Origin of the sequence: Parvibaculum sp. (assembly GCF_046297875.1) — a bacterium.
Lineage (GTDB): Bacteria > Pseudomonadota > Alphaproteobacteria > Parvibaculales > Parvibaculaceae > Parvibaculum.
The window spans coordinates 2,855,745-2,911,256 of record NZ_JBKBHD010000001.1; the positions used below are offsets into that span (position 1 = coordinate 2,855,745).

The 55,512-nt window shown below is 64.9% G+C and carries 54 protein-coding genes and 1 pseudogene (2 of these 55 running past the window's edge); 40 read left to right on the plus strand and 15 right to left on the minus strand.

Annotated elements, in window-relative coordinates; genetic code table 11:
* The 3 genes in view from ACK4FH_RS14065 to ACK4FH_RS14075 are tightly spaced (at most 25 nt apart) and all read right to left on the minus strand, a layout consistent with a single transcriptional unit that may run on beyond the window.
* On the minus strand, window positions 1–1,072 hold the 5' portion of the coding sequence (locus tag ACK4FH_RS14065; RefSeq protein ID WP_409814839.1) for a sacsin N-terminal ATP-binding-like domain-containing protein. Its footprint begins 3,188 nt before the window's first position; 1,072 of the gene's 4,260 nt are visible here — the first part of the coding sequence; it begins with the start codon at window positions 1,070–1,072; its stop codon lies off the left edge, out of view.
* The gene (locus ACK4FH_RS14070; RefSeq protein ID WP_409814842.1) at window positions 1,069–4,572 is read right to left on the minus strand and encodes a helicase-related protein; all 3,504 of its coding nucleotides are present in this window, start codon (window positions 4,570–4,572) and stop codon (window positions 1,069–1,071) included. The genes ACK4FH_RS14065 and ACK4FH_RS14070 overlap by 4 nt, the downstream gene beginning before the upstream one ends.
* Window positions 4,573–4,597: 25 nt before the next feature.
* A complete protein-coding gene (locus ACK4FH_RS14075; RefSeq protein ID WP_409814845.1) occupies window positions 4,598–5,482 on the minus strand; it encodes a WYL domain-containing protein in 885 nt (294 codons plus the stop codon).
* A gap of 128 nt (window positions 5,483–5,610) precedes the next feature.
* Between ACK4FH_RS14075 and ACK4FH_RS14080 the strand changes: the two genes are divergently transcribed.
* The 3 genes and pseudogenes from ACK4FH_RS14080 (at window position 5,611) to ACK4FH_RS14090 (ending at window position 11,796) form a co-directional block, all read left to right on the plus strand.
* Window positions 5,611–5,754, plus strand: coding sequence for a hypothetical protein (locus ACK4FH_RS14080; RefSeq protein ID WP_282888610.1), 144 nt, complete (start codon window positions 5,611–5,613; stop codon window positions 5,752–5,754).
* Window positions 5,755–5,774: 20 nt separating this feature from the next.
* Complete coding sequence (locus tag ACK4FH_RS14085; protein ID WP_409814848.1) at window positions 5,775–8,429, plus strand: PD-(D/E)XK nuclease family protein; 2,655 nt, start codon at window positions 5,775–5,777, stop codon at window positions 8,427–8,429.
* A pseudogene (locus ACK4FH_RS14090) lies at window positions 8,429–11,796 on the plus strand (UvrD-helicase domain-containing protein). The gene ACK4FH_RS14085 and the pseudogene ACK4FH_RS14090 overlap by 1 nt, the downstream one beginning before the upstream one ends.
* Window positions 11,797–11,821: 25 nt before the next feature.
* Here the strand turns inward: ACK4FH_RS14090 and ACK4FH_RS14095 are convergent.
* A protein-coding gene (locus ACK4FH_RS14095) for an IS5 family transposase (RefSeq protein WP_409814851.1) occupies window positions 11,822–12,576 on the minus strand; the annotation gives its coding sequence in 2 pieces (ribosomal slippage) (window positions 11,822–12,252 and window positions 12,252–12,576; 756 coding nt in all).
* Window positions 12,577–12,740: 164 nt separating this feature from the next.
* Between ACK4FH_RS14095 and ACK4FH_RS14100 the strand changes: the two genes are divergently transcribed.
* The 10 genes from ACK4FH_RS14100 (at window position 12,741) to ACK4FH_RS14145 (ending at window position 27,681) form a co-directional block, all read left to right on the plus strand.
* Entirely contained in the window at window positions 12,741–13,955 is a 1,215-nt protein-coding gene (locus ACK4FH_RS14100; RefSeq protein WP_409814854.1) for an SIR2 family NAD-dependent protein deacylase, read from the plus strand.
* Window positions 13,956–14,050: 95 nt separating this feature from the next.
* On the plus strand, window positions 14,051–15,787 hold the full coding sequence (locus ACK4FH_RS14105; RefSeq protein ID WP_409814857.1) for an ATP-binding protein: 1,737 nt from the start codon (window positions 14,051–14,053) through the stop codon (window positions 15,785–15,787).
* Between the two features lie 8 nt (window positions 15,788–15,795).
* Complete coding sequence (locus tag ACK4FH_RS14110; protein ID WP_409814858.1) at window positions 15,796–16,008, plus strand: KTSC domain-containing protein; 213 nt, start codon at window positions 15,796–15,798, stop codon at window positions 16,006–16,008.
* 448 nt (window positions 16,009–16,456) lie between these two features.
* Window positions 16,457–17,425 carry an ArdC family protein gene (locus tag ACK4FH_RS14115; RefSeq protein WP_409814861.1) on the plus strand — a complete coding sequence of 323 codons (969 nt, stop codon included), beginning with the start codon at window positions 16,457–16,459 and terminating at the stop codon, window positions 17,423–17,425.
* A gap of 160 nt (window positions 17,426–17,585) precedes the next feature.
* Window positions 17,586–19,730, plus strand: coding sequence for a ParB/RepB/Spo0J family partition protein (locus tag ACK4FH_RS14120; RefSeq protein WP_409814864.1), 2,145 nt, complete (start codon window positions 17,586–17,588; stop codon window positions 19,728–19,730).
* Window positions 19,731–19,835: 105 nt separating this feature from the next.
* Window positions 19,836–20,252, plus strand: coding sequence for a hypothetical protein (locus tag ACK4FH_RS14125; protein ID WP_409814867.1), 417 nt, complete (start codon window positions 19,836–19,838; stop codon window positions 20,250–20,252).
* A complete protein-coding gene (locus ACK4FH_RS14130) occupies window positions 20,245–20,889 on the plus strand; it encodes an antitoxin of toxin-antitoxin stability system (protein ID WP_409814870.1) in 645 nt (214 codons plus the stop codon). Before ACK4FH_RS14125 ends, ACK4FH_RS14130 begins: the two co-directional genes overlap by 8 nt.
* A 118-nt stretch (window positions 20,890–21,007) precedes the next feature.
* Window positions 21,008–25,342: a strawberry notch-like NTP hydrolase domain-containing protein gene (locus tag ACK4FH_RS14135; RefSeq protein WP_409814872.1), complete on the plus strand. Its 4,335-nt coding sequence runs from the start codon at window positions 21,008–21,010 to the stop codon at window positions 25,340–25,342.
* Window positions 25,342–26,403, plus strand: coding sequence for a toprim domain-containing protein (locus ACK4FH_RS14140; protein WP_409814875.1), 1,062 nt, complete (start codon window positions 25,342–25,344; stop codon window positions 26,401–26,403). Before ACK4FH_RS14135 ends, ACK4FH_RS14140 begins: the two co-directional genes overlap by 1 nt.
* A 354-nt stretch (window positions 26,404–26,757) precedes the next feature.
* Window positions 26,758–27,681: a DUF2493 domain-containing protein gene (locus ACK4FH_RS14145; protein WP_348842068.1), complete on the plus strand. Its 924-nt coding sequence runs from the start codon at window positions 26,758–26,760 to the stop codon at window positions 27,679–27,681.
* Window positions 27,682–28,355: 674 nt separating this feature from the next.
* Here the strand turns inward: ACK4FH_RS14145 and ACK4FH_RS14150 are convergent.
* From ACK4FH_RS14150 to ACK4FH_RS14160, 3 genes are read right to left on the minus strand one after another with little or no spacing between them, the layout of a single operon-like run.
* Window positions 28,356–28,928, minus strand: a complete 573-nt coding sequence (locus tag ACK4FH_RS14150; RefSeq protein WP_409814878.1) for a dihydrofolate reductase family protein — start codon at window positions 28,926–28,928, stop codon at window positions 28,356–28,358.
* Complete coding sequence (locus ACK4FH_RS14155) at window positions 28,925–29,443, minus strand: SRPBCC domain-containing protein (RefSeq protein ID WP_409814880.1); 519 nt, start codon at window positions 29,441–29,443, stop codon at window positions 28,925–28,927. The genes ACK4FH_RS14150 and ACK4FH_RS14155 overlap by 4 nt, the downstream gene beginning before the upstream one ends.
* On the minus strand, window positions 29,443–29,781 hold the full coding sequence (locus ACK4FH_RS14160; protein WP_409814882.1) for an ArsR/SmtB family transcription factor: 339 nt from the start codon (window positions 29,779–29,781) through the stop codon (window positions 29,443–29,445). The genes ACK4FH_RS14155 and ACK4FH_RS14160 overlap by 1 nt, the downstream gene beginning before the upstream one ends.
* Before the next feature lie 277 nt (window positions 29,782–30,058).
* Here ACK4FH_RS14160 and ACK4FH_RS14165 point away from each other — a divergent pair, with 277 nt between their 5' ends.
* The 18 genes from ACK4FH_RS14165 (at window position 30,059) to ACK4FH_RS14250 (ending at window position 42,521) form a co-directional block, all read left to right on the plus strand.
* Window positions 30,059–30,223 carry a hypothetical protein gene (locus tag ACK4FH_RS14165; RefSeq protein ID WP_182296925.1) on the plus strand — a complete coding sequence of 55 codons (165 nt, stop codon included), beginning with the start codon at window positions 30,059–30,061 and terminating at the stop codon, window positions 30,221–30,223.
* A gap of 141 nt (window positions 30,224–30,364) precedes the next feature.
* Window positions 30,365–30,805, plus strand: coding sequence for a hypothetical protein (locus ACK4FH_RS14170; RefSeq protein ID WP_409814885.1), 441 nt, complete (start codon window positions 30,365–30,367; stop codon window positions 30,803–30,805).
* A gap of 610 nt (window positions 30,806–31,415) precedes the next feature.
* Entirely contained in the window at window positions 31,416–31,742 is a 327-nt protein-coding gene (locus tag ACK4FH_RS14175) for a DUF736 domain-containing protein (RefSeq protein ID WP_011579875.1), read from the plus strand.
* 189 nt (window positions 31,743–31,931) lie between these two features.
* Complete coding sequence (locus tag ACK4FH_RS14180; RefSeq protein ID WP_409802278.1) at window positions 31,932–32,195, plus strand: helix-turn-helix domain-containing protein; 264 nt, start codon at window positions 31,932–31,934, stop codon at window positions 32,193–32,195.
* Window positions 32,196–32,315: 120 nt separating this feature from the next.
* Complete coding sequence (locus tag ACK4FH_RS14185) at window positions 32,316–32,582, plus strand: DNA -binding domain-containing protein (RefSeq protein ID WP_409814888.1); 267 nt, start codon at window positions 32,316–32,318, stop codon at window positions 32,580–32,582.
* Window positions 32,583–32,697: 115 nt separating this feature from the next.
* A complete protein-coding gene (locus ACK4FH_RS14190) occupies window positions 32,698–33,021 on the plus strand; it encodes a transcriptional regulator domain-containing protein (RefSeq protein ID WP_409814891.1) in 324 nt (107 codons plus the stop codon).
* The gene (locus ACK4FH_RS14195; RefSeq protein WP_409814893.1) at window positions 32,966–33,472 is read left to right on the plus strand and encodes a DUF2285 domain-containing protein; all 507 of its coding nucleotides are present in this window, start codon (window positions 32,966–32,968) and stop codon (window positions 33,470–33,472) included. Before ACK4FH_RS14190 ends, ACK4FH_RS14195 begins: the two co-directional genes overlap by 56 nt.
* 125 nt (window positions 33,473–33,597) lie before the next feature.
* Entirely contained in the window at window positions 33,598–33,879 is a 282-nt protein-coding gene (locus tag ACK4FH_RS14200) for a helix-turn-helix transcriptional regulator (protein WP_011579870.1), read from the plus strand.
* Between the two features lie 10 nt (window positions 33,880–33,889).
* Window positions 33,890–34,951 carry a replication initiator protein A gene (locus ACK4FH_RS14205; protein WP_099095825.1) on the plus strand — a complete coding sequence of 354 codons (1,062 nt, stop codon included), beginning with the start codon at window positions 33,890–33,892 and terminating at the stop codon, window positions 34,949–34,951.
* Window positions 34,948–35,586: a ParA family partition ATPase gene (gene parA / locus ACK4FH_RS14210; protein ID WP_409814897.1), complete on the plus strand. Its 639-nt coding sequence runs from the start codon at window positions 34,948–34,950 to the stop codon at window positions 35,584–35,586. Before ACK4FH_RS14205 ends, parA begins: the two co-directional genes overlap by 4 nt.
* Window positions 35,583–35,822, plus strand: coding sequence for a hypothetical protein (locus tag ACK4FH_RS14215; RefSeq protein ID WP_409802268.1), 240 nt, complete (start codon window positions 35,583–35,585; stop codon window positions 35,820–35,822). Before parA ends, ACK4FH_RS14215 begins: the two co-directional genes overlap by 4 nt.
* Window positions 35,819–36,334 carry a DUF2840 domain-containing protein gene (locus ACK4FH_RS14220; RefSeq protein ID WP_409814900.1) on the plus strand — a complete coding sequence of 172 codons (516 nt, stop codon included), beginning with the start codon at window positions 35,819–35,821 and terminating at the stop codon, window positions 36,332–36,334. The genes ACK4FH_RS14215 and ACK4FH_RS14220 overlap by 4 nt, the downstream gene beginning before the upstream one ends.
* Window positions 36,331–36,876 (plus strand): S26 family signal peptidase, encoded by a 546-nt coding sequence (locus tag ACK4FH_RS14225; RefSeq protein ID WP_409814902.1) that lies wholly within the window; start codon window positions 36,331–36,333, stop codon window positions 36,874–36,876. The genes ACK4FH_RS14220 and ACK4FH_RS14225 overlap by 4 nt, the downstream gene beginning before the upstream one ends.
* Before the next feature lie 45 nt (window positions 36,877–36,921).
* A complete protein-coding gene (locus tag ACK4FH_RS14230; RefSeq protein ID WP_409814904.1) occupies window positions 36,922–37,260 on the plus strand; it encodes a DUF736 domain-containing protein in 339 nt (112 codons plus the stop codon).
* Window positions 37,261–37,263: 3 nt separating this feature from the next.
* Window positions 37,264–38,028 (plus strand): lytic transglycosylase domain-containing protein, encoded by a 765-nt coding sequence (locus ACK4FH_RS14235; protein ID WP_409814907.1) that lies wholly within the window; start codon window positions 37,264–37,266, stop codon window positions 38,026–38,028.
* Window positions 38,029–38,275: 247 nt separating this feature from the next.
* On the plus strand, window positions 38,276–40,054 hold the full coding sequence (locus ACK4FH_RS14240; RefSeq protein ID WP_409814910.1) for a relaxase/mobilization nuclease domain-containing protein: 1,779 nt from the start codon (window positions 38,276–38,278) through the stop codon (window positions 40,052–40,054).
* 27 nt (window positions 40,055–40,081) lie between these two features.
* Window positions 40,082–42,070: a conjugal transfer protein TraG gene (locus ACK4FH_RS14245; protein WP_409814913.1), complete on the plus strand. Its 1,989-nt coding sequence runs from the start codon at window positions 40,082–40,084 to the stop codon at window positions 42,068–42,070.
* A gap of 7 nt (window positions 42,071–42,077) precedes the next feature.
* Window positions 42,078–42,521: a CopG family transcriptional regulator gene (locus tag ACK4FH_RS14250; RefSeq protein ID WP_409815334.1), complete on the plus strand. Its 444-nt coding sequence runs from the start codon at window positions 42,078–42,080 to the stop codon at window positions 42,519–42,521.
* On the opposite strand, the gene ACK4FH_RS14255 is transcribed toward ACK4FH_RS14250, so the two are convergent.
* From ACK4FH_RS14255 to ACK4FH_RS14275, 5 genes are all read right to left on the minus strand, one after another.
* The gene (locus ACK4FH_RS14255; protein WP_409814916.1) at window positions 42,406–43,086 is read right to left on the minus strand and encodes a cupin domain-containing protein; all 681 of its coding nucleotides are present in this window, start codon (window positions 43,084–43,086) and stop codon (window positions 42,406–42,408) included. The two genes, ACK4FH_RS14250 and ACK4FH_RS14255, sit on opposite strands and share 116 nt — an antisense overlap.
* 2 nt (window positions 43,087–43,088) lie before the next feature.
* Window positions 43,089–43,676 (minus strand): uridine kinase, encoded by a 588-nt coding sequence (locus tag ACK4FH_RS14260; RefSeq protein WP_409814919.1) that lies wholly within the window; start codon window positions 43,674–43,676, stop codon window positions 43,089–43,091.
* A gap of 267 nt (window positions 43,677–43,943) precedes the next feature.
* Window positions 43,944–44,180, minus strand: coding sequence for a hypothetical protein (locus ACK4FH_RS14265; RefSeq protein WP_409814921.1), 237 nt, complete (start codon window positions 44,178–44,180; stop codon window positions 43,944–43,946).
* A gap of 2 nt (window positions 44,181–44,182) precedes the next feature.
* On the minus strand, window positions 44,183–44,653 hold the full coding sequence (locus ACK4FH_RS14270) for an SRPBCC family protein (RefSeq protein WP_409814924.1): 471 nt from the start codon (window positions 44,651–44,653) through the stop codon (window positions 44,183–44,185).
* Complete coding sequence (locus ACK4FH_RS14275; protein WP_409814927.1) at window positions 44,640–45,026, minus strand: ArsR/SmtB family transcription factor; 387 nt, start codon at window positions 45,024–45,026, stop codon at window positions 44,640–44,642. The genes ACK4FH_RS14270 and ACK4FH_RS14275 overlap by 14 nt, the downstream gene beginning before the upstream one ends.
* 170 nt (window positions 45,027–45,196) lie before the next feature.
* Here ACK4FH_RS14275 and ACK4FH_RS14280 point away from each other — a divergent pair, with 170 nt between their 5' ends.
* Window positions 45,197–46,126, plus strand: coding sequence for a GNAT family N-acetyltransferase (locus ACK4FH_RS14280; RefSeq protein ID WP_409814930.1), 930 nt, complete (start codon window positions 45,197–45,199; stop codon window positions 46,124–46,126).
* A 313-nt stretch (window positions 46,127–46,439) separates the two neighbouring features.
* Here the strand turns inward: ACK4FH_RS14280 and ACK4FH_RS14285 are convergent, their stop codons facing one another.
* The 3 genes from ACK4FH_RS14285 to ACK4FH_RS14295 all read right to left on the minus strand — a co-directional run bounded on the left by ACK4FH_RS14285 (window position 46,440) and on the right by ACK4FH_RS14295 (window position 48,653).
* Window positions 46,440–46,883: a hypothetical protein gene (locus ACK4FH_RS14285; protein ID WP_409814932.1), complete on the minus strand. Its 444-nt coding sequence runs from the start codon at window positions 46,881–46,883 to the stop codon at window positions 46,440–46,442.
* 265 nt (window positions 46,884–47,148) lie between these two features.
* Window positions 47,149–48,414 carry a type II toxin-antitoxin system HipA family toxin gene (locus tag ACK4FH_RS14290; protein WP_409814934.1) on the minus strand — a complete coding sequence of 422 codons (1,266 nt, stop codon included), beginning with the start codon at window positions 48,412–48,414 and terminating at the stop codon, window positions 47,149–47,151.
* Window positions 48,411–48,653 carry a helix-turn-helix transcriptional regulator gene (locus ACK4FH_RS14295; protein WP_409814937.1) on the minus strand — a complete coding sequence of 81 codons (243 nt, stop codon included), beginning with the start codon at window positions 48,651–48,653 and terminating at the stop codon, window positions 48,411–48,413. The genes ACK4FH_RS14290 and ACK4FH_RS14295 overlap by 4 nt, the downstream gene beginning before the upstream one ends.
* 301 nt (window positions 48,654–48,954) lie before the next feature.
* On the opposite strand from ACK4FH_RS14295, the gene trbB reads away from it, so the two are divergent.
* The 8 genes in view from trbB to trbF are tightly spaced (at most 10 nt apart) and all read left to right on the plus strand, a layout consistent with a single transcriptional unit that may run on beyond the window.
* Entirely contained in the window at window positions 48,955–49,944 is a 990-nt protein-coding gene (trbB, locus tag ACK4FH_RS14300; RefSeq protein WP_409814939.1) for a P-type conjugative transfer ATPase TrbB, read from the plus strand.
* Window positions 49,941–50,273: a TrbC/VirB2 family protein gene (locus ACK4FH_RS14305; RefSeq protein ID WP_409814941.1), complete on the plus strand. Its 333-nt coding sequence runs from the start codon at window positions 49,941–49,943 to the stop codon at window positions 50,271–50,273. The genes trbB and ACK4FH_RS14305 overlap by 4 nt, the downstream gene beginning before the upstream one ends.
* Complete coding sequence (locus ACK4FH_RS14310; protein ID WP_066664194.1) at window positions 50,273–50,554, plus strand: VirB3 family type IV secretion system protein; 282 nt, start codon at window positions 50,273–50,275, stop codon at window positions 50,552–50,554. Before ACK4FH_RS14305 ends, ACK4FH_RS14310 begins: the two co-directional genes overlap by 1 nt.
* Before the next feature lie 9 nt (window positions 50,555–50,563).
* A complete protein-coding gene (trbE, locus tag ACK4FH_RS14315) occupies window positions 50,564–53,002 on the plus strand; it encodes a conjugal transfer protein TrbE (protein ID WP_409814944.1) in 2,439 nt (812 codons plus the stop codon).
* On the plus strand, window positions 52,999–53,760 hold the full coding sequence (trbJ, locus tag ACK4FH_RS14320) for a P-type conjugative transfer protein TrbJ (protein WP_273511592.1): 762 nt from the start codon (window positions 52,999–53,001) through the stop codon (window positions 53,758–53,760). Before trbE ends, trbJ begins: the two co-directional genes overlap by 4 nt.
* A gap of 10 nt (window positions 53,761–53,770) precedes the next feature.
* On the plus strand, window positions 53,771–54,052 hold the full coding sequence (gene trbK-alt, locus ACK4FH_RS14325) for a putative entry exclusion protein TrbK-alt (RefSeq protein ID WP_409814947.1): 282 nt from the start codon (window positions 53,771–53,773) through the stop codon (window positions 54,050–54,052).
* A gap of 3 nt (window positions 54,053–54,055) precedes the next feature.
* Window positions 54,056–55,405, plus strand: coding sequence for a P-type conjugative transfer protein TrbL (gene trbL, locus ACK4FH_RS14330; RefSeq protein ID WP_409814949.1), 1,350 nt, complete (start codon window positions 54,056–54,058; stop codon window positions 55,403–55,405).
* Window positions 55,402–55,512, plus strand: partial view of a conjugal transfer protein TrbF gene (gene trbF / locus ACK4FH_RS14335; RefSeq protein WP_409814951.1) — the start only. 579 nt of this gene lie beyond the right edge of the window; 111 of the gene's 690 nt are visible here — the first part of the coding sequence; its start codon is at window positions 55,402–55,404; its stop codon lies beyond the right edge, outside the window. The genes trbL and trbF overlap by 4 nt, the downstream gene beginning before the upstream one ends.

Below are 55,512 nucleotides of genomic sequence, written 5' to 3' on the forward strand. Positions count from 1 at the left end.
CGCGGTCAACGTCAGGCAGCAGGCCATAGGCTGCAGCTCGATCCAGAACACCGGTCTTGGTCTGTTCGAGCCATTCCACCATCGCCTTGGCCGCGAGTTCGCCGGCACGTTGCAGCAACCAGCGGTTTGTCGGCGAGGTCTCGGGGTCCTTGATCTTAAGGCGGGCGGGATCCTGGATGAACGGAGCGTTGCAGGCGAACGGGAGCGGCGTCTCAACACCCGTTGGCAGCACGACATAGAGCCGGCCCTTCGCGCCCAGGACGATCTCAACCCGACAGGGCGGGAAGTCCCCGCCGTCCTCGGCACCGAGCATCCGTTCCTTACGGATTTCGTCGAGCGCATCAGCGGGGAACGCTTCTTCCGCCGACCGGACCAGCAGAAAGGCGTCATCGCCCTTGTCGTCCAGCGACATCCACTCGCTCTCGGCGACAGGGCCGGGTCCGAGGCTCTGCCAGTGGACCACGCGCTCGCCAATCTGCAGCCGGCGGATTTTCTTGAAGAACAGCAGCGAAACCGGACTCTTCAGCCAGTCATCGAGGTTCTTCTCGACCTCGCGGCAGAGAAGTGGGTTGGCGATCGCCGCTTCGACGCGCGTGACGCCATGCGTCGTGCGCCCACCGTCAATCCAATGTGGCTCGGTGAACCGGTTCCGCTCGAAGGCGACGGACAATGTGGGGGTGAACAGCTCGACGCGATCGCCCAGGCTGAACGTGCTCTTGAACCCGATCCCCCGGAACCCGATGGTGTGCAGGGCGCGCTTGTTCGAGTAGCCGAAGCGGCAGATCGACGCGAAGTGCGCTTCGACAAAGTCTTCGCCATTGTGCTCGAACACGAAACGCTGGTCTTCGATCGAAACACGCGCCTCGGTCGCCCCGGCATCGTCGGCATTCTGCAGCAGCTCCGACAGGATATGGCGCGGGCTCTGCACCTGCTTGAACAGTTGGTGCCAAGGCCCGGCAAGCTCGGGGTCGGCCTCAAGCTGATTCCAGCGCTTCGATGCGCCATCCCTGATCGGATGGAAGTAATCCGGTGGCCCAGCCCTGACGGGCTTGGACTGGCGCTCCGCACTCATGATGGCGGCACCGCACGTTCAAGCAGACGCCGCAGGTCAAACTGGATCGCTGTCTCCAGGAAGGACGGCTCGCGTTCAATCAACGGGCCGCGCACATATCGCGGCTCGTGCGCAAACCCGCCGTTGACGGCCACGACCGCGAGGATGAACTTTTCCGGCTCATGCAAAGATGTGATGATCTCCTGCCGCGTGATCATCACGGAGTCCGCACCGTCGATCCGGCCCTTGACCTCGATGAAGCGAAGGTGTCCGGACTTCGGATTGTGCGAGGCGATGTCGTAGCCAATCTTCTGGGCGGAAACGTCGAGCGGTTCGTGCCCCAGCGCTCGCTCCGCCGCCATCACAGCCTGCATTGCCGCGAGCTCGATCTCTCTCCGCGCCGCCGGATCCTCGGCAAAATGATTGGGTACCGTGGGATTTTGCCGGGCTTTGAGCAGCCCGCGCGGAATGACGACCATGCCGCCTCGCACCCGCGGCGGCTGCGATGAGATAAACCGCTCCCGCTCGAGCTGATCCATTCGGCGCTTCTGCCGCTCCGCCAGATCCTCGGCGCGCCGCTGGGCGTTCTGCCAGCTGAGCCGCGTCTTCTTGCCGGCCTTCTCTTCTTCTTTCAGCTCGAAGGCCCGCGAGTCCCAGTAGTTAATTTCCTTCTTAAGGCGGGCACGTACCTCCTGCTCGACCTTCTCGATTTCGGGTATGCGCCGCGCCTTGACTTCGGCGACGTGTCCTTGCGCCAGCTCCACGGTGGCGAAGCGGATTGCCGTCTTCTCAAGCTCAGTCGTCAACCAGTCATCGTCCAGGAGATCTCGCACCAAGCTGACCTCTTCCGGCGCAGCGGGACGAAGATTGAGATGAGGCGCGATACCAGCGTTGCTGGCACTCCCGGCCTTGTCGATCGCGGCAAACTGCAAGCGCTGAGAAATCACATGCGGCTTGCCGCCGCTCGTCGTGCGGGCGTCCTGGACCGTGTGCTCCAGCAGGAAGACAGCGGACAGCGCGTCGCCAGTATCGGTTTCGTCCACCAGTATCGCGCCCTGGCGCATGATCTGCTCGTACTGCTCCCGGATGAGGCTGATCACAGCCTCCAGCAGCGGATGGCCCGGGCAGATGAACGCAGCGACCGGCTGTTGATTGATCTTGCTCTTCTCGAAGCAGACCCGCTCGTACTGCTTTTGGATAGGCGCGCCCGTGCCAATTTGGCGATCGCGCTCTCTGATCCGCACTGGAACGTGGGTGACTTCCCAGCGGCCCTCTTCACGGCGCTTCAAACGGCCGCCCAGATGCTGGAATGCCTCGACAAAGAAGCTCTGAATGTGGTGCGGCTGCAGGCGCAACGCTTCGGCGCGCTCCATCTCGAGCCGCAGCTCTTCGACCTTGGCCTGAGGCATGGTGTCGTTTGTGAGCGCGCGTCGACGCAGAAGTTCCAGCAGGTGCGTCTGGTCGACTGCGCCATCGACTTGGCGGAACAAGCGCGCCCTCACCTCCTCCTGTTCGCCATACTGGATGGCCTGGAACAAGAGGTCTTTCAGCGCGGTCCCTTCGAAAAGCTCACCGAGCACATCATAGACGCGCCCACCCAAGGCCTCCCGCGCCGCCTCAAGCTTTTCGAGCAGACGCCCGTAGACCTCGCCCTCACGCGTGTCGGCCGCCACAAGATTCCAGAGGTGGCAAACTTCGGTCTGCCCGATGCGATGGATGCGGCCGAAGCGCTGCTCGATCTTGTTGGGGTTCCATGGAAGGTCGTAGTTGACCATCAAGTGGCCGCGCTGGAGGTTCACGCCTTCGCCCGCCGCATCGTTGGCGATGAGCACAAGCAAGTCCTTGTCCTGCATGAAGCGCTCGATCACCTTCCTCCGCTCCTCGCGCGACACACCACCATGGATGACGTCCACGGCTTCAGGGCTCCCAAGGCGAGCGCGCACTTTGTCGAGCAGGTAATGAAGCGTGTCCTTGGGCTCGGTGAAGATGATCAGCTTCCGGCGATTTCCGGCGGCGTCGATCATGAGATCGTCGTCGAGAATGCGGTTCAGCTGGGTCCACTTCGTATCGACACCGGAGCGCAGGACGCCCAGCGCCATCGACTCCAGCCCCTTGAGCGTGTCGACTTCGAGAGCCAGCTGCTCGACGGTCTCCGCCGTCGTCGCGCCAGTCGAAATCAGCTCTTCGAGCTCATCGATTTCGTCCTGTCCGTACTCGTCGATGTTGCCGAGAACATCGGAGCTCACCGACGGCTCGCCGATACCGGCACGCCGTCCCTTGGCCGCGAGTCTCGCTTCGCCCAGCTCGGTCTCGAGCCGTTCGCGGCGACGCTTCAGCGACTGATAGATGGCAGCCGGTGAGGAAGCGAGGCGACGCTGCAGGATCTGCAGGGCGAATCCGACATTATTGCGCTTCTTGCCATCTCCCTCAGCAAACCGCTGAACCCGGTTCATCTCGGTTCGCACATATTCGGTCACGGCGGCGTAGAGCGCAGCCTCGCCTTCCGAGAGCTGGTATTTGACCGTGCGGGCTCGGCGCTCGGGAAAGAGCGGCCGACCGTCGAACCTCAGCAGCTCTTCCTTCGTCAGGCGCCGCATCATGTCTTCCGTATCGGCATAATGGACGCCATCACGGAAACGCCCCTCGAACCGGTCGCCGTCGAGCAGCGCCATGAAGAGCTGAAAGTCCTCTTCCTTGCCGTTATGCGGCGTCGCCGACATGAGCAGCAGATGCCGGCAGACCTGGCCGAGCTTCTGACCAACCTGATATCGCCGCGTGTATTTGACCTCGCCACCGAAATAGGTTGCCGACATGCGGTGGGCTTCGTCGCAGATGACGAGGTCCCACTCGCGGGCGCTCATGAGCTTTTCTTGCAGGTCTTCGTTGCGGGCCAGAACGTCGAGGCGAACGATAAGTCGATCCCGGTCGTTGAACGGGTTCCCCGAGCGAGACGTCTCGATCATGTCCCGCGTCAGGATGTCGAACTCGAGATTGAACTTCTGACCCAGTTCATCTTGCCACTGCTCGACCAGGCTGCCGGGGGCGACCACGAGGCAACGCTCGAGGTCGCTCCGCGCGATGAGTTCCTTGATCAGCAAGCCCGCCATGATCGTCTTGCCGGCGCCGGGATCATCTGCGAGCAGAAAGCGCAACGGCTGCCGCGGAAGCATCTCGCCATAGACTGCCGAAATCTGATGAGGCAGCGGATCGACGAGGCTGGTGTGGATGGCCAGATAAGGATCGAAAAAATGGGCAAGCTTGATGCGGTTGGCTTCGGTCACCAATCGAAGCAACGCACCATCCGCGTCGAACGACCACGGCCGCCCGTCCTGCTCGACCTCGAGACGATGCTCGTCGTCCCTGTAGAGAACAGACTCCGCGACCGAGCCGTCGTGGTTGCGGTAGACGACATTGATCGCCTGATCTCCGATCCAGTCCACGGACACGATCTGCACGGGCTGCGCAGACGCGATGCCGCGGACGGAGGCGCCGTTCTTGATGCTTTCGAGCTTGGCGATCATCAGCCGGCGCTCCCCCACAATATCGTCATATCAGAAGCTCCGCCTTGTTCAGCGCAGCCTCGGTTTCCTTGCGGTTTAGCGCAACAATATGCTGTGTGCGAGCACTCTGCTTGGCCGCATCGCCGAGCAGGCCAAGTCGCTTCAGAACATAGAAAAGCATCGCATACCGAACGGACAGCACACCATTGCCTTGGTCCAGCCCATAATCTTTGGCGACCACCTTCTTCTGACTTTCCGTTAAATCCGGATGGGGTCCGATGACTACATCGAAGAAGTTGTTCCAGAGCCAATCTTGCTCGCCGGTCGCCCCGGGCTTGCCCTTACCCCGCACCTCGAGGATCCGTGGGAGCAGGAAGTCCTTGAACCTGTTCTCGAGGTGGCAATAGGCGCGCACGTGCCATCGGAAGCCGTCAAAACCGAAGGCATGCGGTGTAATTCGACGCCAGATGGGATCTGGCCGAACCTTGTTCATCGACTGATAGAAGATTTCCACCGATTCGCTCTCGCGCACTGCGTCGAGCACAAGGCGCAAGACCTGGATGTCGATGTCCCGTTTTGGGGTCAGCGCCACATCCGCATTCGGCAGCGTGGAGATCCAAGAATCGTGAGTCGGCACCGCGCCTTCGGCGACTGACCGAAGCTGCGCAAGATAGACATACGGATCGGGCTCAAGAAAACGCAGGACGAACTTGTCGGCCGCTACATAACGCTTCTCCCGCGTATCGTAGTCCATGTTTCCCGGCGCGCGCTCTTGATAGAGGGCCAGGTCCTTCGACGCCTGGGGCACTGACACGCCAAAAAATTCCACGAGGTCGGCACGATTGATCGACCCTTCCCAGAACAACCGGAACTCGACGAACTCGAGACGGCGCTCCACCCCCCACTTCAACGCCGCTGCGGTCACTTTCATCGCATTCCATCTCCGCCCGAACATGGGCATCAAAACTATATGGACACTGGTACATGATGCGTGTAATTATTAGTCCCATCAGACCAGCTGGTCAATGGTCAATGAGGCCCAAATTTCGGGAGCAAGCGATGCCAAAACGCAGATCCAATGGCGAGGTCACCGGCAAGCGGGCGGCAAGCGCAGCAGCGAAAGTTCTGCGCGACCCGAAGAGCAGCAAGGCCGCAAAGACTGCCGCAGCCTCGGCGCTGACGCAGCGCTCGAACCGTAAGTGATCTCTGGGAGGAGAGCGGTCATGGCAGTCGTAAATCGTTCTACCCTGGTCGTTCACGGCCGTCTCGCCATGCGGGAGCGCCGGCTGGCGGCTGGCCGGGATCGTCGTCACGGCCTCCAGATCATGTCGTTTGAACAGGCCGCTGTCCGGCTAGCTGGAGGCTTCGCTCGTCCTATCGACGACGAGAGCCTGCGTGCGGCCATCCAGGCGGCCTTGCCTGCCACGCCGATGGGTGAGCTGGAGAGCATCAAGGCTCTTCCCGGCATGATCGACGCGGCGGCCGACACGCTCCACAAAGCCTGGCGCGCGGGCATCGATCTTGCCGCATGCGCGGCCGATCATCCGCGTCTCGCCGCCATCGCGCGCCTGGAAGCGGCCGTCCTCGACCAGCTTCCGCCCGGCATGATGCGGCCTCTCGACATCGTTACCGCCGCAACCGCCCGTATCGGTCATGCCCCGGCAGTCCTAGGCCAGTTGGAGATCGTCGGCCTTACCGAACTCTCGCCCTGTTGGCGGCCGCTGCTCCAGGCGCTCACCGCCCATATCCCCGTGCGGTGGACGGCCGGCCCGAGGAGCGTTCCCGCATGGCTGGAGGGCACCGGCGTCACAGTCGCGCGCGCACCGGCACATGCGCCGGGAATCAGTGCCGCCAGCGCGGCGACGGCCTATCACGAGGCCGTTGAGGCGATGCGCTGGGCGCGCAGCCTGCTCGCCTCGGGCGTCCCGGCTTCGGAGATCGCCATCGCAACCGCCTCGCCCGCCGACTATGATGATTATTTCCTGGCCCTGCGCGCCGACGCCAACATCGACTTTCACTTCGTCCATGGCATCCGCACCGTCGCCACCCGCGAGGGCCAGGCGGCTGCGGCGTTGGCTGACATCGTGGTTCGCGGCCTGTCGCAGTCGCGGCTGCGCCGCCTCGCGGCGCTCTGCCGGGACAGCGGGCCATTCGAGACCCTGCCCGAAGGCTGGCTGCGGGTGCTGCCGACAGATGCGCCGCTCTCGACGCCGAGCGCCTGGAACCGGCTGCTGGCCCGGCTGACGCCGGAAGACTGGCCCGACGGCGCCGACCATGTTCCGGCGCTGCGCACGGCGGTCGAGACCCTTGTGAAAGGATCGGAGGCCGCCAGCGAGATCGGAGGAGCCTTCCTTAAGGGCCGCGCGCTCGCGATCTGGCGCAAGGCTCTGCTCGCTGGCCCCGCCGCTTCGATCGACGCCACGCTGGAAACCCTGAAGCAGGACGACGGACTGGAAGCATGTTTCTGCGTTGCCTGGATGCCCGCCAGCGCGCTCGCGGCGTCGCCCCGCCGCTTCGTGCGGCTCCTCGGGCTTAATTCCTCGCGCTGGCCGCGGGGGATCGCCGAAGACCGGCTGATCCCGGACCACATCATCCCGACTCCGGTGCTCGACCCGCTGCCGGTCAACCTCGCCGACCGCCGCGACTTCGAGACGATCCTCGCCACAACGGCCGACACCGTCGTTCTGTCGCGCGCCCGGCGCGACAGCGACGGGCGTCTCCTGGGTCGCAGCCCTCTGCTCGCCGGGCGTGGCGACGAAACCTATCTGCGCCGCAACGCGACGCCGGCGCACGCCTTTAGCGAAACAGACCGCCTCATGGCCCGGCCCCAGGAGTTCGCAGCCGATCCGCAAGCGGTCGGTGCGCAGGGCTGCTGGCGCGACTGGCTGCGAGCCGAGATTACTCGCCATGACGGGCTCGTGCGGGCAGATCATCCGCTCGTTCTCGCCATCCTCGGCCGCACCCAGTCGGCCAGCTCGCTGCGCCGCCTGCTGCGCAATCCGCTGAGTTTCGTGTGGGTCTATGCATTCGGATGGCGCGAACCGCAGAGCAGCGCCGAACCGCTCGTGCTCGACGCGCTCGGGATCGGCGATCTCGTTCATTTGGTTCTCGACCGCGCCTTGCGCGACCTCGAAACCGGAGACGGTCTCGCCTCCGCCGACGCCGAGACCATCGAGGCCGCGGTGGCGCGGGCCGCGCAAGCCGTCGCCGCCGATTGGGAAAGCGAGCGACCGGTTCCGCCGGCCGTCATCTGGAGCCGCACGCTCGACGACGCCCGCGTTATGGCGGGCCGCGCCTTGTCATATGGTGATGAAGTCCTGCCGGGCGCACGCTCCTACGGAGAGGTTCCCTTCGGCGGCTCGGAGCCAAAATCCGACGCAAAAACGCCTTGGGATACAAGCGCGCCGGTCACGATCCCGGACACGGGCTTCAAGATCGCTGGCTACATCGACCGGCTCGACATCTCAGGCGACGGCAAGCGCGCGCTTGTGCGGGACTACAAGACCGGGCGGCCGCCACGCGGCGATATCCGCATCAATGGCGGACGCGAGCTTCAGCGCTGTCTGTATGCCTTCGCGGTAAAGGCGCTGCTCGGCGAGGATGTCGCCATCAGCGCCTCGCTGCTCTACCCCCGCGAGCCGGTGGATCTTCAGCTCGACGATCCCGAAGCCGTTCTGGCGGAGATCAAAGGCTATCTGCGCGCGGCACGGTCGAGTCTCGCCAGAGGCGCGGCCCTGCCTGGCCCGGACACCGGCGGCGACTATGACGACCTCGCCTTCGCCCTGCCGGCCAACGCCAGCGCCACCTATTGCAAACGCAAAATGCCGGCAGCCACGGAGCTGCTTGGCGAAGTCGCTCGGGTCTGGGAGGCGGAATGATGAGCAGCGTGTCCAAAGTGCTGAAGGACGACGGCGCGCGCCGCGATGCGATCAGCCTGCATGATCGCTCGATACTGGTCGAGGCCGGCGCGGGTTCGGGCAAGACCGCCGTCATGGCCGGCCGCATCGCCGCGATGCTGGCCGAAGGCGTCGCGCCGCGTTCCGTCGCCGCCGTCACCTTCACCGAACTCGCTGCGAGCGAGCTGCTGTCGCGCGTCCGCGAGTTCGTCGCCGACCTCTCGGCCGGCGCGATCGCGACCGATCTGCGCGTGGCGTTCCCCAATGGGCTGACCCAGGCCCATCGAAGCAATCTAGCCGCCGCCAGCGCGGCGATCGACGAAATCACCTGCTCGACAATCCACGGCTTCTGCCAGCGCCTCATCAAGCCCTATCCGGCGGAGGCCAACATTGATCCCGGCGCAGGGGTCATGGATCGCAACCAGGCCGATCTTACCTTCCTAGAGATTGTCGATGGCTGGCTGCGCGAACGCCTGTCCGGCGGCCAGGAAGGCATCCTGGCCGAGATGGTGCTGCACAGCCCCGGCGAAACCGTGGCGCTCATCCATAAGATCGCCGAAAATCTGCGCCGCCGCCCAACGCTCTCGGCTCCGACTGTTTCCCCGATTGAGGGCCACCTGACGGCGTTCCGGCAGGCCGCTGCGGATTTCGAAGGCTTCATGGATGGTTTGGCGACGGCCGAGCCGGAAACGGTGACGATCGTCGAGCGGCTGGCCGAGATGGCGACCGCCTTGGCCAACGGTCCCGATCCCGCAACGCCTGCGCGCCTCGTCCACCTCCTGACCTTGCGGCCACATCCGGACCTTTGCACCAAGGCCGGGGCCTTTGCCTCCTATCGCAAGAAGGGCAAATGGGCCGCTGCCGCCAAGCAGGCCGGTCTCTCCAAGGCCGATGGCGACCGGCTGAACGACGGTGCCGAGACCCACTACACCGCCTGCTGCGATGCTTGGGTCGCGTTGGTGCATTCCGCCGCCGGCCACGCTCTGGCGGCGCTGATCGATGAAGCGCGCCCGATCCTGCAACGCTATCGCGACCACAAGCGCGCCAGCGCCCAGCTTGATTTTGACGACCTGATTTTTGCCGCGCGCGACTTGCTGCGCGACCATGATGCCGTGCGCCGGGCACTGGGGCAGCGTTTTGCCCATGTCCTCGTCGACGAATTCCAGGACACCGATCCCCTGCAAACCGAAATCTTCTGGCGGCTGTGCGGCGAACCGGCAGATGGCGATGACGACTGGACCCGCTTCAGCATCCGGCCGGGCGCGCTCTTCCTGGTGGGCGACCCCAAGCAGGCGATCTATCGCTTCCGGGGCGCCGATGTCGGCGCCTATGTGCAGGCGCGCGACGCATTCCGCGCCCAGGACCCCGGCAGCCTCCTGTCGATCTCTACCAACTTCCGTTCCTGCGCCTCTATCCTTACCTTCGTCAACGAGCGCTTCGAAGCCGTTCTCTCCGCCAATGGCCAGCCCGGTTTCACCGCTCTCAACCCGTTCCATGACGATCGCGGCGGCCTGTGCGTGGCGGCCCTCGACATCGCCGTGGCTGACGAAAACGGCAAGGCCAGCGCCGAACAGCAGCGCGATGCCGAGGCCGATGCCATCGCCGAGCTGTGCGCCCGACTGATCGACAGCCACCCCATCATCGACCGTCGCAGCGGCGCAGAGCGCCCCTGCCAGCCTGGCGACATCGCCTTGCTGGCGCCGACCGGCGCGGAGCTTTGGCGCTATGAGGAAGCCTTGGAGCGCCGCGGCATCCCCGTGGCAACGCAGGCCGGCAAGGGGCTGTTCCGCCGCCAGGAGGTTCAGGATCTGATCGCGTTGACCCGTGTTCTGGCTGATCGCCGTGACACGCTGGCGCTCGGCGCGCTGCTGCGCGGACCTCTGGTCGGCCTTACTGAAGAAGAATTGCTGGATATCATCTGGGCGCTTCCGCGTTCGGAGGACGAGCCGGATCGGATTCCGCGCCTGGATCTCAGCATCGACCCGGCCGTCATCGCCCACCCGCTCGCGCGCGAGATCATCGAGCGGCTGCAATCGCTCTCCCGGCGCGGCAATAGCACGACGCCGCACGCACTGCTCTCGCAGGCCGTGGACGTGATGCGCGTCCGTCCGCTCCTCCTTGAACGTCATCGCGGCCAGGCCGAGCGCGCACTCGCCAATGTCGATCTCTATCTCAGCCTATCGACGGGCTACGCCGTGCGCGGCCTGCGCGCCTTTGCCGAGGCGATGGCAGCAGCGTGGTCCGACGAGGCCCGCGCTGTCGAGGGACGGCCCGACGCGCAGGAAGAAGCGGTGGCGCTCTTCACCATGCACGCAGCCAAGGGGCTGGAATGGCCGATCGTCATTCCGGTCAACACCATGACCGGCGTCATGGCACCCGACAGCGCAGTCATCGACCGCCAGCGCGAGACCTTCTATTGCCCGGTCCTACGCGTCGCGCCCGAAGGCTACGAAACCGCGCGTCAGGCGGAAAGGGAGGAGCTGGACCGCGAACGCATCCGGCTCTGGTATGTCGCGGCCACCCGTGCTCGGGAACTCCTCGTCCTTCCCCGGCTCGACGTCACGCCGTCGAAATCGGCCTGGATCGGTCTCGTCGATCTGTCGCTCGCCGGCCTGCCAGGCCTGGATGTCACTCACCTGCCTGTCGGCCTCACGGCCGGAGGTGCAGGCGCGGGCAACATGCAGACGCGCGCGAGCTTCGCCGCCGAAGCCGAAGCCATCGGGGCCGCGCAGATGCGGTTGACCTGGCTTGCGCCCAGCCGTGACGAAAGCGGCGTCGGAACCGTCCTGCGCGAAGAAGAAGCCGCGCTTTGGACGGGGACGCCGACGAACAGCCTCCTGAACTGGAAGCCGCAGACCTCGTGCAGGGTGGCCGCGAACGGGGGCTGATCCTCCACAAGCTCATGGAAGAGGTCCTGACCGGCGAAACCCCCGAGACGGAGGCTGCCCTGACCGACCGGGCAGCACACCTCATCCGCTCGCTTGGCCAGACCCCGGTCGCAGACCCGGCAACGGGGCTTTCGGCAAAGGAACTGACTGACTGCGTTGTCCGGACGCTGGCCCTGCCCGACATCGCGGCCCTGCGACCGGGTCTGCTGGCCGAATTTCCCGTTTATTCTGCGCAAGCGGCCGACGGCGTGGAGACCGCAACGGCCGGGATCGCCGATGCCCTGACCCTTACGGCCGAGGGTCACCCGGAGGTTGTCGTGGACTGGAAAAGCGATGTGACGCCGACGCCGGGAACGCTCGATCACTATCGGGCGCAGGTGCGGGCCTATCTCGACATCACCGGCGCAGAGCGTGGTCTGATCGTGCTGATGACCTCCGGTGCCGTAATTCCCGTCCTGTGATGGCAGCGAATCCTAGGGCGACGACTCATAAATCCCTGATCCAGATACGGACGGCGACGAGCTTGAGGGCTGCGGCATAGTTTTCGGCGAGCTTGTCGTAGCGGGTCGCGATGCGCCGGAAGTGTTTGACCTTGTTGAAGAAGCGCTCGACGAGGTTGCGCGCACGGTACAGGTGTTTCGAGAAGCAGATCGGGTCCCGCCGATTGGCTTTGGGCGGGATGTTCGCCCAGGCGCCCCGGGCCATGACAGCCTCGCGCAGGCTGTTCGCATCATAGCCCTTGTCGGCAAGGAGCATGGCCCCGGCCGGGATGTCCGCGATCAGACCGGGGGCCGCTTCGATGTCGCTTTTCTGGCCGGCCGTGAGATGGAGCCTGATCGGGCGCCCCCTGGCATCGACAAGCGCGTGGATCTTGGTGGTGAGGCCGCCTCGGGAACGACCCACACATCGATCTCGACCCCCCTTTTTGCCGTGGCCCCGTGCTGGTGGACCCGGACAATGGACGTATCGATCATCTGCACCTTGCCATCGTGAGCCGCGGTGATGGCATCCATCAACCTGTCCCAGATGCCGGCTTTCCGCCACCGGTTGAACCGGTTGTAGATCGTCGTCGGAGGCCCATAGCGCTCCGGAAGATCCGACCAGAAGGCGCCTGAGCGCAGCACCCAGAAAATCCCGTTCAGGACCCGGCGATCGTCAACCCGGGGCACACCCCGCGACTTGTTCGGCAGGTGCGGCTTGATCGCCTGCCATTCCTTCTCCGTCAGGTCATATCGGCCCATCGCAGCGCTCCCGTTCGGGAGCTTGAATCATGCCGGGAGGCAGATGGGAATCCCACCAGCCCGTTTATGGGTTTTCGCCCTAGCCTCGGCTGGGCTGATACTGCAGATAATTACCACGGGCAGCAAATCTTGTAATTCATAAAGTGAACAGAAGGATAGGCGAGTTGGATACAGTACATAATCCCGATCGTTTTATGGCCGATCTCCGCCAAATCCTGTCACAAGGGCGCAAGCGCATTGGTATTCTAATTGGTGCCGGCGGCCCCCTATCGGTGCGCGTCGACACAAGTGGCAAGCTTGACCCGACGGGTCAGGCGCTGATCCCGGGCGTAAACGATTTGACTAACCAAGCATTGCAAAAATTAAGTGGTAATGAAGCGGCGGCAGCGGCGGAAATCCGAAAGTCTCTACCGGACGGCGGCAATATTGAAACTATATTATCCAAGGTTCGCTTGCTCCAAACTGCGCTTGGGAACACGACTGTGCACGGTCTTGACGGCGCAGGCTATGCTACATTGGGAAGGGCGATCTGTGAAGCGATCGGCGGGATCGTCGGCGCAAAGCTACCGGAAGGAAGAACTCCATACCACGAACTTGTCTCCTGGGTAAGCGGAACGCAGCGAGCACACTCGGTCGAGATATTCACCACCAACTATGACCTGTTGATTGAAACCGCCTTCGAGCAAGCAAAAGCACCGTATTTTGATGGTTTCACCGGCGGGCATGCACCGTTTTTTGACCCGGTTACGGTGGCGGGCAATGACTTGCCACCGCGCTGGTCCCGCGTTTGGAAGCTTCACGGATCGCTTGGTTGGAAAAGCGAAAACGGTACGGTCGTCCGCTGCGGCGGTGCGGACTCCACCGAACTCGTCTACCCTGACCATCTCAAATACGATCTGACACAGAAGCAACCCTATGCCGCGCTGTTCGAGCGATTGAAACGGTTTTTGCTTACGCCCGACACAGTCCTTCTAACGACAGGCTTTTCATTCCGCGACGCACACATCTGCGCAGTTCTGGGCGAGGCACTCGCGATGAATGCCAATGCTGCGGTGATCGCTTTGCAATTTCAGACGCTCGCCGAAGAGGATCCGGCACGTAAGCTTGCATTCGAACACCCAAACCTCTCAGTCTACGCCAGCGACGCAGCTGTGATCGGTGGCATTTCAGGTCCGTGGCGTTTGGGCGACTTGCCCAAAAATTGGGGCGAAATTCGTTCGAGCTTTTGGGGTAAACGCGGTAGCAACGACGCATTCCTTTTAGGCGACTTTGCGAAGTTTTGCCAGTTTTGTGCGCTTTCCTACTCGCCCGACCTTGCTCGCCCGACCGAGGCGGCTATTCCGGTCGATGGACCCGACCCCGCTACGGTGTCGGCATGACTGCGACAGACCCAACCTATCTTGGCCACGTAAGCGCCGTTTCTGGCTCAACAATAACGGTAAGGCTGGCCGAGTCCCTCTCCTCTGGTCTAGCTATGATCGACGGTCATACCTATCGCGTCGGTCAGGTAGGCAGCTTCGTCCGCATCCCTCTGGGCTATCAAGATCTATATGGTGTTGTCGCAGAGATCGGTGCTGCGGCCGCACCTCAGCATGTCGTTGTTGCAGATGTAGGAGGCCAGGACACCGGCCGCTGGATGCGCGTCGAGTTAGCAGGCGAAGCAACCGGCGATCACTTTGAGCGCGGTCTCAGTCAGCACCCCAACGTCGATGACGCGGTGCACTTGGTCACCCAGAAGGATCTTCGGCGCATCTACGGTGGCGCAGAGGAAGATCAAATCGAAATCGGCACGCTTTCGAGCGCCGAGAATATCGTCGTGCGCTTGTCACTCGACGCCTTAGTCACGCGACACAGCGCCATCGTCGGTTCCACGGGCTCAGGTAAGTCAACTACGGTTGCGAGCTTGCTTCGTTCCGTAGTGCGTACCGCCGAAAACGTAAGCGCCAGCGGCGCACGCGTCCTTCTCTTGGATGTGCATGGGGAATATTCCGCCGCACTCGGAGATCTCGCCAAAACATTCAGCGCTTCGCCCATGCCCGGCGAAGAGCCTCTATTCGTTCCTTACTGGGCGTTGGAAGCCGGTGAGTTACTTGACTTCGTCGCTGGTGGGCTAAGCGATAATCATTTGATCGCGTTTACCGACAAGATACAGGAGTTGAAAGAAAGCCGACTGAGCGCTGGCCCGCTTCCGGGGCTCGACCTGCAGTCACTCACTGTTGACAGTCCCGTGCCTTTTTCGCTGAAAAAGCTTTGGTATGACCTGATTGAATTCGAGACAGCTACATTTACTGGGCCGCAACGTGACCAACCTGCGATTGAGGCTGCTGGTGACCCCGCGACCCTGACCCCTCCCCGCTATACGCCGCACGCAATGGGAGCCGCGGGTCCGTTCCTTAATCAGGCCGCGAAGGGTATCCGCCGGCAACTTAATCTGGTGCGCTCTCGTCTTCTCGATCGGCGCTACGATTTCATCCTGCACCCTGGCCCTTGGGAGCCGGACCTGACCGGACAGACGGCACAGGACCTTGATACGCTGTTGGCTGGCTGGCTCGGCCATGACCGTCCAATCACTATCCTCGACCTCTCAGGCGTGCCTAGCAGTGTCTTGGTCCGGCTCATTGGCTCCATACTGCGTATTGTTTACGAAGCCCTCTACTGGAGTAGGGAAAAGACAGAGGGTGGCATCCTGCGCCCACTACTGGTGGTGATGGAAGAAGCGCACCGTTATGTCAGTCCCGATAGCGGAAATGTCGCTTCCGATGTTGTAAAACGCATAGCAAAGGAAGGTCGCAAATACGGGGTTGGTGCCATGCTGGTCTCTCAACGTCCGTCGGAGATCGATGAAACTATACTCTCCCAGTGCGGAACCCTCATAGCATTGCGGCTATCCAATCCAGCCGACCGCGGACGGGTGAAGGGCGCGCTTCCTGATAATCTATCAGGCCTAATGGATCTTCTGCCGGTACTACGGACTGGCGAGACCATCATTTCCGGTGAGGCCGCGAGATTACCCGTGCGCTGCCGTGTGTCGCTACCGCCCGCGGATCGCTTGCCCCGCAGTTCAGACCCCGAAGTCAGCAGAGCCTGGAGGACCCGCCGCGTAGCAGAAGGCTATGACCGCATGGTCGCGTCATGGCGAGCGCAACGAACCACTGCGGTCGTGCGAGATATTACTATTCAACGGACCCCCATCAACGAAGATGAACAGTAGGAAATCCCATGATTCGAAACCATGTCGCCTCTAGCAACATTGCTTCGATCGGCTACGATCCGGGCAGTGAAACGCTTGAGATCGAGTTCACTAACGGCTCGATCTACCAATATTTCAATGTGCCGTCTGGATTGTACGAACAACTCATGGCCGCTCCGTCCAAAGGGCAATTTCTCAACATCTACATTCGGAATGCTTATCCGTACTCCCGGATCGGATAGGAACCCTGAGTAGTCTCCGATCTACCTTCAAGATCATTTAACTTCATGAAAAAATTGGTCCGAGCATGGGGCAGCCCGCCTACCATTTGCAGTCGTAAAGCAGGCCGCCACCCATGCGGCTGGACGATATCACGGCTAAGATTATGAGCTTCTTGCAGGTTCGCCGTCATCATCACCACTATGCTTGATCCGCCCCATTGAGCGGCTTCACCCATGGTCACCACGGCCTCGGCAGATCTGTAGCCGGTGGCCCGCTGATTGGTATTGTTGACACTGCTTTCCAGTAGCTGAGGGGAAAGCCTTCCCCTGCGGCCCAGCCTTGTCTCTGCCGACCCCTTCTGCGGGGAGCCCCCCGCACCGCCCACAAGAGTGAGAGTGCAGGCCGGATGTGCCGTGACGGGTTGAATGCTGGGAGAGAGGCTTCCGGCGCCCGTCGCGGAGACCCGCGATGTCGAAACGTGATCCACGCGGCCGGCCGAGCGCCGACCGGACGAGCCTGTATGACGAAATCACCGGCAAGATCCTGGCCGAACTGGAGGCCGGACGGTTGCCCTGGGTCCAGCCCTGGGGGACGGCCGCGGCCAAGGCGCCGCTGGCCATGCCGACCAACGCCACAACCGGGCGCGGCTACTCGGGGGTCAATGTGCTGATCCTCTGGGGCGCAGTGATCTCGCTTGGCTTCCCGAGCCAAGGCTGGCTGACCTTCCGCCAGGCCCTGTCGCTCGGCGGCAATGTCCGAAAGGGCGAGCGCGGCACCACCGTCGTCTATGCCGACCGCTTCGTGCCGGACGATGAACGCCGTCGTGCGCGAGAGGCCGGCGAAGAGGCACAGGCGATCCCGTTCCTGAAGCGCTTCACGGTCTTCAACGTCGCTCAGTGTGACGGCCTGCCTGAGGACCTTGTGGCCGCCGTGCCGGCGCCCGAACCCGGGCTGATCGAGCCCACGGTCGACGCGCTGATCCGGGCGAGCGGGATCGACTTTCGCATCGGCGGCGACCGGGCTTACTACGCGCCGGCACCTGACTATGTGATGGTGCCGCCGCCTCAGGCCTTCTTCGAGCCCATCAACTGGCATCGCACGGCGCTGCATGAATGCGCCCATGCCAGCGGCGCGGCCCATCGGCTGGGACGCGATCTCACAGGATCGTTCGGCTCCAAGAAATACGCGTTCGAGGAACTGGTGGCCGAGATCGCCTCGGCCTTCTGCTGCGCCGCCCTCGGCATCGCCCCGACCGTCCGCCACGCCGACTACATCGGATCATGGGCCGAGGTCCTGCGCGAGGACAATCGCGCCATCGTCCGTGCAGCCAGTCAGGCAAGCAAGGCAGCGGACTGGTTGCTGGCCTTCGCCCCACAAGCGGGCGAACCGGGTCAGGCAATTGCCACTACCCCCGAGGCCGCACGCCAGGCGGCCTGACCCACTCGCATACGCTCCAAGCATCGGCGCAGTCCCGTCTTTCCGACTCTACGGCGTTCCGGCATTCCGGAAGCAATGAGAGGAAGAGGGCTGCGCCGATTTTCGTGACGGGTTTGGAGGTCGGGAGAGAGGCTCCGGCCGCCCGTCGCGGAGACCTGTCATGGCCACTGCCATTCAGAAGATCACCCTGTCGCCGTCTCGCGACATCCCCTTCAACAAGCTCACGCTCTCGCAGGCGAACGTCAGGCGCATCAAAGCCGGTGTGTCTATCGAGGAACTCGCCGAGGACATCGCGCGCCGCGGTCTCCTGCAGAGCCTCAACGTCCGTCCTATCATCGATGCCGATGGCGCCGAGACCGGCCTGTACGAGATCCCGGCCGGCGGCCGTCGCTACCGGGCGCTCGAGCGTCTGGTGAAGCAGAAGCGCCTCGCCAAAACTGCCCCCGTGCCGTGCGTCGTGCGCGATCCCGCGACATCGATCCTGGCCGAAGATGACTCCCTCGCGGAGAACATCCAGCGCGCGCCGCTCCACCCGCTCGATCAGTTCCGGGCGTTCCAGAAGCTGCTCTACAAGGGCCAGTCCGAGGAAGACATCGCCGCGGCCTTCTTCACCTCCGCCCATGTGGTGAAGCAACGTCTGCGCCTTGCGGGTGTCTCGCCGAAGCTTCTCGACATCTATGCCGAGGACGGCATGACGCTGGATCAGCTGATGGCCTTCACGGTCAGCGCAGACCATGCAAGGCAGGAACAGGTCTGGGAGACGATCGCAGGCTCCTGGTCCAAGGAGCCCTATCAGATCCGCCGCATGCTGACCGAGAAGACGGTGCGCGCGTCGGACCGCCGCGCCATGTTCGTCGGGCTCGATGCTTATGAAGCCGCTGGCGGCACGGTCCTGCGCGATCTCTTCCAACAGGACGATGGCGGCTGGCTCGCCGATGTCGCCCTGCTCGATACCCTGGTTGCCGCCAAGCTGAAGACAGAGGCTGAGGCCATCGCGGCCGAAGGTTGGAAGTGGATCGAGGTCGCTGCCGACTTCCCCTACGGTCACACCCACGGTCTGCGCCAGATCGACGGTGTCGCCGCCGAACGATCGGCTGACGAGCAGGCGACGATCGACGCGCTCAACGCTGAGTATCAGCGGCTCGAAGCCGAGTATGAAGATGCGGACGAACTGCCCGACGAGGTCGATGCGCGGCTCGGCGAGATCGAGGCCCTACTTGGCGAGCTCGGCAACCGGCAGGTGATCTTTGATCCGAGCGACATCACCCGTGCAGGCGTCTTCGTCAGCATCGGCGCGGACGGCAGGCCCGTGGCCGACCGCGGCTATGTTCGCCCGGACGACGAGGCGCCCCTCGTCCTGCCCGATGCCGAGACCGATGGCGCTACGGCGGCGACCAGCGGCCAAGCCGGCGAACCCGGACCGAGTGGCACATCCCGCACCGTCATCACGGTCGGCGGGCAGCCGATCGAAAGCGAGGACGACGAGGACGACGTGATCAAGCCGTTGCCCGAGCGCCTGGTGATCGAATTGACCGCCCATCGCACGCTTGCGCTGCGCGACGCCGTGGCGAGCAACCCGCAGATCGCGTTGACGGCGCTGCTGCACAAGCTCGTCATCGACACATTCCAGCGCACCAGCACCGGCGGCGGGTGCCTCGAAGCGTCCGTGCGACACGTCTTCTTCCCCGCGCAGGCCGCCGACCTCAAGGACAGCCCCTCCGCATGCGCGATCGCGGAGCGTCACGACGCCTGGAAGGCCGATCTTCCGCAGGACGATCAGGCGCTCTGGGACTGGCTGTCGGCACTCGACGATGCGAGCCGACTCGCGCTGCTCGCTCATTGCGTGAGCTTCGGCGTCAACGCGCTTTACGAGAAGCCGAACCCCTACGGCGGGAACGGCGTGTCCCAGCACGGGCTCGAACGCCGTCTCATCCAGGCCGACCGGCTCGCGCGGGCGACTGGTCTCGACATGGTGGAGGCCGGATGGCGTCCTTCGGTCGACAATTATCTCGGCCGGGTGCCGAAGCGACGCATCGTCGAGGCCGTGCGTGAGGGCGCGGGAGACCGGGCGGCGCAGCTCATCGAGCATCTGAAGAAAGCTGAAATGGCCAAGGAAGCCGAACGCCTTCTCGCCGACGCCCGGTGGCTGCCCGAGCCGCTGCGACTCCCTGATACGGACACATTGTCCGAGCCGGGCGAACCCGAAGCTGAGGCAAGCTCCCTGGATCTGCCGGCGTTCCTCTCAGGCGACGAGGAAGCTTCGGACGAAGATACCGAGCCGCTCCCGGCGATCGCAGCCGAGTAGCCGATCCAGGCGGGACCGCTCCGGCGGTCCCGCATCTTTCCGCACACGCCCCTTCCATAAGCCCGGTCGCCACTCCGGGCTTTTCCATTTTCGTGGGAGACTGTCATGGCAGACTATTTCACGCACTTCTCGTGCCTGCTCGACGTCGGCACAGCTCAGAACGCCGCGCGCGCACTCGATCTCTACAATGCCCTGTCCGAAGCGGGCGCGTCGGAAGAACCGCCGTCGGAGGGCTTCCTTGTCTCCATCCGGCCGGAGCACGGCGGCTCGCAGCTCTGGCTACGGGATGACGTCTCCGGCGATCCCGAACGGCTGATCCAGTTCGTGAAACTCTGCGCGGCGGAATTCAGCCTCAAGGGCCGTTGGGGCTTCCAATACGCCAATACCTGCTCGCGGCTCCGGCTCAATGCGTTTGGCGGCGGTGCGCACGTCCTCGACCTCGGCACGGGTGAGACCCTCGGATGGATCGACACCGATGGCTGGCTCGCCGCCGCGGTGGATGGAGGTAATCCCGATGCCTGAGATCATCGAAACCACCGTCTATCGCCTCGACGAACTCTCCGCTGCGGCGAAGGACGCCGCACGCGGATGGTACCGCGACGGCAGCTTCGATTATGACTGGTTCGAGTTCGCCTATGACGACTTCGAACGCATTTGCATGATCCTCGGCATCAGCCTCAGGAGGCGCCCTGTCCGACTGTTCGGCGGTAGCACCCGCTCGAAACCCTGCATCTGGTTTTCGGGCTTCTGGAGCCAGGGCGACGGAGCCTGCTTCGAGGGCGACTACCGACACGCGAGATCCGCCGCCGGCCGCATCCGGGCCTATGCACCGACGGATACCACGCTACACCGGATCGCCGATACACTCCAGGCCGTTCAGCGGCGCAACTTCTACCAGCTCCCTGCCACGATGACCTACCGGGGGCGCTACTATCACGAGCATTGCATGGACATCATGGTCCATCGCGACAGTCCCGTGGGTCAGGACATGACCGCCGATGCAGAAGATGCCGTCTCTGAAGCGCTCCGTGACCTGGCCCGCTGGCTCTACCGCCAGCTCGAAAGGAAATACGAGCATCTGACCTCGGACGCGGTGGTCGACGAGGCGATTGCGGCGAGCGGCTACACCTTCACCGAAGCGGGCCGGCGCTTCGGCTGATTCAGCCTGCCGCTCGCACGTCGAGAGGCAGAGGGGGCCGGGACGGGTTTGAGCCCGGACGGTCGAGAGAGAGCGCCCGAGGGCTCGCCCTGTTCCCGCTCTCCTCGAGGTCTTCCCCATGCACGATCGTTCCGCACCATGCGCGCAAAAACATATGCCGGCGTCTCATCTGCCACGCGTCGACCGAATGGCGGCCCTGCTCGATGCCGCCCGATCCATCCTCGTCCATCTCGAAGCCGGCCGACGTGTCGACGCCACCCTGCTTCGTGACGCGATGGGAGCGAGCTTCAACGCGAGCGACGCTGCCGGAGCCTGGGACTGGAAACTGGCCTACGATGCCTGCGAGGCAGCAACTGTTCTCTTCCTCCGCAAATTCGGCAAAGCGCTTTTGCAAAAAGCCGGCTCTCCGGCCGCTGCCCTGCCGCTGGTGGCAAAAGTCGCCGGTCTGCTTCCCACGCACACGCGCCGCTCCCTCGAAAGCGAGACGTTCCAGCAATTCTCGACGCCCATCCCGCTCGGATTCATCGCGTCTCGCGCGGCCGCTATTACACCTGCCGACCGTGTGCTCGAACCGTCCGCCGGGACCGGTTTGCTCGCCATTCTGTCCGAGATTGCGGGCGCTACTTTGATCCTCAACGAACTGGCGGAAACCCGCGCCAGCCTCCTCTCCTCCCTCTTCCCGGCGGTCGCAGTCACGCGCTTCGACGCAGCGCAGATCGACGATCATTTGCACCCGGCCGTGGTCCCGTCGGTCGTGCTGATGAACCCGCCATTCTCGGCGATGGCGAACGTCATCGGTCGCATGGCCGACGCAGCGCTGCGACACATCGCATCCGCGCTCGCCCGCCTCGCCGAGGGCGGGCGCCTGGTGGCCATCACCGGCGCCAATGTCAGCCCGGAGCATCCAGCCTGGCGCGACGCGTTCATCCGATTGCAGGAGCGCGGACGCGTCGTATTCACCGCGAGCATCGACGGCGCCGTCTACGCCAAGCACGGCACAACCATCGAGACGCGGCTCACAGTCTTCGACAAGCTGCCAGCAGACGATCCCGCCCGGTTTCCCGCATCACAGGGTCAAGCACCCGACACGCAGACGCTTATGGGCTGGGTCACGGAACACGTTCCCCCACGGCTCACACTGGCGGGTTTCGTCGCCCTGCCGGCACCGTCGGCGATGGCGACGAAGCAGGTTGCCTGTCCGATTGCGCGCGGCACCGCGAACGCGCCGCAGAGGTCATCACTCGAGGAGCCGGTTTACCTGGACCTCGCCTATGAGACCCTCGACTGGAAGCCGGCCGAAGATGGTCGGCTGACCGACGCCATCTACGAGGAATACGGACTTCAGACGATCCGCATTCCCGGCTCTCAGGCCCATCCGACCAAGCTCGTGCAATCGGCGGCCATGGCGTCGGTCGCGCCGCCCAAGCCAAGCTATCGTCCACGCGTGCCTGAACGGCTCATCAACGAGGGCGTACTGTCGGACGCGCAGCTCGAAACCGTGATCTATGCCGGCGAGGCGCATACGGGCTTCCTCAGCGGCGCCTGGACTGTCGACGCGACGTTCGATGTCGTCTCTGCCGCACCTGACGAGGCGGCATCCGCCGTCCGCTTCCGGCGCGGTTTCATGCTCGGCGACGGCACGGGCGCGGGCAAGGGGCGCCAGTCCGCCGCCATCATCCTCGACAACTGGCTGCACGGTCGGCGCAAGGCCGTCTGGATCTCGAAGTCCGACAAGCTCATCGAGGATGCGCAGCGCGACTGGTCGGCCCTGGGCATGGAGCGCCTGCTCGTGACGCCGCTCTCCCGCTTCCCGCAGGGACGGCCGATCACACTGCCGGAAGGCGTCCTATTCACCACCTATGCCACGCTGCGGTCCGATGAGAAGGCCGACAAGGTTTCGCGCGTCCGCCAGATCGTCGATTGGTTGGGCTCCGATTTCGACGGGGCGATCATCTTCGACGAGAGCCATGCCATGCAGAACGCCGGCGGCGGAAAGGGAGAACGAGGCGATGTCGCGCCGTCGCAGCAGGGCCGTGCCGGCTTGCGGCTCCAGCACGCGCTCCCCGGCGCTCGGATCGTCTACGTCTCGGCGACAGGCGCCACCACCGTCCACAATCTCGCCTATGCCCAGCGTCTCGGCCTGTGGGGCGGTGAGGATTTCCCGTTCGCCACCAGGGCCGAATTCATCGCTGCCATCGAGGCCGGCGGTGTCGCAGCGATGGAGGTGCTGGCCCGCGATCTTCGCGCCCTCGGCCTCTATACCGCCAGATCCCTGTCCTATGACGGGGTCGAGTACGAGCTGGTTGAGCACGCGCTCACCGACGAGCAACGCCGCATCTATGACGCCTATGCTGGCGCGTTCTCCATCATCCACAACAACCTCGATGCCGCGATGCGCGCCGCGAACATCACCAGCGAGACCGGCACGCTCAACCCGCGCGCCAAATCTGCCGCCCGTTCGGCCTTCGAAGGCACAAAGCAGCGCTTCTTCGGGCACCTGCTGACCTCGATGAAGACCCTAACGCTGATCCGCTCGATCCAGCGCGATCTCGATGACGGGCACGCGGCTGTCATCCAGATCGTCTCCACCGGCGAGGCACTGATGGAGCGGCGACTGGCCGAGGTGCCGACCGAGGAATGGAACGACGTGCGCGTCGACATCACGCCGCGCGAATATGTGCTGTCTTACCTTCAACACTCCTTCCCGGTGCAGCTCTACGAGCCGTTCACCGACGCGGATGGCAATCTCTCTTCGCGACCTGTCACTCGCGACGGCCAGCCCGTCGAAAGCCGTGAAGCGGTCGCCCGGCGTGACCGGCTGATCGAGAAACTCGCAAGCCTGCCGCCGGTGCCTGGCGCGCTCGATCAGATCGTCCAGCGCTTCGGAGTGGACTTGGTTGCCGAGGTGACCGGGCGATCGCGGCGCATCATCCGCAAAGGTGACCGGCTCATGGTCGAGAACCGTCCGGGCTCCGCCAACCTCGCCGAGACCGCCGCCTTCATGGATGATGCCAAGCGCATCCTCGTGTTCAGTGATGCTGGCGGCACCGGGCGCAGCTATCACGCCGACCTCGCGGCGCGTAACCAGCGCCTTCGCGTCCACTATCTCCTCGAGCCGGGCTGGAAAGCCGACGCCGCCATTCAGGGCCTTGGTCGCACCAACCGCACCAACCAGGCGCAGCCGCCGCTGTTTCGTCCGATCGCAACGGACGTGAAAGCCGAGAAGCGCTTCCTGTCGACCATTGCCCGCCGGCTCGACACGCTCGGGGCAATCACCCGCGGCCAGCGCCAGACCGGCGGACAGGGCCTCTTCAGACCCGAGGACAATCTCGAAAGCCCCCACGCGCGCGACGCGCTGCGCCAACTTTACCTGCTGATCGTCCGCGGCAAGGTCGATGGCTGCCCGCTCCAGCTCTTCGAGAGCGCCACCGGCCTCAGCCTGATGGACGACACGGGCATCCGCGACGAGCTACCGCCGATCACGACCTTTCTCAATCGCTTGCTGGCGCTGACGATCGACCTGCAGGGCATATTGTTCAGCGCCTTCGAGCAGCTTCTCAGTGCCCGTATTGCCGGAGCACTGGCCAGCGGCACCTATGATATCGGGCTGGAAACGCTGAAGGCCGAAAGCTTCGTCGTCACCGACCGGCACACCATCTACACGCATCCCGCCACTGGCGCGGAAACCCGCTTGCTGACGATCACCCAGCGCGAGCGGAACCGGCCCCTGTCGCTCGACCAAGCCTTCGAGCTTCTCGCCGATCCACGTGCAGCTCTGCTGATCAACGAGCGATCCGCCAGGGCGGCGGTTCAGGTGCCTGCCCCGAGCATCATGCTGGATGATGGAGAAATCGAACGCCGGGTGCGCTTGCTCCGGCCGATGGAACATCACCATGCATCGCTGGCGTCGATGGCGGAAAGCCATTGGCGGGCGGCCGATCGCGAGGTCTTCGCGGCGGCGTGGCAGCGCGAACTGACGCAGATCCCCGAGTTCACCGACAGCACGATCCATGTCGTCGCCGGGCTCCTGCTCCCGATCTGGAAGCGTCTCCCGGATGAGTGCACGCGTGTCTATCGCCTCCAGACGGACGACGGCGAACGCATCATCGGGCGACGCGTGTCTCCAGCCTGGGCGGCCAACGCGCTCGCGACCGACGCGCCGACGCTGACGGCTGCCGATGCCTTTGCAGCCTTGGTGGCAGGCAGCACCGTCCTCGATCTCACTGAGGGCCTCCAGCTTCATCGCGCGCGGGTGATGGGCGTCCACCGCATCGAGCTATCGGGCTTCTCCGACACGATGCGCGATCGCCTCCGGTCCTACGGCCTGTTCCACGAGATCATCTCCTGGAAGCTGCGCATGTTCGTTCCCACCGACACGACCGGCGTGGCCGTCCTTGCCAAAGTGATGGAGCGCTATCCAGTCACGCGGATCTCTGAACGGGAGGCCGCGTGATGGCCAGCTTGGACGCATCCGATCTTGCGGCCCGCCTCGCCGGCCAGGCCGAAGCCGTGTGCCGGCACTATCTGTCCAACGGCACAAGGCAGGGAGGCTACTGGCTGGTCGGCGACGTTCGCAACACGCCGGGCCGCTCAATGTTCGTGCGGCTCAAGGGGCCGCAGACGGGTCAGGGCGCCGCCGGCAAGTGGACCGACGCCGCGACTGGCGAGCATGGTGATCTGCTCGATGTCATTCGCGAAACCTGCGGCCTTCCCGACTTCAAGCAGGTCGCCGAGGAGGCGCGGCGCTTCTTGAGCCTCCCGCATCCAGAGCCCGCACGAGAGTCGCGGCGGGCTAGGACGCCCGTGGCGCCCATGGGTACGCCAGAAGCCGCGAAGCGTCTCTTCGCGATGGCACAGCCTATCAGCCGTACACTCGGCGAGACGTATCTGCGCAGACGCGGCATTACGTCTTTGCACGAAACCGGATCGCTGCGCTTTCATCCCCGCTGCTTCTTCCGCCCCGATGAGCATTCCCCGACCGAGATCTGGCCGGCGATCATCGCAGCCGTCACGGATCTCAATGGCGAGCTCACCGGCGCACATCGCACCTGGCTGGACCCCGGCGGCTTCAACGAAGCGACTTTAGGCAAGGCGCCCGTCGAGACACCAAGACGGGCGATGGGCAATCTCCTCGGATCTGCCGTGCGCTTCGGACTGCCGGGCTCGGTGATGGCGGCCGGCGAAGGCGTCGAGACCATGCTGTCGCTGCGCTGCGTCCTGCCGACCATGCCGATGGCAGCCGCGCTGTCGGCGGCACATCTCGCCGCCATCCAGTTCCCCGACACCCTGCACCGGCTGTATGTCGCGCGTGATGACGATCCCGCCGGCGATGCAGCGGTGAGGACCTTGATGACCCGCGCGGAGGAAGCGGGCATCGAGGCAGTCACCCTGTCTCCGACGCTTGGCGACTTCAATGAAGACCTGCGGCTGCTGGGACTCGCGGCGCTCCGGGCAGCCATCCGTGTCCAGATCGCGCCCCAGGACGTCGCACGCTTCATGGAGCATGCAGCCTAACCGGGATGGAGGCAGGCGGTTGTTGGTCGAGCACTTCGATCAACGCCCGCATCTGGGATGAACGTTTCGCCAGAGGACCGCGCCCCGGCCTTCCAGAGGGCGATCGGCCATCAGACGGTCCATCCAGGCAACCTTGTGGCCGACTATTTTCCGGCGGCCCGTTCCACCCCACGCGGTCAAGCCGCGCGGGGACCCCGGCGCGGGCCTTTCCATCGCGAGACAAAATAGCCGGCCCCTGCGGTCCTTCGCTCACGCTGCGGCCCCTCGCTTCGCTCGGGGTGCCAGTCCAGCCCGTCCGACGGCTTCGTCGCCATGAAGGCCGCGGCGGTCGCGGTCCAGCGAACGGAGCTTCCCATGAGCGAGCACGACGAATTTGAGCCCGACCACATCTCTTCTCCCACCGACCACGTTCTGACCGAGCTTCAGCTCTACGGCTTCCATCCCCGCGATGATGAACCCGATCCTCGACCAATCCCGGAAGATCGCGTGATCGCCGGCGCCGTCGCCGACATCTTCGACGCGCTGATCGCCACCATGGCCGATACCGGCCTCGACGCAGATCTCGACGACCTGCTGTGGTCAACGGTCAACACCTTCCACCGGGCAGTCGAACGGGTCGAACGCACACTCGACGACAACGAGCAGGCGCAGAAGCAGGGGCAGCGCGAACAGGACGGCTCCGAGGTGAAGGCCGTGCAGCTCGAAGCGCTGATCGCCACCGGACAGCGGCTCATCGAACGCCGCGACGCCCTCGAACTCTTTCGTGACACCGGCGCCGACCTTTACCGGAAAACGACCGGCTCGAACTGGTCTCCCCGCCACGGCTCACGCGTCAACCATCGACAGCTCACCTCTGCGATGATCGACAGCCGCGACTTCATCGCCGCGCGCAAACGCGCCGATCGCGAGGTGCTGCTGCCCGCCGGACCGAAGATCGCGCTGACCGGCGGGCTCGACTTCAACGACCATCAACTGATCTGGGCCAAGCTCGACCAGGTCCGCATGAAGCATCCCGACATGGTCCTGATGCACGGCAAGTCTCCGAAAGGGGCCGAGAAGATCGCCGCCCGCTGGGCCGACCACCGCGGTGTCGCGCAGATCGGCTTTGCCCCCGACTGGACCAGGCACGGCCGCTCCGCCCCGTTCAAGCGCAACGATCAGATGCTGGACGTGCTGCCGATCGGGGTCATCGTCTTCCCCGGCACCGGCATCCAGGACAACCTGGCCGACAAGGCGAAGAAGCTCGGCATCCCGGTCTGGAGATTCGGCGGCGCGTGAGCGCCGCCATCATGGTCTGGCCAATCAGGCGACTGGCGAGAAGTAGCGGACGCAACACGCGGCACGACAGCTTCTAGTGCAGATATGCACTAAGTGATCAAATCTTAACGCGGGCAGCTCTAGCTAGAATTTTGCCCCGTCCACATCTTGAATATCCAGAGTATCGAGGTCAATCGAAGGCACGCAGCGCAGGTTAATGGACGCCATTTCGACACCGTTTGGACCCTTGCCATGACTGAATGCTTGGCAACCACATAAGCAGCAAAAACGGTGAACAATGGCGCACTTGTTGAATTTGTAATCTGTCAGTACTTCTTCGCCTCGAACAATAGATAGACTGCGTGATGGAACAAAGGATAGCAGAAATCCCTTCCGTCGGCAGTGGGAACAATTACACCTTACAGCCTTCGCGGGTGGATCCTCATCAACGCGGAATGCGACTTTCCCGCAGTGGCAGCTACCCTCGTAAGCCATGCATTGCCTCCATTCAGTGTGTTCATCAATGCAGTCCGCGACGCGTGTTATGGCTTTGGGTATCGAATGCGCTACCCCCGTCGGGCAGTTCGGCGATGCCCGCTCGTCAGGCCAAAGACGAAACTGCTGATGACAAGTCTCCGATCGACCCCGGGGGTGCACATCGGATTGCGATCAACGGCCTGCAAGCTGCGCCGATCCTACTTTCTGGGCTCATAGCGGAGCGCCACAGCACCGGAGCTCAAGTCAATCCGGTCGACGAGTTTCAAGTCGATGGCCTTTGAGAGGCCGGCGAACAAGCTGGGGCCACGCCCTGCAATAATGGGCTGAACAACGAACTCGTACTCGTCGATCAGACCAAGCTCCGCCAACGCCACCGGCAGCCTGACGCCACCGGTAAACAGCGCCTTGCCGCGTGCTTGTTTAAGTGCCTGGACGGCCTCGGCCAAATCGCCACGGACCAGCTCCGCGTTCCAATCGACCCGGTCCAGCGTGCTGGAAACAACGTACTTCTTCATCCCATCGATGGTCCGTGCGAACGGCTCCGTCCAATCGGGCATTGCGATGGTGCGGGTCTCCAGCCGCCACGCTTCTTCCATCATCTGGTAGGTGACGCGACCAAAGAGCAGGCCATCGGCTCGGCCCATGCTCCCTATGGCGTGACGATGTGTTGCGCGCAGGGCCTCCTGTCGCAGCGCCTCGTCCGCTGAGCCGGCGTTATGATCGACACAACCGTCCAGCGTCACGTTGATGGAGTAGAGAAGAGGCCTCATTGTTTTTGTCGCTCCTTTTTTGCTCGTGCCGAGATAGCCAAGTCGAAACTGTGCAACTGGCTGGTCAGTCCAAGAATTGCGCCGCTTGTGATCTCGGGGTCCGGATGACGATCCGCCGTGAGGACCATCCGAACCCGCCCGGCTTCGACGCTCATCTCGACCAACATGTCATAGGGATACGGCTCGACGCCGGGGACGAAGTCCATGTCGAAGCGGATGCGCAGCCGCCGGTGCCGAACCATCTCCACGAACTGACCGCTCACCCGCGCGGTCTGCCGCATGTCGAGGTTCCCCAGGTAGGCGATCTGCTCGGCACCCACCGCGCTCATCACGTAATCGAAGGCGCCGCCGACTCGCAGATGAAGTGCTGTTATCTCGACGCGCATTCCCTCGGGTGCGAACCACGCCTCGAGCCCTTCTTTCGTGGTCCACAGCGCCCAGACGTCCTCGATCGATGCGTCGTAGACCCGCTCGAACGTGATGGGACCTGCGCCCCGCTCGCTGGCGTGCGCCATTACTTCTTCTCCCCGGACTGCTGCGCGCTCCCCCGGCGCGCCAAAGCCGCGTCAAATCGATCGAGCCGTCCCTCCCAAAGTCTTCGGTAGCTTCGAACCCAGTCGTCGATCGCCTGGAACGGCTCGGGTCGGAGCGAGTAGAGGCGCCTGGCCCCATCAGGCCTCATCACGACGAATCCTGCTTCGCCGAGGATCCGCAGGTGCCGCGAAACGCCGGACTGGTCGATGTCCACGGCACGAACCAAGTCGCCCACGGCCTGCTCACCGCCTGCCAGCGCTTCGACGATGCGAAGGCGCGTCGGGTCCGCCAATGTCTGAAATGCGATTTGTTGCATCATGGTGCATATGTATGGTGATGCATATTATACGTCAAGCCACTTGCTTCGCGCTGCAGGTTTGGTTCGGCCGACATCCGGCGTCCGCCCAACCCCCTCGTCCTTGCGCTGATCCTTGGTCCAACCGAGGGCCTGATGCCATCAACCCGTGAAGGGTCGGCTACGCCCATTGCGTGCCGCCGCTTCGTCTTCGCCTGCGCGGTGATTGCGGCCCACGGTCGGACACATCGGGCGCCTGTCAGCGGGGGATGGTCCTCCGCTCGGAACAGGAGCCGGACCAATGTCCCTCGACGCCGCTTATGCCTTCGCAAACAGCCTCGCTGGCACCCTGATGGTCGCCATCATCATCTTCCGGGCGGGCGACGGCACGCTGTCCGTCACTCCCTGCAACGAGTTCGACGGCGATGCCGAGATCGTGGCCGAGATCGATCCGTTCGACGTCTGACGTCTGGCGGAACAGCTTCGCAGGCGGAGCTCGGTTCGATTTCCGCTCCCGAAGCGCATCGAATTTGGCTATAACCTGCATCGCGCCTTGGTGGTGGTGGTTGGCGCACCCGTCAGACCTATTCTCACGGAGGCCACCACCATGATCGTCTTCGCCATTCTCGGTTCGCTCGCCGCCATTGGCGTGCTTTGCTGGTTGTTGTTTACGCTCGCTGTGTTTGCGTTCCCGGCTTTCATCGGCGTCAGCGCGGGCATCTGGGCGTATGAGACCGGCGCCGGCCTGCTCGGTGCCATCGTCATCGGCGCCGTTGGTGCCGGTATCGCACTCGGCGTCGGCCAGCTTCTGCTCGCCATCCTGCGGCCGGCGTGGCTGAAAATCCTCGTCGCCTTGGCTTTCGTCGCGCCCGCAGCCATCGCGGGCTTTTACGCGACCCATGGCATCGTGAAGCACACCATGCCGTCGGAAACCTGGCAGCTCGTGTTCTCGGTCATCGGCGCGATGGCCGTTGCGGTCACGACCTTCATCCGCGTGACGTCACTCACCCCGCCTGGATCGACCGGCCGGGGCGTTGCCAATGCCTGAGTGTCGAGCTGAACGCAGAGCCGGACCAGAGAGCGGACGTGCGCCACGTACCAACCATCGACGGATCTGATGTGGGACCGGGCGAAAAAGCGGGCACGGCCGCGCGTAGCCTGCCATGCCGCAGGGCTCGCTGATCGTCTGATCGCAGGCTGCTCATTCGCCGACCGACCAAACGCAGGCTGACGGGCGTCACCGGTCAGGCGCTCCTCATCAGCAGGACGAGAAGTGTCAGCTCAGCGCTCAGAAACGCCGATCGCGTGAACCGCGCGTGCCAATTCGGCCGATGCCTTGCGCCGCCACGTCATCCCCTCGGGATCTAGCCAGATCGAGCGCACCCGAGCGGCCTCTTCAATGGCCTGATCTGGCCGAAGACCGGCTCACGCCTCGCTCGCCTATGGCGCAACAGCGGCGTCACAACTTTCTTCCCCTGCCGGCTGCGCCGACATTCCTCGCGGGACAAGAAAGTTCCTCCTTTGCTGTCGGGCCCCAAGCCTACCCCAGCGAACTGGGGCCCCGAGGCTGGGGTGCGCCGCCGAGCGTCTCCGGCCCGTCGATCGCCATCGAGGCCGCAATGGTGCGGGCTCGAGACTTCAGATCGAGGAGAAATGACATGGCCACCATCGGCACCTTCAAGAAGACCGGCACGAACGAGTTCACCGGCGAGATCGTCACCCTGAGCGTTCAGGCCAAGAACGTCCGCATCGTCCCCGAGACCCGGGCCACCGGCGAGAACGCCCCCAGCCACCGCGTCCTGGTCGGTCGCGCCGAGATCGGCGCCGCCTGGTCCAAGCGCTCCAACGAGGGCCGCGACTATCTTGGTCTCAAGCTGGACGACCCGAGCTTCAACGCCCCGATCTACGCCAACCTGTTCGACGACGAGGACGGCGAAGCTTTCAGCCTCATCTGGTCCCGCCCCAGCCGCCGCAACGGCGACTGAGGCTCCGGCGACGCCCCGTCCGATCGATCCGGACGGGGCCTTCGTCGGCCAAAGCATCCGAATCAGGTTGCGGCCTCAACTACTCGAACGACCGCAATAGACGCTCTTCAGTCTGGCCCGAAAAGCCAAGAACGACTATTATAGCCGTAGTTCTGGCGTGCGCTGAGGTCCGAGTGGAGGTGATCATGCATGATCACCGCCCGACTGTCGCGGGCCGCACGCGCGCTGCTGGGTTGGACACAGGAGACGCTCGCTGACGAAGCCCGTGTATCACTGACCGCGCTCAAGCGCCTCGAGTCGGAGAGCGACTTGAAGGTGTACGAGAGCACGCGCGATCAGGTGCGCCGGGCATTCGAAGCGCATGGCATCGTCCTCTTGCAGTCCGACCAAGGTGAAGGGGTGATGCTCGTCCATGGCCGAAAAGCCGCCAGCGACATGCGGAAGAGAAAGTAGCGCCGGTCCACGACGGCCAACCCGCGTTGCGAGCCAGCAGCCATACCAGTTGCCGTCGAAGTCGGGCTTGGTTAACGCCATGCCGACACGAAGGGGCTCTGTGATTCCAGGTGGGGCGTCGTGACCAAGGCAGACTTCCTCGAACGACCGCCGGAGAGCGCGTCGATCACCGACTATGATCGGGCGCACATGACGCTCTACCTCCGTCTCATTGATGCCGCATCGGACGGCGCTGCTTGGGAAGAGGCCGTGTCGATCCTGTTCGGCATAGACCCGGCCGCCGAACCGGAGCGGGCCCGCCGCATCCATGACAGCCATCTCGATCGTGCGAAATGGATGACCCAGCACGGCTACCGCGAGCTCGCACACGAGCACCCGCGTCGTTGATGCGGGGGTGATGCCGCAGCGGCATCGCCCGTTTCCATTTCTCCGGCTTCCGCTTGCGCTTGCGTGGCGGAATCCTGCGCAGCGAAGCTGCTGCAGGTTTGCTGGCGGAGGATTCATGACCCCCGACATCTCGCACTGGCGATCATCCGAGCGCTACGAATACGTCGAAGGCCTCGTCTCGCCTGAACTCGCTTGGGAATGGCTGCGCCGGAACGAAGACTATCAGCGCGACTTCGAGGCCGCTCAGCTGGAACCGAACGCCGACACCGCAGCAACCGAGGCGACGAGGTCTCGATGGGGGCTGCGATTTCCTGTTGTCGCCTGCCCTCGACGCCAAGGAGGCCGCGCCCATCTGGGCACCCACCTCAAACACCGGCGTCGTTGTGCTGACCGCGCAGCCAGCCATCCTACCGAAGGATGCCAGACCGCCCGCCATTGACGCGGAGACAGCCGGTCAGTCAGACGCGCAAGGCTTCCACTTCCTTCACAGCCTCAAAAACGGCGAACGGCTTCAGATCCTGCGCCTCGCCGGCGTGAGCGCAGACGAAGGCGCGGCGGCCGTCATCCCGCTCGGCCCCGAAGGCTTCGATCGGCTCGAGGCCGTCGCCCGCCTCCTGAGTTCGCTCCATGGCCGCTCGATCCCTGCCGACACGCGGCTGACCAAGCAGCAGCGTCAACGTGCTCGACGGATGTTGCAGGCCGTCGACGGTCGTCTCAGCGGCGCCAGCTACCGCGAGATCGCGGCGGCACTGTTCGGCGCACGCGACCTCGCCGATGAACCCTGGAAAACATCCTCGCGCCGGTTCGCCACCATGGACCTCGTGCGCGGCGGCCTCGCAATGATCGCCGGCGGCTATCGACGCCTGCTGAGCCATCGCCGTCGACGCTAGCACGCCTAGTGTGGGGATTTGCTCCCGCCAGCTTCCCACTCCCTCCGCAACTTCGCGGTCCGCCAGGGTAGCCGCCAACCGCCGCTGTCCCCCTGCGGCTCTCGCGAACCCTCGGAGGCCCGATCATGTCACCCAATGGCGCCGGCGTGCCGCAACGCTTTCTCCGCACGCCTGAAGCGGCCCGCTTCCTCGGTCTATCGGATCGCACGCTCGAGAAGCACCGGACCTACGGCACCGGTCCCGCCTATCGCAAGCTTGGCGGGCGCGTCGTCTACGCGCTCGAGGACCTGAAAGCGTGGGCTGACCGCGGCTTCGTCACCTCGACGTCCGATCCGCGCGGGAGTGTCCTTCCCGCCAAGCGCCATGCCGCCGTCACGCCTGCCTTCGGCGGCGGCCAAGCCCGCTGAGCCGTCCGACATGTCCCCGCGGCAGCGCCCCCTCTCCTTGAGCGAACGATCGCGGCTCGACCCGTTCGTCGTCGCCACCGGCGACGCCAGTCCGCGCGACCAGCGCGATCTGATGGAGCGGCCCTTCTTCTCGCTCGCCAAGGCCAAGCGTACCTCACCGATCCACTACCAAGCCGGCGACATCCGCGTCGAAGTCTTCGCGGTCCCCGAGCATGGCATGGCGACCATCTGGGATGCCGACATCCTGATCTGGGCCGCGAGCCAGATCGTCGAGGCCGCAAACCTCGGCTTCCAAACGTCACGCTTCCTGCGCTTCACGCCGTATCAACTCCTGACCGCCATCGGGCGCCAGACGGGATCGCGCGACTATCGGCTCCTCAAGGGCGCTCTGGCGCGCCTTCAGTCGACGGTCATCCGCACCACGATCCGCAACGGCGAGCATTGGCGGCGTCAGCAATTCTCCTGGATCAACGAGTGGGGGGAATGCACGACGCGCGACGGCCGCGTAGAGGGCATGGAGTTCGTCCTGCCCGACTGGCTCTATCGCGGTGTCATCGACCGCTCGCTCGTCCTCGCCATCGATCCCGCCTATTTCCGACTGACCGGCGGCATCGAGCGCTGGCTCTATCGGGTCGCCCGGAAGCATGCCGGCCGTCAGCCAGCGGGCTGGACCTTCGAAATCGCGCACCTGCACGCCAAATCGGGGAGCCAGGCGCGCGTCTCCGACTTCGCCATCGACATCCGCCGCATCGTCGCCCGCCAGCCGCTGCCCGGCTATCGCTTGGCTCTGGAGCGCACCGGTCGTCAGGAACGCCTGCACATCCGCCCCATCAACTTGTCCACAGGCCCTGTGGATGGTGTTGTGGATGCGATCGGGACTTCGGGCGCAAATGGTATCGGGATTTCGGGCGCAGCCGCCTCGGGACTTCGAGCGCGGAAATCGCAACTAACCCTCTGGCCTGAAACGGCGATTCCGAGCCTTAACTTAGAATCTAACAACGAATCTAACTTCTTGTTGGAGCGGGGCGACGGTGGAAAACCACCCCACGGCCGACGGAGCGCGCGGTCATGATCGTCGCGTTGCTCAATCAGAAAGGCGGCGTTGGCAAAACGACGCTCGCCCTTCATCTCGCCGGCGAATGGGCCAGCCGCGATCAACGCGTCATGCTCATCGACGCCGATCCGCAGGGTTCTTCACTCGACTGGTCCGAAGCCCGCGCCCGTGAAGGCCTGCCCCGCCGGTTCGCCGTCATCGGACTGGCGCGCGACACCTTGCACCGCGAAGCGCCCGAACTGGCGCGCAGCGCCGATCATGTGGTGATCGATGGGCCGCCGCGCGTCGCCGGCCTCATGCGCTCGGCCCTGCTTGCCGCCGATCTCATCCTGATCCCGGTTCAGCCGTCGCCCTTCGACGGATGGGCGTCGGCCGAGATGCTGGCGCTGCTCCGCGAAGCACGCCTGTTCCGCCCGTCGCTTGTCGCGCGTTTCGTGCTCAACCGTTGTGGCGCGCGCACCATCATCGCACGCGAGACCGCCAAGGCGCTCGCCGAACACGATCCGCCGGTGCTGGCGAGCGCGATAGGCCAACGCGTCGGCTTCGCGGATGCCGCGCAATCCGGCCGCCTGATCTCGGAGCTCGATGGCCAGCGTGCCGGCACGCGCGAGATCGCAGCGCTCTGCGCCGAAGTTGCAAGGCTCGCACCATGACCAGGCGCAGCTTCGCCGCGCGGCCCGGCGACCCGGACACCTGGATCAAGGCCGCCGACGATCCGCGCGGCCGCAGGGCTGACGCCATCGCCTACACCGCGCGCCTCACGATCGACGTCACGCCGGACCTGCGTGGCCGGATCAAGGTCACCGCGTTCCAGCGCGGCCAAACCGTCGCGGACATGCTGCGCGAGCTCCTCGCGGGCGCGTTTCCTGCCGAGGGGGACGCGCCATGAGCCCTCCGGCAATTCATGGCGCAGCGGGCGTTCGGCCGTCATCACCTCCGGGTCGGCTCACCGAGGTCGAACTGGTCTGGCGCGAGAAGCAGATCGAGCACTGGATCCGCTTCGGCCATGCGGTCCACGAACAGATCCTCGACCGGCGGCGCCGCGTCCTCAGCTTCCCCGCCGGCGCTGTCTTCGCCTTCGTCCGCTGGGCGTCGAATGGCTTTGGCACCGTCGTCTCGCGCATCGACATCCTGCGCGCCGTCAGCGCGGGCGAAGGTTATCAGACGCTGCCCTCGGTGCGGCCCGGTGGTGAAATCCTGCTGCAAACGAGAGGCTGGCCGAGCGTCGAGCAGGTGCTGCTTCTGATCGACGCGATCGAAGCGCTCGACATCGATCCCGCCGAAGCTGCGCCTGACTATTGGCGCCATGTCCATAACCGGCTCGCCGCCGGGGACGCCCCGCGATCCTACTCCCGACAGCAGCACCGCGCCTGGCGCTTGCGACAGAGGGCCGAGCCATGACGCGCGCCGGCTACCTGCTGACGGCCACGGGCGCCGCGCTCCTGCTGATCACGCTGGCGATGGTGCACGTTGCACCGCGGCTCGTCTGGAACGCATCGGCCAGCGTCCCGGTCGGCCTCTATGAGATCGGTTCGGCTACGCCGCTCGAGGTCACCGACCTTGTCGCGGTCAATGCGCCAGAGCCGCTTGCCGCCTTCCTCGCGGACCGGGGTTATCTCCCGCGCGGCGTGCCGCTCTTGAAGCGCGTTGCCGCAGTTCCCGGGCAGACGGTCTGCCGTTCGGGTGGCGACATTACCGTCGACGGAATCACCGTCGGCAATGCGCTCGACCGCGACCGTCTTGGACGCACGCTGCCTATCTGGAGCGGCTGCCACCGGATCGGCGCGAGCGAACTCTTCCTCATGAACATCGGCGTCCGGGACAGCCTGGACGGCCGCTACTTCGGGCCTCTCGCCGTCAACACCGTGATCGGCCGGGCCACGCCTCTCTACACCGACGAAGACGGCGACGGTCGCTTCGTCTGGCGCGCGCCGACGCGGTGACGGCGCAGCCATGACCCGTTCCACCGCATCGCCAAGGAGGTTGCCATGAGTCTGATCGGAGAATTCACCCGCACCAAGAGCGGCTATGGCGGTCGCATTCGCACGCTCGCCCTCGACGCCGCTCTGGTGCTTGTGCCGGCGGAGCACTCCGACGCCGAGAACGCGCCCGACTATCGCGTTCATCTCGGCGACGACGCCGATGGGCCGGAAGTGGGCGCGGGATGGAAGCGCACCGGCGAGAAGGCAGGCGAGTATGTGTCTTTGCAGCTCGACGATCCGACCTTCGCACAGCCGATCCGGGCCAGCCTGTTCCAGTCGGCCGACGACAAGTCAGCGTGGGGTCTCTACTGGAACCGGCCAACCAAACGCAGCGAGCGGGACTGACCGATGCGCGCCTCCCATCGCCAGCCCGCTGCCGGAGCGAAAGGGGCCGCCCGCCGACTGCCCTTCCTTCTCCTTTCCGGCCTGGCCTTTGCCGGCGCGATGCCTGCGCCGTCTCTGGCGCAGACCTCGGTCATCGAGCGACCCGCTGCAGGCTCGCCCTACACACAAGCGGTCGCCGAGGCAGCGCGGCGGTTCGGCATTCCCGAGCGCTGGATCTGGGCTGTCATGCGCGTCGAGAGCGGCGGTCGTGTCCGCGCGGTCTCGCCCAAAGGCGCGATGGGACTCATGCAGATCATGCCCGCGACCTGGGCGGATCTGCGGGCACGCCACGGTCTGGGGGCCGATCCCTTTGACCCGCGCGACAACATCCTGGCTGGTGTAGCCTATCTGCGCGAAATGCACGACCGCTACGGCGCGCCGGGCTTCCTTACGGCCTACAATGCCGGCCCCGGGCGCTACGATGACTATCTCTCGGCTGGCCGCGCGCTGCCCGCCGAGACCATCGCCTACGTGGCCGCGATCGCGCCGTTGATCGGCAGTGACCCGCTCGCTGCCGGCGTCGCTGTCGCGATCGTTGACCCGCTCGCGTGGACTCGGTCTCCGTTGTTCGTCGCGCGCTCCAACGGCAGCGTTGCAGCAGAACGATCGCAGCCCGATCGTCAAAGGAACGGCAGCCGAACGGCAGATCCGCAGCAACCCCCAATCGCCGCTTCGACGCAGACGGCAGGCATCTTCGTGACCCGCGCCGATGATGGGGGGCGTCCATGACCAGAATCGCACTCCGGCGCGGTGTAGTGAGCTCCCGGAAAGAGGCGGCATGGGGCGGTTGGGGCCAGGCAGACACGACCAACAGACGGCGAGATAAAAGCGGCTCGCCACTAGCGAGCAAGCCATTGCTTTCGCATGGCTTTTCACGTGCCGGTCGGTCGGGGGCAGTGCCGGTTCCGGCTATTTTCCACGATATTTCAAGGACATTGCCGGCACTGTCCCGCGTTTGGCCCGCCGGAGGCCGGCGATGAGCGACGGCCACAGCGACTTCCGGGTCCGGCCGGGCCGCATCGGTTCGACGCGGGCGCCGAAACCCAAGAGCTTCATCAACCAAGTCCTGCGCGCCGCCAAGCGCTCGGGGCATGTCGGCACCGGCGGCGGTCCGGGCCGCAAGGCGGCCGGCTATGGCCGTTCGAGCTTCGGGCGCGGACGGATTGCCTTCAGCCGCGCGCGGCTTTTCAGCTCGTCGCGCCGCGTCGTCGTCAAGGCGCGGATCGCCCGCCACCAGGGCCGGGCCTTTCGGTCTGCGCCGCTCAATGCCCACCTCTCTTATCTCAAGCGCGACGGCGTCACGCGCGACGGTGAAAAGGCCGTGATGTTCGATGCCGACAGCGACCGCGCCGATGACGCTGGTTTCGCCGCGCGCTCGAAGGACGACCGGCACCATTTCCGCTTCATCATCTCGCCCGAGGACGCCGCCGAGTTGACGGACCTGCGCGCCTTCACGCGCGACCTCGCGCGCCAAATGGAAGCCGACCTCGGGACCCGGCTCGATTGGGTTGCGGTCGATCACTGGAACACCGACAATCCCCACGTCCACCTGCTGGTGCGAGGCGTTGACGCCCAGGGCGCCGACCTCGTCATATCACGCGACTACATCAGCCGCGGCTTGCGATCCCGGGCCGAGGATCTCGTGTCGATCGAACTCGGCCCGAAGCCGGAGCACGAGATCAAGACGGCGCTCGAGCGCGAAATCACGGCCGAGCGCTGGACGCGCCTCGATGTCGAGATTCGCATCGCCGCCGACGAGACCGGCTTCATCGACCTTCGTCCCGAGCAAACCGGCGCCGCTGATCTCCAGACCCGCCGGCTTATGATCGGTCGGCTCCAGCACCTGGAGAAGATGGGCCTCGCGTCATCCGCCAGCCCCGGCGAGTGGATGGTCGGGCTCGATGCCGAACGCCACCTTCGCGACCTCGGGCTTCGCGGCGACATCGTCAAGACCATGCACCGCGCTTTCGCCGAGCGCGGTGAAGATCGCGGAGTTGCCGACTATGTCATCGAAGGCGGCAGTGGACAGGCGCCGATCATCGGGCGGCTGGTCGATCGCGGCCTGCACGACGAGCTGACGGGCGAAGCCTATGCGGTGATCGACGGCACCGACGGCCGGGCCCACCATGTCAGGTTCCGCGGTGTCGAGGCCTTCGAGCACGCCCCTCCGATCGGCGGCATCGTGGAAGTTCGGCGCTTTGGCCGTGCCGATGAGCCGCGCCCGACACTGGTCCTCGCACCCCGGTCAGACCTCGATCTCAGCCGACAGATCACGGCGCCGGGAGCCACATGGCTGGACCATCGGCTGGTGGAGGCGGACCCCATGCCGCTGTCGATGGGAGGCTTTGGGCGAGAGGTGCGCGACGCCCTGCAGGCACGGGCCGAGCATCTCGCCGACCAAGGCCTCGGTCGCCGCCAAGGCCCGCGGATCATCCTGCAACGCGACCTCCTCGCCACGCTGCGGCGGCGCGAACTGGATGCGGTCGGGGCGCGCCTCTCCGCCGAGACCGGTCTGGCGCACATGAAGCCGACCGCCGGCGATCAGGTCGCCGGCATCTATCGCCAGCGCCTCAACCTCTCCTCCGGCCGCTTCGCGATGATCGAGAGCATGGGACGAGATGGGGGCCTCGGCTTCCAGCTCGTGCCCTGGTCGCGCGAGATCGAACGCACGCTCGGCCAGCATGTCGCTGGCGCCGTGAAGGACGGCGGCGGCATCGAATGGGGCCTCGGCCGCAAGCGCGGGCTCGCCCTCTAGCCAACAAGGAAGAAAGGACCGCCGCTGATGTCCGCGACGAAAATCCTCTGGGGCCAGGTCACCACCGTGTTCCTCATCGTGTTGCTCACGACCTGGGGCGCGACCCAATGGACAGCCTGGCGGCTCGGCTTTCAGGCGCAGCTCGGCACGCCGTGGTTCGAGCTGGCGGGTTGGCCGGTCTACTACCCACCCGCCTTCTTCTGGTGGTGGTACTTCTACGACGCCTATGCCCCGCCGATCTTTGTTGAAGGCGCAGTGATCGCCGCCTCCGGCGGCTTCATCTCCATCGCCGTCGCCATCGCGATGTCGGTATGGCGTGCCCGTGAGGCGAAGAATGTCGAGACATATGGCTCGGCCCGCTGGGCTGAACTCCGCGAGGTGAAGGCAGCGGGCCTGCTCGGACCCGATGGCGTCGTCCTTGGCAAGCTCGGTGACGCTTATCTCCGGCACGATGGACCGGAGCATGTCCTGTGCTTCGCACCGACCCGATCGGGCAAGGGTGTCGGCCTCGTCGTTCCCACGCTCCTCACCTGGCCGGGCTCCGCCATCGTCCACGACATCAAGGGCGAGAACTGGCAACTGACTGCCGGCTTCCGCGCGAGGCACGGCCGCGTCCTGCTTTTCGATCCCACCAACGCCAAATCGGCCGCCTACAACCCGCTCCTCGAAGTGCGACGCGGCGAGTGGGAAGTCCGCGACGTGCAGAACGTCGCCGACGTTCTCGTCGACCCCGAGGGCTCACTCGACAAGCGCAATCACTGGGAGAAGACGAGCCATTCTTTGCTCGTCGGCGCCATCCTGCATGTGCTGTACGCGGAAGAGGAAAAGACGCTCGCCGGTGTCGCCGCCTTCCTGTCGGATCCGCGCCGTCCGATCGAAGCCACGCTGAAGGCGATGATGACGACGCCGCATCTCGGCCCTGGCGGCCCTCATCCCGTTGTAGCGTCGACGGCGCGCGAACTCCTCAACAAGAGCGACAACGAGCGCTCGGGTGTTCTGTCCACCGCCATGTCCTTCCTAGGCCTCTATCGCGACCCGGTGGTGGCGGAGGTGACGCGCCGCTGCGACTGGCGGATCGCCGACCTCATCGCCGACGACAAGCCAGCAACGCTCTACCTCGTGGTTCCGCCATCCGACATCTCCCGGACGAAGCCGTTGATCCGGCTCGTTCTCAACCAGATCGGCCGACGCCTGACCGAGGATCTGCATGCGCGAGACCGGCGGCATCGCGTGCTGATGATGCTCGACGAGTTTCCAGCTCTCGGCCGCCTCGACTTCTTCGAGAGCGCACTCGCCTTCATGGCGGGTTACGGCCTGAAGTCGTTCCTCATCGCTCAGTCGCTGAACCAGATCGAAAAGGCCTATGGCCCGAACAACGCGATCCTCGACAACTGCCATGTGCGCGTGAGCTTTGCCACCAATGACGAGCGCACCGCCAAGCGCGTGAGCGACGCCCTCGGTACGGCGACCGAGATGAAGGCGATGCGGAACTATGCCGGGCATCGGCTCAGCCCCTGGCTCGGTCATCTGATGGTCTCGCGCTCGGAGACGGCACGACCGCTGCTCACCCCTGGCGAGGTGATGCAGCTACCGTCGACGGATGAAATCGTCATGGCCGCCGGTGTCCATCCCATCCGAGCCAAGAAGGCCCGTTACTTCGAGGATCGCCGCTTCAAGGAACGCATCCTGCCATCGCCCGACCCGGCGAAATGCGGGCGTTCGGCCCGAAAGGACGCCTGGTCCGATTTGAAGCCGCAGCGGCCCGACGCAGTGCTCGCGGCTGAGCTCGCCAAGGCGGAGGACGCTGCCAATGGCGGGCTGCGGCGCGAGCCGGAACTGCCCGACCATGTCGCGATCGCCAAGGAAACAACCGGACCTGCCGCGGCCGACGAGTTTTCCATCATGCTGGACGATGAGCCGGAAGACGCGGCGCGGCAGCGTCAGGCGCTGCGCCAGCAGATGCGCGGCGTGGCGAGACAGGTGGCGCTCGATCCCAATGACGGCATCGATCTGTGAGGCAACCATGCGCGACCGGATGAACGTTTACTTCCCGCCCGAGATGCTCCGCCAGATCGCCGATCTCGCCGACCGCAAGAAGCTCTCCCGCTCCGCGATCGTCGAAGCGGCGGTTGCGTCATTCCTGTCACCTGATGGCGCGGACAAGCGCGAGGCCGCATTCGCGCGCCGCCTCGATCGCCTGTCGCGCCAAGTCCAGCGCTTGGAGCGCGACCTCGGCGTCACCGCAGAGACACTGGCCCTCTTCGTCCGGTTCTGGCTGACGATCACGCCGCCCTTGCCGAACGATGCTCAAGCGTCAGCACAGGCCAAAGGGCGGGAGCGCTACGAGGGATTTATCGAGACGCTCGGACGGCGGCTACAAAAGGGGCAGAGCTTCCTGAGGGAAATACCGGACGATGTAGCGGGTGGCGTTGCCCGCAGCTCAATTGAGCAGGCCGACGCCGACTGACCATGAGCTGCCGCGCATTGCGGATGTCGTCGGGCCGTATCCCTCGGACTGACCTAAGCCTTCTCAGGGTCAGCCGACATTGCACCCAAAGCGCAGCGGATCCGCAATATGGATTTGAAGCTGGCGCGCCAGAACCATCGGTCCAAATGTCGTCCGGAAGCCAACGGTCCCGATGACAGACCCGGTCATGGTCTGGATAGGTGATCACGTCGACAGGCGCACGCGTGCCGACGACGAGGCAGCGGGTCGGACGATCGCTGCGGTTGTGGAGCCTATGACCGATCGCGGTGCCAGCCTTGAACTCCGCTGCATCGTCGGCGCGCAGGATGGTCTCGGTGTCGCCCTCGATCAGCGTGACTTCGCCGTCGAGTACATAAATCAGTTCGTCCTCGGCGCTGTGCCAATGCTTTAGAGACGATAGGGAACCGGGTTCGAGAACTTCGATGAGCGCGCCGAACTGCGTCAGCCCCGCCGCTTCGCTGATCCAGTGCGTACGTGCCGGGCCACAGACATCGCCTGGTTCTCGGCCTTCGGTCACGAAATGCTGTGGCGTGAAAACCGGCATGCCTAATCTCCATACGCTTCAACAACCACGTCGAAGCTCGCGGTCGGCATGACAGCTTCGAAGTAGAATTCCTCCGCCTCGTGCCACTGCCTTTCCCAAGATCCGATCGTGCCTTCGCGCGCGGCGAGGCGCACCTCGTCAGGCACTACGAGGACGATGCGCAAATCGAGAAACTCAACGAGTTCGGGCCTCGCGCCATAGACCCCCTCGAGGATCACGATTGGCCTAGGTTCCAGCCTCGTCGGTTCATCGCATAGGCGTCCGTCGAAAGCGTCCCAGTCGAACGCGCGCCAGTGCGCCGTGCAGCCTGCCGCAAGCGCCTCGAGCACCGATCGCTGCCTTGTCCAATCGATGCAAGCGGCCGCCCTTGATGCGGCGGTATCCGACCGAAGCTCAATCCCGCCCGCGTAGAAGTCGTCGCCCTCGATCACGCAGGCATCGAGCCGTTCGGCGAGCGCCCTCGCCATCGTCGATTTGCCGACACCGCTTCTGCCATCGACCGCAACGATGAAGGGCGAAACCTTGTGCTGCGCCGAGCCGGCAATCATGTCGGCTAGCGTTTCCGCATCGCCCACAACGGCAGGCCTCATATCCGCATCTCGCGCTCTGCAGATGGCGCATGTTGAGCAGGCAAGTCGTGCCTCACAGCACCTTCTCCACCTCATCGAGCAATGCTCTCGTCCCTTCTTCCCGGCCGGCGATGTTGCCGTCGAAATACGCGCCCTGTTCCGTCAATTCCAGCGCGTACCGGTGCCATCGGAATTGAAGCTGACCGTTACGAGCAACGACGACAGCGGCGCGTCAGCCATCGTCATGTGGTAGGCATAAGTGAGCGTGCTGCTTTCATCGACGTGCAGTCAGGTCGTCGCGTTCGTGAGAACGACGTCTGTGCCGGGCGGGCTGAACCGGCTGAACTCAACGGCGCCGGCAATGGTCGGTTCGGCTGGTTTATACTCGTGAATTGTCCACCCCTCGGCATAGACCAGCCACCTGCGCCGCGCCTCGGCTTGGGCGAGCGCCGCAAAGACCTTGGCGGGCGGTGTCGGATAGCGGCGTTCGACGGTGAAGCTGCCGTGCTGGATCGCGTTGCCCATGATCAGAGCCCTCCAGCGAGGGCTTCGAGTTGGTTGAGGCATGTGCCCCAGCCATCATGAAAGCCCATCTCCTCGTGTTTCTGGCGGTCTGCGTCCGACTTGTGGCGCACCAGCGCCCGATACCGGGTTCCACCCTCGACCCCCTCCATGGTGATGTCGACGGTCATGAAGGTCTCGGCATTCGGCCGGAACTCGGGCCCGACGGCATCTGTCCAGACCAGGCGCTTCTGAGGCTCAGCCAAGAGGACGCAGCCTGGCGTCTCTTCCATTTCGGCACCTTCCGGCGACGCCATCACGACCGAGAAGATGCCGCCGGCGCGGGGATCGATCGCAACACGCGCCACCGTCCAGGGTTTCGGTGCGAACCATTGCTTCAGGAGGTCGGGCTCCGTCCATGCCCGCCAGAGCTGGGCAGGACTGGCGGCAACCGTCCGCTCCAGCACGAGATCAAGTTTGGGATCAGCCTTCATCATTCTTTCCTTCGTCATTCAGGTTGTCGAGAAATGCGTCGAGGCGGTCGAGACGCGCCTCCCAGAGCGACCGCTGCTGGCCGAGCCAGCCTTCGGCGGCTTTCACCGTTTCAGGTTGCAGGCGACAGGTCCGGACGCGGCCGGCCTTGTCCGATGCGATCCATCCGCTCGCCTCAAGCACCTTCAGGTGTTTGAGGAAGCTCGGCAGCGCCATGTCGTGCGGCGCGGCGAGTTCCGAGACGGGTGCCGGACCCGCCGCCAGCCGGGCGATCACCGCGCGCCGGGTAGGATCGGAAAGCCCATGGAAAATCGAATTAAGGTTAGCCATGTGGCTATCTATTGACATCACGCCGAGCGAGTCAAGATAGCTAGCCATGTGGAAAGCTATCTTACTTAGGGTGGAACGACAGTCGTCATGCGGCGAGGCAATCTTGACGGCCGCCAACCGGAGGCCGGCCCCTGCGCCGGGCCGCGGCTGCGCGCCGCCCTCGCCCCGGGCGGTCGGATCTTCGTCGAAGGTGTTGAGATTTTTGGGGAGAAACTAAGGTGAGGATTGTGCACTTCGCCGCCGATCGAGCAGACGATGCGTTGTTCCTGGTGAATCTGTTGCGGCCGGCGCCGATCAAGCTGTCCGAGTTCTTCGCGCGCGACTCGCGTTGGACGGTGGGCGATCTGCGTCTGCGCTGGCTCGGGTATGAGGATGACCGTGCAGTCGCCTACGGGCAAATCGCCATCTCGCCCTATGCCCCGGCCGATCATCTTGCCATCCAGATCGCGGTCGACCCCGATCATCGGGGCTGCGGGCGAGGCAGCGACATGCTCGACCACTTGGAGCGCGAGGCGAACGGGCGAGGTTTCCGGGGACTCGTCGCCACGATCCCCGAAGCTGCATCGCATCCGCAGGCCTGGGCCCAAGCCCGCGGCTTTCGTCGCCATGCGCTGCACAGTGACAGTCTGCTCGACCTGCGGACCTTCCACCGTCAGGCGGATGTGCCTGCAGAAGTATCGCTCACCGACATGGCTGAAGCCACCGAGACGCAATGGCGAGAAGTGGCTGCGCTGTTGCAGACACTGATCGCCGATGCCCCCGACATGCGAGATCTGCCGCCATGGACCATGACTCGCTGTCTTTCGGTTCTACGCGAGACACCGGCCGCGCGGCCGGACTGGGTGATCATCGCGCGATCGGAAGGCGGGCCCGTCGGCCTCACCGTCGGTCACGCCATGGGAGAGGAGATCTATTCATACTTCACGGGCGTGATGCCCAGCTGGCGCGGCAGGCATGTCGGCCTCGCGCTCAAGCTGCGGTTGATCGGAGCGGCCCAGGCCCAGGGCATCGTGACGATGCGGACTACAAACCTCGACACCAATACCCCGGCGCTGCGCCTCAACGCATCGATCGGCTTTCGTCGCGCGCCCGGCAGCCTGGAATTGCGCAAGGCCTTGTCATCGATCGATCCAACTAGGGCCTGTTGACGTTTGAGGATTCCCAAATCGGTCTCGTGATTCAAGGTCACCAAATGGGAGGTAGCCTTTGAAGCGGTCATCCCGCCCAAATCCAACCGCCGCTTCCCGGCCGACTTCGACCGAGACACCTACAAATGGCGGCAACTGATCGAGAACTTCTTCGGGAAATTCAAAGAATACAGAAGCATCGCCGTGCGTTGCCGCAAGACCGACACAAGCTACAGCGCGTTCATCTCCATCCGAAGCGACCATCATTAGACTGAAGTGAACGTCAACAGGCCCTAGAGAAATCTCACCTCGACGGGTCGGCGCCGCGGCGTCTTCAGGCCGAATCAGCTCTGACAAGCCGCGTCTGTAAGCGTTCCAGCCCCGCCCTCACCATGTCGCCGTAGCCGCCCGCAGGAAGAGCCTCGGACCGCCCCAGCCCGAAGCGAGTGTGCGCTCGCGCGCGGTCTAGGTCGCCGAGGCGCCGGTATGCGTCGCCCACGTTGAGGTGCAGCGATGGAAGGAAGCTGGCGAGGTCCGGCTCGAGCGCGTCATGGTCCACGTCCTGCTCCTTCCCGGTTGCCGCCCTCAGGGCGAGCAAGTCCCAAGCCAGCTCGGCCTCCACCTTGTCCTCGGTGTCGGCGAGGAAATGCGCTATAGTGCAGCGTTGCGTTGGCGTGCCACGCTCGCCCAGCTCTTCCCAGAGACGTAGCAGAGCGGTGCGCGCCGTCGCGCGATCGCCGGAGTGCAAGATGGTGATGGCCTCCATGATCTCGGCCATGTCGGTTGGTTCCTGGCTCATTTCTCAAGCTCTAACCTAAGACCTGACCCGGACAAATTGACGACCGGCATCCAACGGATGGACGTTTTTGCATGGGGGCGAATGCGCGCGATCACGCCTTTACTCCGCATGGAAGGCGGTCGCGGAGCGATAACCAAGCCCGCCTTGTCGCCGGCGGCTTCTTCAAGCTCCTCGAAACATAGACCGACGTCCGCACGGCGAAGCAGTCGACACATACCGATGACTAGAAAGTTTGACCAGCTCGCTAAGCGGCTCCAACAACGGTCACAGCGCAGCGCTCGGCGCGCTCGCGGATCATTTCAGCAAGCCGCTCAACAGCCATGCTGTCCAACCCGGGACGCGAAAGCTCCGCAGCGACGACGGTTGCCTCCTCGCGGACGCCTTTGCTGATCTCTGCGACTCGCCTGCGTATCAGCGGCAGGCCGAGACCCGCGTCCGCCGCGAACGCTGCCCAGGCCTTCACGTCTAGTTCGGTGTGCGTGGCGCGTTTCCCGATCTTCATGGCGAATTTCGGCGAGAGATCGGGATAGGCAACGGTTGCCAGCAGATCATAGAGCGGGGCGAGACGCGGGCCTTCGGCGTCGTAGAGGATCGAGAAATTCTTGCCGTGTGCGTCGGCGTTCCCGGCGATCACATTGAAGATCACCGCATCCAGAAGCTTCAGCACATCGACGGCGGGGCGTGCGGCGACCTGGCGGAGAAGTGCAAAACAATCCTTGAAGGTCGGGCCGCCTTCGCTGGCGTATTTGGTTTCCGGCGGCACGCCGAGCGCCTGGCAGAAATCCTCCTGATGGATCCGGCGCACACCTCCATCGTCGCCAATGGCGCGGTCATAGCGCTGGACCAACAGAAACGTTCGATCCTGGACGGTGCGCGCTTCTACCGGCGCGACATCGAGACCAATTGCGGTAGCAAGGCGCATCACGAACGCCTCGTTCTCGGTCGTGGCCGTGAAGCGGGATATTGGGGGCTTGAGAATATGCGTCGTGGGCTGGCCCGGCGCAGGCAACGCCACCGCCCCGTCCACCAGAACCACAGGCACCTTCGATTGCGCGCCCGCGAGAGAGAGACGCAGGCCTTCCTCGCCTGCGAGCAATGGGCGGACGGGCAGCGCGTCCAGCACCCGGATCAGGCCTGCATCGTCAAGCCGGGTTGGTTTTTGATCGGGAGCAAGAGTGGCCGGACCTTCGCCCGGCGGCAGAAGCTGGAGCGCGCCCGCCACATCGCCGCCGAGGCGATCAAGAAGGGCGAAATCATTGGCGCGCGACACGCCGAGTGCCTGAGCCGCAGCATCGCGCTGGCTTTCCTCCGGCAATAGGCCACCGAAAAACGGGCGGCACTCGCGACGACTGAACGGCTCCGTCCGCTTTGGCAGTGAAGCGGACAAGGGCTGCGCCGCCTCGTCGTCCAGCCAAGCCCGCGCATAGGCGAAGCCGAGTTCACCGTGCTTGTCCTGCGTCAGCTGACCCACCAGGCGCCCGTCCCACCAGATATCGAGGGTGCGCGTCATCCCTTCCGCGCTCCTTTGGGGTCGGGCGGCGGTGTGATATCGAGCGAGCAGCCCAGCGCAGACAGGACCTGAAGCGTCTTGCCGATCTGTGCGGTCGGCTTGCCCGCTTCGAGATCGACGATGAAGCGCAGGCCGACGCCAGCTGCGCCGGCAAGCTCGTCCTGCCGCAGGCCAGCGGCCTTGCGGGTTGTCCGGACAATGTCGCCGATCTCGGCGGTGGTGAGGTTGCGTCTGGCCATGATATTTACCGAACGGGAAAGTATCATGGATTTCTGAAGAATGTCTATAAGAATCTCCCGCTCGGGAAAGCTTGCGCACGGGGTCGCTCCTGGGTCTGGATTATTCCCGCTCGGGAAAACGCGCCGGTCGGGAGCCTCAGATGCTGCCGCGGCTCGACGCCGGTCCGCCGATCACCTGTCTTTCTTCGCCACAGTACGATGACCCCCTGAGCGTTGTTGCAACGCCCCAATTCCTACCTTTCTTACTCATCCCCGATCCAGGGCCGCGCATCGCGCGGGCCCGCAAGCGAACGGGGACGACGTGGCGGTCAATCATCAGCAATCGGAAGCAGCCTCACGCGGTGCACGCATGTTGCGCACCGCGCTGGGGCCTGCGGTCGCCCGATTCCTGGAAGACCCCGCGATCGTCGAGGTCATGCTCAACCCCGATGGGCGGCTCTGGGTCGACCGGCTCTCTGACGGCCTGTCCGATACGGGGGAACGGCTTTCGGCGGCCGATGGCGAACGCATCGTCCGCCTCGTCGCCCATCATGTCGGCGCCGAGGTGCATGACCGTCGCCCGCGCGTCTCGGCCGAGCTTCCCGAAACCGGCGAGCGCTTCGAAGGCCTGCTGCCGCCGGTCGTGACGGCTCCGGTGTTCGCAATTCGCAAGCCTGCCGTCGCCGTCTTCACGCTCTACGACTATGTCGCCGCGGGCATCATGACGGCCGACCAGGCCGACATCCTCCGGCAGGCGGTCGCAGCGCGCGCCAACATCCTCGTCGCCGGCGGAACCAGCACCGGCAAGACCACGCTGACCAATGCCCTGCTGGCCGAGGTCGCGAAGACAACCGACCGCGTCATCGTCATCGAAGACACCCGCGAGCTGCAATGCCAGGCGCAGAACATCATCGCCATGCGCACCAAGGACGGCGTCGCGACCCTGTCCGACCTGGTGCGCTCCTCGCTGCGGCTGCGGCCGGATCGGATCCCGATCGGCGAGGTGCGTGGGGCTGAGGCGCTCGATCTGCTGAAGGCCTGGGGCACCGGCCATCCCGGCGGGATCGGCACGATCCACGCGGGCACCGCGCTCGGCGCGCTGCGCCGCCTCGAGCAGCTCATCCAGGAAGCTGTCGTCACCGTCCCCCGGGCGCTGATCGCCGAGACCATCGATCTGGTGGCCGTGCTCTCCGGCCGCGGCGCTGCGCGGCGTCTCGCCGAACTCGCCCGCGTCGAAGGGCTCGGGACGGACACCGACTACCGCCTTTCCCCCGCAACCCAGCCTCCCGACCCACAAGGAGAACCCGCATGATCCGACATATCGCGCGCGGCCGTCAGCGCCTCGCGACCGCCGCCACGGCGCTGACCCTGAGCCTTCTTCTGGCGCCCGCCGCCCACGCATCCGGCTCGTCCATGCCCTGGGAGGCGCCGTTGCAGTCCATCCTCCAGTCGATCGAGGGGCCGGTCGCCAAGATCATCGCGGTGATCATCATCATCGTCACCGGCCTGACGCTGGCGTTCGGCGACACGAGCGGAGGATTTCGGCGCCTCATCCAGATCGTCTTTGGCCTGTCGATCGCCTTCGCGGCGTCCAGCTTCTTCCTGTCGTTCTTCTCGTTCGGCGGCGGGGCGCTCGTCTGATGGCGGGCCTCCTGCATCATCCCGATGAAGTCGCGGGCTTCTCGGTTCCGGTCCACCGCGCGCTGACCGAGCATATTCTGCTGGGCGGCGCACCGCGCAGCATCGCCATCATGAACGGCACACTCGCCGGCGCTGTCGGTCTCGGCTTGCGGCTATGGCTGGTTGGTCTCCTCATCTGGGCGATCGGCCATTTCGCTGCCGTTTGGGCAGCAAAGCGCGATCCGCTCTTTGTCGAAGTCGGCCGCAGGCATCTGCGCATTCCGGGCCACCTCACGGTCTGAGGCGTGGCCATGATGAACCTCGCCGAGTATCGCCGCACCGCGACCCGCCTCGCTGATTTCCTGCCCTGGGCGGCGCTTGTTGGCGAAGGGGTCGTGCTGAACAAGGATGGCAGCTTCCAGCGCACCGCGCGCTTTCGTGGTCCCGATCTCGACTCAGCTGTGGCCGCCGAACTGGTGGCCGTCGCCAGTCGCCTCAACAACGCCTTCCGGCGTCTGGGCTCGGGCTGGGCGATCTTCGTCGAAGCGCAGCGTCACGAAGCCGCCTCCTATCCGGCAAGCCGCTTCGCGGACGCCGCCTCCGCCCTCGTTGATGCTGAGCGCAAGGCCGACTTCGAGGAAGCGGACGCGCATTACGAGTCGAGCTACTTCCTGACCTTTCTCTATCTCCCGCCTGCCGAGGACGCCGCGCGGGCGGAGACCTGGCTCTACGAGGGTCGCCAACAGTCCGGCGTCGATCCCCATGAAGCCCTCGCGGCCTTCGTTGACCGCACAAACCGCGTCCTCCAGCTCGTCGATGGCTTCATGCCAGAATGCCGGTGGCTCGATGACGGCGAGACCCTGACCTACCTGCACTCGAGCGTCTCAACGAAGCGTCACCGCGTCCGCGTTCCCGAAACGCCGATCTACCTCGATGCGCTTCTCGCCGATGAGCCGCTGACCGGCGGCCTCGAGCCGCGGCTCGGCGCCGCTCATCTGCGCGTGCTGACGATCAACGGCTTTCCAACGGCGACGACGCCAGGGATTCTCGACGATCTCAACCGGCTCGCCTTTCCCTATCGCTGGTCCACGCGGGCGATCCTCCTCGACAAGACGGACGCCACGAAACTGCTGACGCGCATCCGCCGGCAGTGGTTCGCCAAGCGCAAGTCGATCGCCGCAATCCTGAAGGAGGTAATGACCAACGAGGCCTCCGCGCTCGTCGATACGGACGCTGCGAACAAGGCGGCCGATGCCGACATGGCCTTGCAGGAGCTTGGCGCCGACTATGCCGGTCAGGCCTATGTGACCGCCACCGTCACCGTCTGGGATGCCGATCCGCGCACCGCCGACGAGAAGCTCCGCCTCGTGGAAAAGGTGATCCAGGGCCGCGACTTCACCGCGATGTCCGAGACCATCAATGCCGTCGATGCCTGGCTCGGGTCGCTGCCCGGCCACGTCTACGCCAACGTCCGGCAGCCACCGATCTCCACCCTGAACCTCGCCCACATGATTCCGCTCTCCGCAGTCTGGGCCGGGCCGGAACGGGACGAGCATTTTGGTGCGCCGCCGCTGCTCTACGGCAAGACGGAGGGCAGCACGCCGTTTCGCTTTTCGCTGCATGTCGGCGACGTCGGCCACACTCTTGTCGTTGGACCGACCGGCGCGGGCAAGTCCGTCCTGCTCGCGCTTATCGCGCTTCAGTTCCGGCGCTATCCGGGTGCCCAAGTCTTCGCCTTCGACTTTGGCGGCTCGATCCGCGCAGCCGCGCTCGCCATGGGAGGCGATTGGCATGACCTCGGTGGCAGCCTGACGGACGGCGCCGCGTCGTCGGTCTCCCTCCAGCCACTCGCACGCGTTCACGAGACCCATGAGCGTGCCTGGGCAGCCGACTGGATCGCCGCCATCCTAGCCCGCGAGGGCGTCACGATTACGCCGGAGGTGAAAGAACATCTCTGGACGGCGCTGACCTCGCTGGCGTCCGCGCCGATCCCTGAGCGCACGCTGACGGGCCTTGCCGTCCTCCTCCAGTCGAATGATCTCAAACAGGCGCTGCGCCCCTTTTGCGTGGGCGGTGCCTACGGACGGCTGCTGGACGCCGAAGGCGAGCAGCTAGGGGAAGCTGCGGTCCAGGCCTTTGAAACCGAGGGGCTGATCGGCGGCGGTGCGGCGCCGGCGGTCCTCGCCTATCTCTTCCATCGGATTGGCGATCGTCTGGACGGGCGGCCCACGCTCCTGATCGTCGACGAGGGCTGGCTCGCGCTCGACGATGACGGCTTCGCGGCGCAACTGCGCGAATGGCTGAAGACGCTGCGCAAGAAGAACGCGTCGGTCGTCTTCGCCACGCAATCGCTGGCCGACATCGATGGGAGCGCGATCGCTCCGGCCATCATCGAAAGCTGCCAGACGCGCCTGCTGCTGCCGAACGAACGCGCGATCGAACCCCAGATCACCACGATCTACCGGCGCTTCGGCTTGAACGACCGCCAGATCGAGATCCTCAGCCGGGCCACACCCAAGCGCGACTATTACTGCCAGTCGCGGCGCGGCAACCGGCTGTTCGAGCTGGGGCTCTCCGAAGTCGCCCTCGCGCTCTGCGCGGCATCCTCGAAAGGCGATCAGGCCGCCATCGAGGCGATCCTCGCCGAGCATGGCCGCGACGGCTTCCTGTCCGCCTGGCTGCGCGCCCGCGATGTCGGATGGGCCGCCGACCTCATCACCGATCTCACCAACCTGGAGCCCAAGCCATGATGATCCGACGCTCTCGCGCGGCGCTGTTCGCCGCAACCATCCTGTCGCTGCCCGTCGCCTTCTCGCCCGTGTTCGTTACTCCGGCAGCGGCGCAGTGGGTCGTTTATGATCCGACCAACTACGTCCAGAATGTCCTGTCGGCCGCGCGGGCGCTCGAGCAGATCAACAACCAGATCCAGAGCCTCCAGAACGAAGCGCAGATGCTGATCAACCAGGCCCGCAATCTCGCGAGCCTGCCCTATTCCTCGCTTCAGCAGCTCCAGCAATCGGTGCAGCGCACGCAAGCGCTTCTGGGTCAGGCACAGCGCATCGCCTTCGACGTGCAGCAGATCGACCAAGCCTTTCAGAGCCAGTACGGCAACATCTCGCTGTCGACTTCGGATCAGCGTCTCGTCGCCGATGCACGATCGCGCTGGCAGAACACGGTCGGCGGCCTTCAGGACGCGCTGCGCGTGCAGGCCGGTGTCGTGGGCAATATCGACACCAACCGCGCCGAGATGGCGGCTCTGGTCGGGCAGAGCCAGGGTGCGACCGGCGCGCTTCAGGCAACCCAAGCCGGCAACCAGTTGCTCGCGTTGCAGGCGCAGCAACTCGCAGACCTGGTCGCTGTGGTCGCTGCGAACGGCCGAGCGCAGGCGCTTGTCGATGCCGAGCGCGCCGCAGCCGCCGAACAAGGCCGTGAACAGCGCCGCCGGTTCCTGACGCCCGGCTCCGGCTATCAGCCCGGCAACGCCCGGATGTTCCCGAACGGCAACTGAGGACAGCAGGATGGACGGCAAGACGCTGGCCCGCGTGGGCGCAATCATCTTCGTCTCCGTCGCGATCACCGCAACGGCGATCGAGATGACCCGGAAAGAGGAAAGGCCAGCGGCTCGGCCGACGCCCGTGCTTGAGGAGGCGCCGGACCCGCTGCGCGAGGGCCAGCGTCGGTGCCAGCAGATGGGGGAAGCCGCGGCCAGAGACAGCGCGTGTCTGCGGATCTGGGCCGAAACCCGCGACCGTTTCCTTGGCACCCGCACCGCACCACAGCGCGCCAACGAAGGGCGGTGAGCCATGGGCGGCAGCGGCGTCATCGACAATTTCCTCGGGGTCTTCACCTCCTACATCGACAGCGGGTTCGGCCTGCTCGGCGGCGAGGTGGCGTTCATCGCGACGACGCTGATCGTCATCGACGTCACGCTGGCCGCCCTGTTCTGGAGCTGGGGCGCGGATGACGACATCATCGCGCGTCTGGTGAAGAAGACGCTGTTTGTGGGCGTCTTCGCCTACATCATCGGCAACTGGAACAACCTCGCGCGGATCGTCTTCGAAAGCTTCGCCGGCCTCGGACTTCAGGCGTCCGGCACGGGCTTTTCCATCCAGGACCTGATGCGGCCGGGCCGGGTCGCGCAGACGGGTCTCGATGCGGCGAGGCCGCTGCTCGAATCCATCTCAAACCTGATGGGCTGGATCGCCTTCTTCGAAAACTTCATCCAGATAGCCTGCTTGCTCTTCGCCTGGGCGCTGGTGCTGCTCGCCTTCTTCATCCTCGCCATCCAGCTCTTCATCACGCTGATCGAATTCAAGCTGACCACACTGGCTGGCTTTGTCCTGATCCCGTTCGGCCTGTTCGGGAAGACCGCCTTCATGGCCGAGCGCGTGCTGGGCAACGTCATCTCGTCTGGGATCAAGGTGCTGGTGCTCGCCGTCATCATCGGTATCGGCTCGACTCTGTTCAGCCAGTTCACGGCAGGCTTCGGCGGCCAGCCACCCACCATCGACGACGCGATGGCCGTCGTTTTGGCGGCGCTGTCGCTTCTCGGTCTCGGCATCTTCGGTCCGGGTATCGCCAACGGCATCGTTTCCGGCGGCCCGCAACTCAGCGCAGGCTCCGCCATCGGCACCGGCCTCGTCGCGGGCGGCGCAGCCATGGCTGCCGGCGGCGCGGCCGGACTCGCCCTGCGCGGTGGCGCGAGCGCCATTTCCGGCGGCGCCGCCGCCGTGCGCGGTGGAGCCACCGCGGCGGGAGCCGCCTCCGCCGCCTACAGTCTCGGTTCCCTCGGCCAGTCGGGCGCCGCCGGCGTCGCGTCGGGCCTTGGCGGCGTCGCACGAGCGGCCGGCGGCGCGGCAGCCTCTCCGCTGCGCCGGGCCGCGCAAAGCGTTCGCTCGAGCTTCGCCGACGGCGTCAAAAGCGGCTTCGGAGCCACCGGCGGCTCCTCGAGCATGCGAACGGTCGCGAATGATGCCGGTTCGGCCGCACCGGCAGCCACAGGCTCTGCCGCCAGCCCGCCGGCTTGGGCGCAGCGCATGCGGCGTGGGCAGACCATGAGCCACGGCGTCACGCTCGCGGCACACGCGATCCGATCGGGCGACAGCCACGGCGGCGGCTCTTCCATCAATCTCTCCGGAGGCGACCGCACATGAGCTTCTTCAAGCGACCCGCAACCCACTATGGAAAGACGCCCGAGCCCGAGACGCCGTATCAGCGCGCGGCGCAGATCTGGGATGATCGGATCGGCTCAGCGCGTGTC

Excerpts from the sequence above, each read along its gene's own strand:
- ACK4FH_RS14150 (WP_409814878.1), bottom strand. The coding sequence starts at position 28,928 with ATGAGGCCTCTTCTCTACTCCATCAACGTGACGCTGGACGGTTGTGTC.
- ACK4FH_RS14225 (WP_409814902.1), top strand. The coding sequence starts at position 36,331 with ATGACGCGCGCCGGCTACCTGCTGACGGCCACGGGCGCCGCGCTCCTG.
- ACK4FH_RS14310 (WP_066664194.1), top strand. The coding sequence starts at position 50,273 with ATGGCGGGCCTCCTGCATCATCCCGATGAAGTCGCGGGCTTCTCGGTT.
- ACK4FH_RS14220 (WP_409814900.1), top strand. The coding sequence starts at position 35,819 with ATGAGCCCTCCGGCAATTCATGGCGCAGCGGGCGTTCGGCCGTCATCA.
- ACK4FH_RS14240 (WP_409814910.1), top strand. The coding sequence starts at position 38,276 with ATGAGCGACGGCCACAGCGACTTCCGGGTCCGGCCGGGCCGCATCGGT.
- ACK4FH_RS14290 (WP_409814934.1), bottom strand. The coding sequence starts at position 48,414 with ATGACGCGCACCCTCGATATCTGGTGGGACGGGCGCCTGGTGGGTCAG.
- ACK4FH_RS14070 (WP_409814842.1), bottom strand. The coding sequence starts at position 4,572 with ATGATCGCCAAGCTCGAAAGCATCAAGAACGGCGCCTCCGTCCGCGGC.
- ACK4FH_RS14170 (WP_409814885.1), top strand. The coding sequence starts at position 30,365 with ATGATCGTCTTCGCCATTCTCGGTTCGCTCGCCGCCATTGGCGTGCTT.
- ACK4FH_RS14205 (WP_099095825.1), top strand. The coding sequence starts at position 33,890 with ATGTCCCCGCGGCAGCGCCCCCTCTCCTTGAGCGAACGATCGCGGCTC.
- ACK4FH_RS14130 (WP_409814870.1), top strand. The coding sequence starts at position 20,245 with ATGCCTGAGATCATCGAAACCACCGTCTATCGCCTCGACGAACTCTCC.
- trbK-alt (WP_409814947.1), top strand. The coding sequence starts at position 53,771 with ATGGACGGCAAGACGCTGGCCCGCGTGGGCGCAATCATCTTCGTCTCC.
- ACK4FH_RS14235 (WP_409814907.1), top strand. The coding sequence starts at position 37,264 with ATGCGCGCCTCCCATCGCCAGCCCGCTGCCGGAGCGAAAGGGGCCGCC.
- ACK4FH_RS14160 (WP_409814882.1), bottom strand. The coding sequence starts at position 29,781 with ATGATGCAACAAATCGCATTTCAGACATTGGCGGACCCGACGCGCCTT.
- ACK4FH_RS14155 (WP_409814880.1), bottom strand. The coding sequence starts at position 29,443 with ATGGCGCACGCCAGCGAGCGGGGCGCAGGTCCCATCACGTTCGAGCGG.
- ACK4FH_RS14285 (WP_409814932.1), bottom strand. The coding sequence starts at position 46,883 with ATGGCCGAGATCATGGAGGCCATCACCATCTTGCACTCCGGCGATCGC.
- ACK4FH_RS14250 (WP_409815334.1), top strand. The coding sequence starts at position 42,078 with ATGCGCGACCGGATGAACGTTTACTTCCCGCCCGAGATGCTCCGCCAG.
- trbE (WP_409814944.1), top strand. The coding sequence starts at position 50,564 with ATGATGAACCTCGCCGAGTATCGCCGCACCGCGACCCGCCTCGCTGAT.
- ACK4FH_RS14295 (WP_409814937.1), bottom strand. The coding sequence starts at position 48,653 with ATGGCCAGACGCAACCTCACCACCGCCGAGATCGGCGACATTGTCCGG.
- ACK4FH_RS14165 (WP_182296925.1), top strand. The coding sequence starts at position 30,059 with ATGTCCCTCGACGCCGCTTATGCCTTCGCAAACAGCCTCGCTGGCACC.
- ACK4FH_RS14110 (WP_409814858.1), top strand. The coding sequence starts at position 15,796 with ATGATTCGAAACCATGTCGCCTCTAGCAACATTGCTTCGATCGGCTAC.
- ACK4FH_RS14275 (WP_409814927.1), bottom strand. The coding sequence starts at position 45,026 with ATGGCTAGCTATCTTGACTCGCTCGGCGTGATGTCAATAGATAGCCAC.
- ACK4FH_RS14085 (WP_409814848.1), top strand. The coding sequence starts at position 5,775 with ATGGCAGTCGTAAATCGTTCTACCCTGGTCGTTCACGGCCGTCTCGCC.
- ACK4FH_RS14260 (WP_409814919.1), bottom strand. The coding sequence starts at position 43,676 with ATGAGGCCTGCCGTTGTGGGCGATGCGGAAACGCTAGCCGACATGATT.
- ACK4FH_RS14105 (WP_409814857.1), top strand. The coding sequence starts at position 14,051 with ATGATCGACGGTCATACCTATCGCGTCGGTCAGGTAGGCAGCTTCGTC.
- parA (WP_409814897.1), top strand. The coding sequence starts at position 34,948 with ATGATCGTCGCGTTGCTCAATCAGAAAGGCGGCGTTGGCAAAACGACG.
- ACK4FH_RS14200 (WP_011579870.1), top strand. The coding sequence starts at position 33,598 with ATGTCACCCAATGGCGCCGGCGTGCCGCAACGCTTTCTCCGCACGCCT.
- ACK4FH_RS14125 (WP_409814867.1), top strand. The coding sequence starts at position 19,836 with ATGGCAGACTATTTCACGCACTTCTCGTGCCTGCTCGACGTCGGCACA.
- ACK4FH_RS14230 (WP_409814904.1), top strand. The coding sequence starts at position 36,922 with ATGAGTCTGATCGGAGAATTCACCCGCACCAAGAGCGGCTATGGCGGT.
- ACK4FH_RS14270 (WP_409814924.1), bottom strand. The coding sequence starts at position 44,653 with ATGATGAAGGCTGATCCCAAACTTGATCTCGTGCTGGAGCGGACGGTT.
- ACK4FH_RS14080 (WP_282888610.1), top strand. The coding sequence starts at position 5,611 with ATGCCAAAACGCAGATCCAATGGCGAGGTCACCGGCAAGCGGGCGGCA.
- ACK4FH_RS14075 (WP_409814845.1), bottom strand. The coding sequence starts at position 5,482 with ATGAAAGTGACCGCAGCGGCGTTGAAGTGGGGGGTGGAGCGCCGTCTC.
- ACK4FH_RS14115 (WP_409814861.1), top strand. The coding sequence starts at position 16,457 with ATGTCGAAACGTGATCCACGCGGCCGGCCGAGCGCCGACCGGACGAGC.
- ACK4FH_RS14255 (WP_409814916.1), bottom strand. The coding sequence starts at position 43,086 with ATGCCGGTTTTCACGCCACAGCATTTCGTGACCGAAGGCCGAGAACCA.
- trbL (WP_409814949.1), top strand. The coding sequence starts at position 54,056 with ATGGGCGGCAGCGGCGTCATCGACAATTTCCTCGGGGTCTTCACCTCC.
- ACK4FH_RS14145 (WP_348842068.1), top strand. The coding sequence starts at position 26,758 with ATGAGCGAGCACGACGAATTTGAGCCCGACCACATCTCTTCTCCCACC.
- trbJ (WP_273511592.1), top strand. The coding sequence starts at position 52,999 with ATGATGATCCGACGCTCTCGCGCGGCGCTGTTCGCCGCAACCATCCTG.
- ACK4FH_RS14245 (WP_409814913.1), top strand. The coding sequence starts at position 40,082 with ATGTCCGCGACGAAAATCCTCTGGGGCCAGGTCACCACCGTGTTCCTC.
- ACK4FH_RS14265 (WP_409814921.1), bottom strand. The coding sequence starts at position 44,180 with ATGGGCAACGCGATCCAGCACGGCAGCTTCACCGTCGAACGCCGCTAT.
- ACK4FH_RS14215 (WP_409802268.1), top strand. The coding sequence starts at position 35,583 with ATGACCAGGCGCAGCTTCGCCGCGCGGCCCGGCGACCCGGACACCTGG.
- ACK4FH_RS14305 (WP_409814941.1), top strand. The coding sequence starts at position 49,941 with ATGATCCGACATATCGCGCGCGGCCGTCAGCGCCTCGCGACCGCCGCC.
- ACK4FH_RS14190 (WP_409814891.1), top strand. The coding sequence starts at position 32,698 with ATGACCCCCGACATCTCGCACTGGCGATCATCCGAGCGCTACGAATAC.
- ACK4FH_RS14135 (WP_409814872.1), top strand. The coding sequence starts at position 21,008 with ATGCACGATCGTTCCGCACCATGCGCGCAAAAACATATGCCGGCGTCT.
- ACK4FH_RS14175 (WP_011579875.1), top strand. The coding sequence starts at position 31,416 with ATGGCCACCATCGGCACCTTCAAGAAGACCGGCACGAACGAGTTCACC.
- ACK4FH_RS14120 (WP_409814864.1), top strand. The coding sequence starts at position 17,586 with ATGGCCACTGCCATTCAGAAGATCACCCTGTCGCCGTCTCGCGACATC.
- ACK4FH_RS14180 (WP_409802278.1), top strand. The coding sequence starts at position 31,932 with ATGATCACCGCCCGACTGTCGCGGGCCGCACGCGCGCTGCTGGGTTGG.
- ACK4FH_RS14140 (WP_409814875.1), top strand. The coding sequence starts at position 25,342 with ATGGCCAGCTTGGACGCATCCGATCTTGCGGCCCGCCTCGCCGGCCAG.